We start from the raw sequence: 51339 nt of genomic DNA on the forward strand, positions 1-51339 counted from the left end.
CGTGCTGGAGGCCGGCGTCGACGGGGCCGGAGCCGTCGCCCAGTCGGCCCTCCTCCGCGCCGCCCACACCGCCCGGATCCGGCAGCTGCCGCGTGGCGCCGGCGCCGCGCTGTCCGTCGTCACTCTGCTGCGTGCGGCCCGCGCCGGGGACCCGTCCTACCGCACCGCCGACCTAGTCACGGCCCTGGGCGAACTCCTGGGCACCGCACACCGGGTGAGGAAAGCCTCCGGGGCGGAACTGGAGGCCGTCAGAGGCCGCGCGCGCCGCCCGTACAGCCCGGACGGCTCGCTGCGCCTGTACGGCCTGTTCACCGAACCCGTGGTCACCGACTCGGGGCACGGTGGCGTCCGCACCTGGGTCGCCGGATCCGACGGCCGCCTCTTCACCGTCGGCGACGTGGCGCCCGGCGGCGTCGGGCGCGCCCTGGGCGTGGCCGACCGGGCGGTGCGCCTGGGGGACAGCGCGCTCACCCACCGGGAGCTGGGCCGGGCCGGCCTGGCGGTCTCGGGGGCGACGGTCTCGCCGGACGGCAGACTGGGTGCGGGGAAGGGTGTGAAGGCCGTGACCGCCCGGGGTGCGGCGTGGACGGAGCCGCCGCTCGCCGCCCTGTGGGAGACGCCGCCGTCCGAACAGGCCACCCGCGCCCTGCGGTCCACCTCGCGCTACGCGGACCCGGCCGGCGGAGGCAGCGACCTGCTCTTCCTGGACGTCGAACTACTCGGCGCGGTACGGGAGCCGGGCGGCTCCTGCCTGCTTGCGCTGTGCGAGGGAGGCGTTCACGTCCGGCTCACCGTCGCCGACGACGACCCCGCGCTGGCCCACCGCGACAACGTGATGCTGCTGGCCACGGCACCGGGGACACGGTTGAGGATCATCGGCCGCCTGGTGCCCGCCCCGCACCCCCGGCTCACCCTCCTCGCCTGCTCGCACCCCAGCGGCGAGGGCACGATCGACCTCGGCCTCGACCGCCTGCGCCGCGCCGACCTCCCGGACCCGGCCGCCCCCGTGCACTCCGCCCCGTCCCAGCCCGGAGGGTCCGGCCCGCACTCGCCCCTGTACCTCCTGGAGCGCCGGGTCGAACAGACGGTCCCGGCCGGCCGCGCCGCCCTCGGCATGCTCGGCGACGTCACCGCCGAGACCCGCCGGATGCGCCGCGCCGGCCTCCCCACGGCCGCCGGACTCCTCACCGCACTGTGCACCTCGGCGGCCCAACGCGATCGCGATCCCTTCGGCCGCCTGCTCCCTGCCGATACCGACGGCTTCGCCACCTACTGGCTGGCTGCCGCCCGTTACACGGCCGCCGTGGCCGAGTCCCTGTGCTCGGCAGCCTGGGAACCGACGCCGGGAGTGCCCGGACGCGGTGCCGTCCGTTCCGGATCAGGGGTCGGGAGGGACTGAGGCGCAACCTGCCCAGGCGTTGCCGGTTCCGACCGGCTGTGTGTATGCCTCGTGGGGAACCGAGCCGGGGAAGCGCCGGCGCCCGGGGCCCATGCGCGCAGTACATGGGGGCGTATGAACGGCCTGCGGATGGAGTTCCGCTCATGAAATCGGGCTCGGCAGCCTCCGTCCACCGGCACCGGTGACGGGCGCCGGACGCTGAAGAGCGAGCTCGAACCCATCGTGACGCCGCGCGCCGTGTGACCCCTTGCCCTGCTAGCGAAGTCCGAGCCGTCGCACGGCATCATGCAGGCATGATCACCATCCATCTGAAGTACGAGATCGACGCGGACAAGCTTGAGGATTTCGAGGAGTACGGTCGCCGGTGGGTCCGGCTCGTCCATCGTTTCGGCGGGACGCACCACGGCTACTTCCTGCCGAGTGAGGGCGACAGCGACATCGCCTACGCCCTCTTCTCCTTTCCCGGCCTGGCCGCGTACGAGCAGTACCGCACGGACAGCATGTCCGACCCGGAGTGCCAGGAAGCGTTCCAGCTGGCTCGTGACACCCGTTGCATCAAGCGGTACGAACGCCGCTTCCTCCGGCCTCTCGACGGCCCGGCCTAGGCCGCCGCCGGGAGGTGCTCGGCGCGCGATCCCGCCCGCTGTGCGCAGCGCTGTGATGACGGCCGCGGTCGTCATCACAGCGGCGAGACCTCGATGCCCCGGGGTGCCGCGGCGGGCGGGGCGCGACAGCTCTGCCCCAGCACCACATCGACGGTGCCGATCGTGAGTTCTCGCAGGTGCGCCTGGCCGGTGACGAGGCAGGTCACGGCGAGCTGCGGGTGGTGTGAGCCCAGTGCGGTGAGTGCGGGAGCCACGATGATGGCGACGGTCGGCGGCAACGCGGCAACGCGGCAAGCGTGGCGGTGGCGCCGACCGTGCCCCTGGCCGCCGCGATGGTGCTCTCGGCTTCCTCTACGGCGGCGAGGGTCCGGTCGGCGTGTTCGAGGAGCACCCGTCCCGCCTCCGTCAGAGTCACGGCTCGCCCGTCGCGGCGGAGCAGATCGACTCCCACGTAGTGCCGCAGCGCGGACTTCGGCGCAGGGAAATCTTCGACCGCATCGCCGCAGTTGCTCGGCCCGTCCACGATTCGGTGACGAGTTCATGTCCGACGAGGAGACCGCCGCCGTCGGCCTGCGTGCCGGGTTTGGCCCGGGGCGCGGCTCCTACTGCCGCGGACGGTTCGGGGTGCGGACGTGGGGGCGTGCGAACATCCCCGCCGACGTCGACGTAGAGCGTTTCAACTGCTTGGCACGGCAGCTGATCGACACCGCCGACGCACTGCGTTCCGTTGCCCGATCCGGATCGCCCGGTGGCAGCGCGCCGAGCAACTCACCGACGAGCTGCGGACGCCGCTCTACGCCACATCGACGGACCGGCAACGTACGGAACTCGCCCGACCCGTCGCGGCGTTGACCTCCCCTGGCCCGAAGGCCGGGCCGTCCGGCGAAGCGGGTGCGCCGGCACACCGAGGGGAGGCATGATCACCCCCACGCTGATCTCTCATGAGGGATGTTCGCCAACGGTCCACCCCACGGCCTATGTCGCTCCGACCGCCACAGCCATGACCGACAGATCTGAGCCCCGCCGGAGAAGCGCGTCAGTCTCGGGGTCTCCGGAAGCGCGGCCGTCTCGGGGTCTCCGATGTTCCCCGTCGAGGTTCGAGCCCCACGCCGACCAGCATCCGTGAACAGCCGGGCCGCCGACCGTGCTCACTTCGGAAGTCGTCTCCGCGCCTGCGCGGGCCCATGGCCCACACCGGCCCTGAGGGGAACCAGGAGCAGGGGCCCGGCCACGCGCGGATCCGGAGCTATGGTTGCTTCCCTGAAACCTACCTGAGGAGGCGGGTGAACTGCCGGCCGCAGTGCTCGTTCACGGCCTGTACCACCGCCCCGAGCACTTCGCCGGGGTGGCGGAACCTTTGCGGGCCGAGGGAATCGACGTCCTCGTTCCCGAGCTTCACCGGGGCTCGCTGCCCGCTGACACCGCAGCGGTCCAGGCCGCTGTCGACTCGCTGGCGGAGCCTCCGCTCATGCTCGGACACTCCTACGGAGGGTCAGTGATCACCGGAGTGCGCGGAGCGCGGCACCTGGTCTATCTGACGGCCTTCGTGCCGGACACCGGCGAGAGCGCGGCCGCCCTGGGCGGGGCGTCCCCTCGGCTCCAGGACGCGATCGATCCCGAGCCCGACGGATCGACCAGCCTGCGTCCCGACCGGGCTGCCGACGTCCTCTACCACGACTGTTCCGGCCCTGTCGCCGCCTGGGCGGTCGGCCTGCTCCGCCCGCAGGCCCCCGGCTGCGGGCGAGGAGTTCCGACGCGTCACAGCTGGAAGGACACTCCCTCCACCTACGTCGTCTGTGGCCAGGACAGGGTCATCGCCCCGGCTCTGCAACGGAGGATGGCCTCGCGCTGCACCGAGGTGCGTGAGTGGCGGACAGGTCACTCCCCGTTCGTGGGGCAGCCCGGTCTCCTTGTGGAACTCCTGCGGGAACTGCTCGTACCCGGACACCGGCAAAAGCTTCCCAGCCGTGGTCCGTGATGATCCACTAGGGCAGAGTGGGACCCATGTCTACGTACGAGACGATGTCGTTCAACCTGGAGACCGAGCGCCTGATACTCCGGCCGTGGGCCGAGTCCGACGCCGCCGATTTCTCTGCCCTCCTCTCCGAACGGGGCAACGGGACGCCTCCGGTCGAGCGCATCCGGACGTCCATCGGGGAGCTGTTGGCCGCGACGGAGACCACGGGGATCGCCCTGCTGCCCGTCGAGCGCCGCGACGGGGGAGACTTCATCGGCTATTGCGGGTTGATCATCGGCCGCACCACCGTGGAGGAGCCCGAGATCGCGTATGAGCTTTTCCAGCACGCGCACGGGTGTGGTTACGCCACCGAGGCGGCGCGCGCGGTGCTCGAAGCCGCGGCGTCGACCGGTCGGAAGCGGCTCTGGTCGACCGTCAGGGCGTGGAACACGCCGTCGTTCCGTGTCCTGGAGAAGCTCGGTTTCGAGCGGGATCACATCACCACGGATGACAACGGCGAATTGGTGTGGCTCACGCGCTCGTTGCCGTGAGGCGGGCCAGCGCCCCCGGCGCCCCGGTCCACGACCACGATCCACCGACCCCCGAGCCGTCAGTCGCGGCCACCGCGCTGCCAGCGCTGGGATGTGAGCGACACCGGCCCGCCGGCGAGCCGGTCCGCCAACGGCTGGACCAGACTCCGGGCCTCGTCCGGGAGCGCCCGTACGGCCGCGACCAACCCCGTCGTGCGGTCCCGGCCGTCATCGACCAGGGCGGCCACGAAGCTCGGCCGGCCGTCCGGATCCGCGGCAGCCAGCCACTGCTCGGTGTCGCCCGGCGTGTGGGTACGCGGGGACCACCGGGCGGTGACGAGCGTGTACAGGACGCCCGCCACCGGTTCGCGGGGCAGTAGCACCACCACCGGGGCGGCCATGAACTCCCGGTAGAGACCGGCCTTCCAGAAGGGCTCCTCGGTCGCGAACCGTTCCGCGGCGGTACGATCGGTCAGGTCGACGACATGGACGCTGCCCGTGTGCTCCTCCCCGTCGTCGGACAGGGTGGGGCCGCGGATTATCAGCCTGTCGGCGAACCGGTCCATATAGGACCAGTGCTCCTCGGAGAGTTCGTCCAGTTGGTCCGCGACATCCGGCTTGTCCTGTGCGTGTACGTAGAACGGCATGCCGAGACCGTACCGGGATGCTGCCGGGAGCAGGTGGGGTAGTACGGCGGACAGGCGGAGCCCGGTGCACGCGTCCGGGCACGCGTCCGGCGTACGGCCGACGTTAACCGATCCGTCACGGCCTCTTCCGTTCTGTTCGGTTCTCTTGGAACATCCTGTTCGCTTCTGTTCCCCACATTCCAAGAGGCCCCTCACTCATGGCTGATATGAATCGACGTCGCTTCTTCCAGACGGCCGGTGCGACGGCGGGACTCGCCGCGTTGGCGGGCAGCATCGACCGCGCCGCCGCCATCCCCGCCCACCGTGCTTCCGGGACGATCCAGGATGTCGAGCACATCGTCGTCCTGATGCAGGAGAATCGTTCCTTCGACCACTACTTCGGGGCGTTGAAAGGGGTACGGGGGTTCGGGGACCCGCGGCCCGTGACGCTGCCGAGCGGGAAGCCCGTCTGGCACCAGGCCGACGCGGCGGGCAAGGAGACATTGCCGTTCCATCCGACCGCGGACGATCTGGGCATGCAGTTCCTCCAGGGCCTCAACCACGACTGGGAGGGCGGCCACCAGGCGTACAACGACGGGCGTTACGACCGTTGGATACCGGCCAAGACACCGACGACGATGGCCCATCTGACCCGGGACGACATTCCCTTCCACTACGCGCTCGCCGACCGCTTCACCGTGTGCGACGCCTACCACTGCTCGTTCATCGGGGCCACCGATCCCAACCGCTACTACCTCTGGTCGGGCCACACCGGCAACGACGGCACCGGTGGCGGGCCCGTCCCCGGCAACGAGGAGCGGGGCTACGGCTGGACGACGTATCCCGAGCGGCTGGAGGAGGCCGGGATCTCCTGGAAGATCTACCAGGACATCGGCGACGGTCTGGACGGCCCCGGCGGTTGGGGCTGGATCGACGACGCCTATCGGGGCAACTACGGTGACAATTCGCTGCTCTACTTCGACAAGTACCGCGACGCCCAGCCCGGGGACCCGTTGTACGAGAAGGCGCGCACCGGCACGAACGTGGCCGGCGGCGACGACTACTTCGACGGCATCGCCGCCGACGTCCGAGCCGGAACGCTGCCGCGGATCTCCTGGGTCGCCGCACCGGAGGCCTTCACCGAGCACTCCAACTTCCCCTCGAACTACGGCGCCTGGTACATCGCGCGACTGCTGGACGCGCTGACGTCCGACCCCGAGGTGTGGAGCCGGACCGCCCTGTTCATCACCTATGACGAGAACGACGGCTTCTTCGACCACGTCGTACCGCCCCACCCGCCGACCTCCGCCGACCGGGGCCTGTCCACGGCCGACACCTCGACCGAGGTGTACGCGGGCGGCCCCTCGTACGGCCCCGGTGTCTACGGACTGGGGCCGCGCGTCCCGATGCTGGTCGTCTCTCCCTGGAGCACCGGCGGCTACGTCTGCTCCGAGGTCTTCGACCACACCTCGGTGCTGCGGTTCATGGAGCGGCGCTTCGGCGTGCGCGAGCCGAACATCTCACCGTGGCGGCGTGCCGTCTGCGGCGATCTGACCTCCGCCTTCGACTTCTCCCGCACCGAGCCCGCCCCGGACGACCTGCCCGACACCGCCGCCTACGAGCCCCCGGACCGCGAGCGGCACTCCGACTACCGGCCCACCCCGCCCGCCGTCGGATCACTGCCGAAGCAGGAGCCGGGCAGCCGACCCGCCCGGCCGCTGCCGTACGCCCCGTACGTCGACGGCGCCGTCGACGTGGGCACCGGGAAGATCGTGCTCACCTTCAGCCCGGGGACGGCGGCCGGCGCGCAGTTCTACGTCACCTCCGGGAACCGGACCGACGTCCCGTGGACGTACACCGCCGAGGCGGGCAGGACGGTGTCGGACGCCTGGAACTCCGCCTACTCCGGCGGCACCCACGACCTCACCGTCCACGGCCCCAACGGCTTCCTGCGTACGTTCAGGAGCCCGGGTTCCACCGCCGGTCCCGAGGCCACAGCCCGCCACAACGACGGGAGCGGCAATCTCGATCTGACCCTCGCCAATCCCGGCGACACCGAGGTCCGCCTCACCCTCGCCAACGCCGACGCCTACGGGGGCGCGGAGCAGACGGTCACCGTCCGGCCCGGCGCCACGGTGTCGCGCACCGTGGACCTGCGGGCGGGCAAGCGCTGGTACGACGTGTCCGTCACGGCCGAGGGGGACCCGGTCTTCCTGCGCCGCTTCGCCGGTCATGTCGAGACGGGGGCCGCCGGGGTCAGCGACCCGGCAACGGCCACCGCCTGACGACGAAGAGGGCCTCAACAGCGAGGCGGCGGGGCCCGGACCTTCTCCGGTCCGGCCCCGCCGGTCGCGTGCTGCCGGGCGGCCCGTTCAGACGGCTCCGCCGGTGCTTCCTCCGGCGCCGGACGCGGCCTTGATCTTGCCAGTGATCTCGTCCATGACGGACAGCTCCGGTGCGTCCTTGTTGATGTCGAACCCGGACCGGACCACGACGAGCATGTCCTTGGAGGCGGGGGAGGGGAACACCAGCGATTCCACGTAGCCGTCGTCGCCCTTCTCCGTCACCACCTTCCAGCGCACGGCATAACCCTTGCCGCCCGCCACGGTGACGGCCTCGGACTTCAGCTCCTCGTGCGAGACGAGCTTCCCGTAGGTCTTTCCGCCGTAGGACTCCTTGGCGTTCACCGCGATGTCCTTCTTGGCCGCTTCCTCCGGTGTCTCAGCGGTGAGCTTCATGGCGGCCGCCGGGGCAGAGAACACGCCGCCGCGCACGCAGGTCTCGGTGGTGTCGCCGGGGCAGGTGTGCTCACCCGTCGTCAGGTTGGCACCGACCGCCCCGGACGTTCCCTTCCACCCCTTGGGCACCGGGAGGCTGATCCCGGCGGCCAGGTCCGTGGCGTAGCCCGGTTCGGTCGGCGGGAGCTGCTGGCCGGGCCCCTGGCCGTCGTCGTTCTCCCCGCCGTTCCCCTGGCCGCCCGTTCCGCCGTCCTTCTCGCCGCCGTCCGGTGCGTCCGTCGGGTCGGGGGCGGCGGACGGGGAGGAGGCCGCGGTGTCCGGCCGGCCGTTGCCGTCCTCGCCCAGCAGATACACGCCGCCCCCGATGGCGGCGAGCACCACGGCGCCGACCGTCACGGCGACGCCGACGCGGATCCAGCGGCGGCGTGCCGCGCCGGGCGACGCGCGTACGTGGCCGGTCCACTGCACTCCGTCCCACCAGCGTTCCTGAGCGGGGCCTTTGCCTGAGTGCCCGGGGTCTGGATGCCAGCCGGGCGGGGTCATCTGGGTCACGGGGGCAGCCTATGCGGACCGGGTGAGAATCACATGAACTGCCCGCAGGTACTCACCCGCGTACGCCCGCCCGCGTGCCCCCGACGGTCCGCCGAGGATTTCCCCGACGACCGCGATGTCCCGGGCCCGGGGGCCCGGACCGTGCCGCACGGCGGGGCGCCGCGACTTCAGGAGCCGGGAGGGTTTCTGTACCGGGAGGGAGACATCGTGCCCACGTACGACGAGCGGCCGCGTGATCTGGAGGAGCGACTGCGTCGCGACGATCCCGGGTTCGCCGAGGTGATGTCCGGCGGGACGCCGCGCACCCGGCGCGAGTACCACCGCCGCGATGTTTGGCTCGGGCTCGCCATCGGGCTCGCCGCACTGGGCACCGGCATTGCCGTGGGCCAGGGCCCCCTTCCGGCTGGTGGAAGGCCCCACCCGGACCTCTTGGGTCATGGGTTAGAGGGGCCTTCGTGCGTACGGGAGCGGAGCCGGCGTGCGTGAGGTCCGACCACATGCTCGGTGTGACATGGGCTGCATGTCCGGATCCGGCCGATGCAGGGAGTGACGGATGCCCGTCGAATGGCAGCCCGTGCGGCAGTCCCGAACCCATGAGCTCGTGCTCCGCGGCATCGAGGAACGGGTTTTCGCCGGAGAGCTCCGGGCCGGCGACCGACTGCCGCCCGAACGGGAACTGGCTCCGGTGCTCGGCGTCAGCCGCTCCGCCCTGCGCGAGGCGCTGCGCGTGCTGGAGACCATCGGCGTCCTGGTGGCCCAGCCCGGCCGGGGTCCCGACGCCGGGGCCCGGATCGTGCGTAACCCGGAGGACGCCCTGGGCTGGCTGCTCCGTCTGCACTTCGCCCTCGGCAGCTACAGCCTCCAGGACGTGTCGGAGGCCCGGGTGGTCCTGGCGCGTTCCAGCTTCGAGGCCGCCGCCGGCCGTGCACCGGCCGAGGACCTCGACGAGGCGGAGGAGCTGGTGGCGGGCATGGCGGAGCCGGGGATCGGGGTGAGCGGTTTCAACGATCTGGACACCCGCTTCCATGCGCTCGTCGCCCGCAGCTCCGGCAACGCCCTGACGTCCACGCTCACCTCCGCCGTACGCGAGTCCGTGCGGCCGCTCATCCTGCGCGCCCTGGAAACCGCCGAGGACTGGCCGGCCACGGCCCACGCCCTCAACGCCGAGCACAGGGCCCTTCTCGCGTTGGTGCGGGAAGGGAAGGGCGCGGACGCCGCGGACCTGGTGGAGCGGCACATCCGGGGGCTGCACGGGACGCTGGTGGAGGGCCCCATCGCTCCGTAGGCGCCACTGGGGCAGGGCTCCCGCACGACACGCGCGGGTGCCCTGCGGCCCGTACGCACCGGCGGCCCGTACGCACCGCGGGGCACCCGCCGTACGGCACATGCCGCCGGGCGTTCGTCGGCGCCACGCGTCCGCGGACGTTCCCTTCAGCGGCCCACGACTAGTACGGTCCGACCACAGAAGCCTCGTAGTGAAACGCGGCGGGTACCCGACCGCCGCCAGGAAACCCGACCGGGGAGGCTCCATGCGCATCGGACTCTTCGCCACCTGTCTGGGAGACACGCTCTTCCCCGACGCGGTGCAGGCGACCGCGATCCTGCTCACGCGCCTGGGCCACGACGTGGTGTTCCCGCCGGGCCAGACCTGCTGCGGGCAGATGCACATCAACACCGGCTACCAGCGCGAACCCGTGCCCCTGGTACGCAACTTCGCGTACGGGTTCGGCGACGCCTCGATCGAGGCGGTCGTGATGCCGTCGGGCTCGTGCGCCGGTTCCGTCCGGCACCAGCACCGGATCGTCGCCGACCGCTACGGGGACGCCGAGCTCCGCGCCGGAGTGGACGCCGTCGCCGCGAAGACGTACGAGCTCTCCGAGCTGCTCGTGGACGTCCTCCGTGTCACCCGGGTCGGCGCGTACTTCCCGCACCGGGTGACGTACCACCCCACCTGCCACTCGCTGCGGATGCTCCGCGTCGGCGACAAACCGCTCCAACTCCTGCGCGCGGTCGAGGGGATCGACCTCGTCGAGTTGCCCGGGGCCGACTCCTGCTGCGGATTCGGCGGCACCTTCGCGCTCAAGAACGCCGAGACGTCCACCGCGATGCTCAGCGACAAGACGGACAGCATCACGGCCACCGGGGCGGAGGTGTGCACCGCGGGGGACTCCTCCTGCCTGATGCACATCGGCGGCGGGCTCTCCCGGATCCGGTCCGGGACCCGCACCCTGCACCTCGCCCGGATCCTCGCCGCGACCCGCACCACGCCCGACGTCCTGACGGAGGCCTCCGTATGAGCACGTTCCTCGGCATGCCCGCCCCGCCGCCCCGCTCCCCGTACGGCACCGGAAACCTCCGCGGCGACCGGGCCTTCCCCCGCGCCGCCCACGACGAACTGGGCAACGACCAGCTCCGCCGCAACCTCGGCCGCGCCACCGGCACCATTCGCGCCAAACGTCTGAACGTCACCGGTGAACTCCCCGACTGGGAAGCCCTGCGGGACGCGGGCTCCGCCATCAAGACCGACGCCATGAACCGGCTGCCCGAACTGCTCGGACAACTGGAGCGCAAGGTCACCGAGCACGGCGGCACCGTCCACTGGGCCCGCGACGCCGCCGAGGCCAACGGGATCGTCGCCCGGCTCGTGAAGGCCACCGGCAGCGACGAGGTCATCAAGGTCAAGTCGATGGCCACCCAGGAGATCGGCCTCAACGAACACCTGGAGTCGGTCGGGATCACCCCGTACGAGACCGACCTCGCCGAACTCGTCGTGCAGCTCGCCCACGACAGGCCCTCGCACATCCTGGTACCCGCGATCCACCGCGACCGGGACGAGATCCGGCAGATCTTCCTCGACCGGATCCCCGGCGTCGACCCGGACCTGGACAACGCCCCCGCCCACCTCGCAGCCGCCGCCCGCCGCTACCTCCGGGAGAAGTTCCTCTCGGTGAAGGTCGCCGTCTCCGGCGCCAACTTCGGTGTCGCCGAGACCGGCACGCTGGCCGTCGTCGAGTCCGAGGGCAACGGCCGCATGTGCCTGACCCTGCCCGAGACGCTCATCACCGTGATGGGCATCGAGAAGGTGATTCCGCGCTACCAGGACCTGGAGGTCTTCCTCCAGCTCCTGCCCCGCTCCTCGACAGGGGAGCGGATGAACCCCTACACCTCGCTGTGGACCGGAGCGACGCCCGGCGACGGTCCGCGCGACTTCCACCTGGTGCTCCTCGACAACGGGCGCACCGCCGCCCTCGCCGACGCGATCGGACGCGCGGCCCTCAACTGCATCCGCTGCTCCGCCTGCCTCAACGTCTGCCCGGTGTACGAGCGGACCGGCGGCCACGCCTACGGTTCGACCTACCCCGGACCCATCGGCGCCGTCCTCACCCCGCAACTGGCCGGAATGCACGCGGTGAAGGACGACCCGAACAGCTCCCTGCCGTACGCCTCCAGCCTCTGCGGGGCCTGCTTCGACGCCTGCCCCGTGAAGATCGACATTCCGTCGCTGCTGGTGGAGCTGCGCCACCAGCACACCGAAATGACCGGCGTCACACCGGAGAAACTGGCGATGAGGGCGGCCGCCGCGGTGATGCGCCGCCCGGGTCTCTACACCGCCGCACAGAAGGCGTCCGGGCTCGGCCGGGCCATCGCGGGGCGCGACGGGACGATCGCGCGGCTGCCCCCACCGTTCAGCGGCTGGAGCGACAGCCGCGACACCGCGGCCCCGCCCCGGCAGACCTTCCGCGCCTGGTTCGCCTCCGACGAGGGCACGGCAGCCCTGCGCGCCGCGGCCGCGGAACACGGCACCGCAGCTCCCGGCGGACACGACACCGCAGCCCCCGGCGGCGATCACGACGAGGAGGGCGCGACATGAGCAGTGCCCGCGACACCGTGCTGGGCCGGATCCGCGACGCCCTCGCCCTGGCCCCGACGCCCGCCGTCGTCCTCCCGCGCGACTACCGCACCGGCCGCGTCCTGCCCGACGACGAACGCCTCGCCCAGTTCACCGACCGGCTCCTCGACTACCAGGCGCGGGTGCGCCCCTGTACGGCCGACCGCACCGCCGAGGCCGTCGGTGAGCTCCTGCGGGAGCACGGTGTCCGCCGCATCGGCGTGCCGGCCGGACTCGACGTGCGCTGGCTCGCCGGGTACGACGGCGAGGTGCTGGAGGACGACGCCGACGTCCCGGCCCCACAACTCGACACCCTGGACGCGGTGGTGACGGCCTCGGCCGCCGGCTGCGCCGAGACCGGCACGATCTTCCTGGACGGTTCGCCCGGCCAGGGGCGCCGGGCGCTGTCCCTCGTCCCCGATCTGCACCTGTGCGTGGTGGACCTGTCCGCCGTCGAGGTGGGCGTACCCGAGGCGGTGGCACGGCTGGTACCCGAACGGCCGACGACCCTGATCAGCGGCCCGTCCGCCACCTCCGACATCGAACTGGAGCGGGTGGAGGGCGTCCACGGGCCCAGGAGGCTGGTGGTGGTGATCCGTACGGACGCGTAGCCGTCAGGGAGTGCCCGGCGGCCCATGAACCACCGTCACCGCCGTCACTGCTTCCACCGCCGTCACAGCCGCACCGCCGAACGTGATCCGCGTCCGCGTCCCGTCCTGCGCCCAGCGCACGTCGACCGTGCCACCGGCCACCGCCACCCGGTCCACCGCCATCCGGTCCACCGCTCCGCCCAACGGGGCGGCTTCCGGATCGGCGGCGGTGAGGGAGGCCAGGGCCACCAGAACCACCGTGCCGCCGGTCGGCACCTCGGCGCCGAGCCGGGGCACGGTCGCCCAGCGCGCGAACACCGTTCCCTGCGGGGCTCGCACGTTCTCGGGAGCTTCCCAGCCGTGCAACCCCCGCAACCGCGAGCGCACCGTCCCGCCGGGATCGGTCGCCCAGCCCGTCAGCTCCGCCCGTGCCCCGTCCGGCGCGCCCAGCACCCGGTGCACCCGCAGCTCGTGGCGGCCCCGCGCCACGATCACGCTCTCCACCCGCAGCCCTGGGACGGTGGACGGGCCCGCCGGGAACACCGGCAGGTGCCAGGAGGCCGCCCAGCCCCAGCCGTCGCCGTGCCCGGAGCCGAGCGGATGGATGCGCCGCCGAGTGCTGCGGACCCCGCCGACCGTCACCGACAGATGGTTGTCCGCGGTGTTCGCCGCCGATGTCGGCCCGGTCACGGTGGAGTACGCGAGCCGTGCGTAGTGCGGATCCTCGTCGGCCGCCGATTCGCCCTCGTCCGGGCGGACATGGTCGCTGCCGTGGTTGTGCAGCCGCACCACACCGTCCGCCCGCGTCGACTGCACCAGGAAACCCGCCGCCGGCACGGACAGCACCCGGTCGGCGGCCTCGCTCGGGGCCGCCTCCTCCGGCGACGACCACAAAGGGTGCTCGGCGGGCGCCAGCAGGGACACGAACGCCTTCGACGCCCAATAAGGGGAGGCGGGACCGGAATAGGTCTGCAGCGTCGCCGCGTGCGGGCCGTGCCAGCCGAGACTCAGCAGTCCGTCGTCCCCGGCCGCCCCACGCTCCAGGAAGTACCGCAGCGACCCGCTGATGACCCGCCGGGAGGCTCCCGGGGCGAGCGGCGTGTGCCCGGTCACCGCGCCCAGCCCCACTCCCGCGCTCGCGGCGAAGCGGTAGGTCAGCGAGCGGCCGAAGTACAGCGGGGCCCCGTCGCCGCCGAACATCAGCGAGAAGCTGTCCAGATGCTCGCGCAACCGCGCCCCGAGCCGCGACGACTCCCGCTCGTCGCCCGCCAGATGGGCGTCGAGCAGCGGATACAGGTGCAACGCCCATCCGTTGTAGTGGTCAAAGGCTCGCCCGTCCCCGTCGGCGTACCAGCCGTCGCCCCGGTACCAGCCCTCCAGCAGCTCCAGCGCCCGCTCCCGGGCCCGAGCCGTCTCCGCGTCGCCCCGGCCCACCGACTCCAGGAACCCGGCGACGGTGTACGGGAAGAGGTACCAGTTGTTGCCCGCCGGAACGTGCCGCAGCGCACCCCGCAGCCAGTGTTCCGCCCGGTCCCGCACGTCCGGCGTCAGCCGGTCCCAGAGCCAGGGCCGGGTGAGCCGCAGGCCGAGGGCCACCGACGCGGACTCCACCATGGGCTGCCCCTGCACGTGGTGGTCCAGGATCAGCGGCCAGGACTCCGCGTCGTCCCGGCCCGGTGTCCGCGTACCGGCGTCGAGCCCGTCCGCGTACCGCTCCAGCAGGCCGTTCGGATCCCGGCCGCCCGCCCCCGCGACCCGGAAACCGGCCGCCAGGAACGTACGCGCGTACCCCTCCAGGCCGTCGGAGCGGACACCCGAGTGCGACGGGGGACCGGGCAGGTCGAGCCGGGCGCCGCCCGGCGTGGCCCACGTCCAGGCGGCGTCCAGCATCCCGTCGGCCGCCGCCTCCCAGTGGGCGCGGGTGTATCCGGTGTACGGGCTCGACGCGCGGTCTTCCGGGGGCAGTCCGAAGGGGGCGGCAGTGGAGGTGGCCATCCGGGAATCCTGAGCGACTGATCAAAGAGGGTCAATGGATCGATCAGAAACGGGGATCAATCGATCAAACGCTCGTCGAGGGAGTGATGGGAGGTGAGGGTCTCGGGCCACCGGCCGGAAACCGTTGCGCTTACCATCTTTCCCGACATGGACACCATCAGCCTCTGGCAACTGGCCGCACTCGCGGCGGCATCCACCCTCGTCGGCTTCTCCAAGACGGCCGTCAGTGGTGCCAATACGATCAGCCTCGCGGTCTTCGCGGCCGTTCTCCCGGCCCGTGAGTCGACCGGAGTGCTGCTCCCGATCCTCATCGTCGGCGATCTCCTCGCCGTGCTCGTCTACCGCCGTCACGCCCACTGGCCCACCCTTCTCCGGCTGTTCCCCGCCGTCGCCGTGGGCGTCGTGGCGGGCACCCTCTTCATGCTGTGGGCCGACGACGCGGCGGTCCGCACCTCCATCGGCGCGATCCTGCTGGTCATGACGGGCGTCACCCTCTGGCGTCGGCGGATCGTGGAGAAGACGACCGAGAGCGGGAGCGATACCGGGAGCGGGAGCGATGCCGGGAGCGATGCCGGGAGCGAGGCGGGAACAGGCACCGGCACCGGGAGAGAGACCGGCACCGGCACCGGCCGGACCGCCGCGCGCGGTTACGGCGTTCTCGGCGGGTTCACCACGATGGTCGCCAACGCCGGCGGCCCGGTGATGTCGCTCTATCTGCTCTCGGCGGGCTTCCGGAAGTTCGGCTTCCTCGGCACCTCGGCCTGGTTCTTCCTGATCGTGAACGTGTCCAAGGTGCCGTTCAGCGTGGGCCTCGGCCTGATTGACGCCCGCTCCCTGGTGCTCGACGCCTGTCTCCTGCTGTTCGTCCTGCCCGGCGCCTACCTGGGCCGCGCATGCGTCGACCGGATCAACCAGAAGGTCTTCGACCGGATCGTCATCGGTGCGACGGTGGTCGGCGGAGTCCAACTGTTGCTGATCTGAGATCCGCCGGGCCCGCCCGGCCCGCCCGGTCATCGCTTCAGGGAAGCAGCAGCCAATCCGCCCCGACGGCGGCCAGCAGCCCCGCTCCCAGTAGCCAGCTGGCCAGCCGGGTGCGGCCGTTCCTGCTCAGCTCGATCACCACGCCGCACAGGATGAGCGCGAGCCCGTAGACACCGACGACGAGCACCGACGAGCGGCTCGCGATGCGCAGCGCGAGCACGACGGCCATCGCCGCCATTCCCACCGAGGAGAGCACGATCCGCAGCCGCCGGGCCTGACGCGGGGTCAGTCTCCTGCCGTCCCGACCGCCGCCACCGTCCGGGGCGTCCGAGGCGTCGAGTCCATCCGCATCCGCATCTCCATCCCCACCAGCATCCTCCTCCGTCCCCGTCGCGGCGTCGGCTATCGGGGTGCCGGTGGCCCGGTCGTGGTCGGAGTGCTCGTCGTTCAGCCCGTCCTCGTGCTGGTCCCGGTGCTGGTCCTGGTCAGAAGTGCTCATGGAGCCGGATCGTAGTAGCTGCGCGGACCCCCTGGTCCCCGGACCGGGACCCCCGGACCCGGACCTTCCGCCCACGGACCCGGCCACGGGCCCGCCCCGACGCCGCCCTTCGGGCTACCCCCGCAGGCGGGGCGCCTCGGCCGCCGCGTCCACGGTGGGGCCCGACTCCACCCGGCCCGCCAACTCCCTCGCCCAGCCGCACAGTCCGGTGACCGCGATCCCGTGCGGCCCGGACCCGGCGAACGGGACGAGCGCCCCCGCGCCCCGGCGCAGCAGCCGAGCCCCGCCCCCGGTATTGCCCCGAGCGGAATGGGTCAGCCCCACCGCGAGCTGGGCCAGCCCCCGCCAGAGCTCGCGCTCCTCCTCCGGCCCCGATTTCCAGGCGTCCTCGAAGACCTCGTGCGCGTGGAACGGCATCCCCGCGTCCAGCAGCCGCTGCGCCTCCCGGAGCGTCTCCGGAGGCGTGCGGACGACCCCCTCCGGCTGTCGTTCGACCCCGGGTGACCCGTACGGCAGGGGGCGCCCCAGCCCGTCGCGGGGGCGCGCGTTGCGCGCCCGGCCCTCGGCATCACGGTCTCTGCGCGTCTCGTTCACCACTTGATTGTGCCCCGCACCTGCGGGGAATCGTGCGAACCCTGTCGGCGAGCACCCGCGCACGACTAGGCTCGACCGTCGATACGACTGCCTCTGTGGGAAGGGTGGGCATGAAGCCGTCCCGTCCGTTGTACGAGCGTGAACCGGAACTCGCTGCCGCTGCCGAGGCGGTGGACGCCCTGTGCGGTGCGCAGGCTGTCGGAGGGCTCCTGGTCTTCAGCGGAGAGGCGGGGATCGGCAAGACCGCGCTGCTCGCCGAGATCCGGGCGATGGCCGCCGACCGCTGCACCGTCTGGTCGGCCCGGGGAGGCGAGACCGTCACCTCCGTACCGTTCCATGTCGTACGGCAGTTGCTGCAACCCGCCCTCGACCAGTTCCCGCCCGACGAGACGCGGGCCCTGTTCGGCGACTGGTACGAGACCACCGCGCCAGCCCTGGGGCTCGCCGAGCCGAGCGGACCGCAGCCCGACCCGCAGGGTGTGCGCGACGGTCTGGACTTCGTCGTCGGCCGGCTCGCCTCCCGGCTCAGCCACCGGCCGTTGCTGCTGATCGTGGACGACGCCCACTGGGCCGACGGCGAATCCCTCGCCTGGCTGGCCTCGTTCACCGCCCGCCTCGGTGAACTCCCGGTCCTGGTCGTGCAGGCGCACCGACCGCAGGAGCTCGCCGAACGCAACGCCAACTACATCGCCGACCGCGAGGCCGAGCGCGGCTTCGGCAGCCAGGGCACGGTCAACCGGGTAGCCCTGCGGGCCCTGACCCCGGACGCCACCGCCGTGCTCGTCCGTGCGGGCCTCGGCGAGCATGCCGACGACCCGTTCTGCCGTGAAGTGTGGGCCGTCACCGGAGGCAACCCGTACGAGGCGGTCGAGCTGGTCGCCAAGGTCCAGGACCGCGAACTGCCGCCGGTGGAGGAATCGGCCGGCGAACTGCGCGAGCTGGGCGCGTCCGCCAGGGGCAGCGGGCTCGTCGCCCGGCTGGAGCGGCTCGGCACGAACGCCAACCGGTTCGCCTGGGCCGCCGCGGTCCTCGGCACCGACATCTCCCAGGAACTGGCCGCCACACTCGCCGGAATGAGCTCGGCGGAGGCCGCCGACTGCACCGCCCGGCTGCGCGACGCCCGTATCGTCAGCGGCTTCGACCCGCTGGAGTTCGTCCACCCGCTGATCGCGACCGCCGTCTACCGCTCGATCCCGCCGGCCACCCGCACCGCCATGCACGGGCGCGCCGCCTGGGCGATCACCCGGGCCGGACTCGGCGCCGCCGCGGCCTCCCGGCACCTGCTGGAGGTCCACCCGGACGACGACCAGGAGCTGGTCGCGCAGCTGCGGGAAGCAGCCGGCCAGCACCTTGCCGTCGGTGCGCCGGAAGCGGCCCGGCGCTGTCTGGAACGGGCACTGGAGGAGCCGCCGCGCCCCAAGGACCGGGCCGTCTTGCTGTACGAACTGGGCTGCGCGACGCTGCTGAGTTCCCCGCCCACCACGGTCCAGCACCTGCGCGCCGCCCTGGACATGCCGGGGCTCGACGACGGGCTGCGGATCGACGCCACCTTCCGTCTCGCGGCCGCGCTCGCCCACAACAACCAGCTCAAGGACGCGGCGCTCTCGCTGGCCGCCGAAGCCGCGCGCACCGCACCCGGCCCCGGGCTGATGCGCCTGCAGGCCGCGCACTTCATGTGGGAGGGAATGCAGGCCGCCGAGGACGACGGGCCGACCCGCTCCCGGCGCCTCGCCCGCAACGCCGACCACCTCAAGGGCCGCGACAACTCGGAGCGGGCGCTGCTCACGCTCCGGGCTTTCGACGCCATGCTGCGCGGTGAGAACGCCCAGCTCATCGTCGACCTCTGCGAACGCGCGCTGATCGACGGCAGCCCCGCCCGGGGGCTCGGCTGGACCGACTCCGAGTGGGGGTTCGAACTCCCCACCATGGTCGGCATCACCTACACCTTCGTCGACCAGCTGGACCGTGCCGAGAGCCTCTTCGGCGAAGCGGTCCGCGCCTTCGAGATCTCCGGCTGGAGCGGGGCCCACCTGGCGTTCGCCCACACCCTGCTCGGCATGGTCCACCGCCGGCGCGGCCGCCTCGCCGAGGCCGAGGGCTTCCTTCGTGAAGGGCTCCGCCTCGCCGACCGCGTCGGCTCCGGACTGCCCGTCCACTGGGACGCGGCCTGCCTGCTCATCGACACGCTGCTGGCCCGTGGACGTACCGACGAGGCCCGCCGTGTCGCCGACCGCTACGACTTCGGCCCGCCCTACCCCAGCGCCATGGTGCTGCCGGACGGACCGTGCGTGCGGGGCCGCCTGCTGCTGGCGGAGGGCCGCAAGGAGGACGCGGTCGTCGAGCTGGAAGCGGCGGGCGCCGCTCTGGAGCCGCGCGAACGCTTCAACGGCATCTGGGCTCCCTGGGCCGGTGACCTGGCGCGGGCCCTGGCAGAGGACGACCCGGCCCGCGCGGCGCATCTCGCCGCCCGGAACCGGGTGCACGCCGAACGGTTCGGCACGCCCACCGCGATGGGCGAGGCCCTGCGCTGCGTCGCCCTCTTCGCACCCCCGGAGCGGTCCGCGCAACTGCTCGCCGAGGCCGTGGGACACCTGGAGAAGTCCTCCTCCGCCTACGAGCACGCGCTCGCCCGGGTCGACTACGGCATCGCGATCGGTTCGCACCGGGAGCTTGCCCGTGCCCAGAAGCAGGCGATGGCCTGCGGAGCCGAGGGGCTGGCCGCCCGCGCCCAACAGGCGCGGGCGTCGATACGGTCCTCGGAGTGAGGTAATGTTTGTCCTGCGCGGTCACCGGGGCAACCGGGGGAACGCGGCGGGACGTGGCGCAGCTTGGTAGCGCACTTGACTGGGGGTCAAGGGGTCGCAGGTTCAAATCCTGTCGTCCCGACTGGAGACAGTCGCAGGGCAGGGCCGGTTTCGGAATCATCCGAGACTGGCCCTTGGCCATTTCTGAGGACCGTTGGGGACCGGCGTCCTGGGCCGGGGGCAGCGGGACCGCGGGCTGGTCGCCGACGGCTCGGCCGGCTGGGACACCTGGAGCAAGGCAGGCCAGAGGCCCAACATTCGGTCCGGTCACCGCGCCGTCGGCGACCGGTCACCCGGCGGCGGTCAGGCGGCGCCGAAGCTCCTCCTCCGATACGTCTTCCATATGGGTCAGAAATACCCACATGTGCCCCGAAGGGTCCTTGAGGATGACGGTGCGGTCACCGTGGAACATGTCCTTCGGCGGCTGGAGGATCTCGGCGCCGGCGGCCTGGGCGCGCTCCGCCAGGGTGTCGACGTCCGGCACGAAGACATGCAGCGTGACGGACGTGCCTCCGCCGAGGGAGGTCGGCGCGGCGAAGGACGCGGTCTCCGCCTCGTCCACGCTGGAGTCGCCCAACATCAGCGCCGAGCGTCCGATGGTGATCTCGGCGTGCAGAACCCCGCCGCCCGGAGCGTCGATCCTGAAGTCCTCTCGGGCGTCGAACGCCCGTTGGTAGAAATCGATCGCCGCAGCGGCATCATCGACCATGATGTGCGGGGTCACGGCATAGCGGTAGCGATCGGGGATCTCGATGTGGGCTGTGTGCTCGGTCATGGCGAACCTCCTTGGTAGGCGCCGCCGGTCGGTTCCTGCGGCTCTGAGAGAAACCTAGAAGGTCAAGTTCGCTTGAGGTCAAGCGTCGATGTGGCCCTGCGGCACACCTGCCCGCCGGTAGTACGCAGGGGTGTGGGCGGAGGCGTCGAAGTGTCTCCAGGGGGGGCGGACCTGGATCCGGGGCCACCCGAACGCGGTAGTGATCTGCCGCTCGATCGTGTCCGCCACGGTCACGGGGGCGAAAGTTTCCCCGCGACGGGCCGGCTCCGTGAGCGTCCGGGGCGTTGTCCCTCTGGTGGTAGCCCGTCAGCAGGGCCGCCGGTGGCGTTCTTCGAGGATGCCCGCCAGGGTGACGATCGCCGACCTCTTGCTCCCCATCGTCCTGTCCAGTCCCCGGAACAGGGCGACCGTGTGGCGGACTTCGCCGGAGATGAGCGGGGCGCCGTCGCGGCGGCAGCGGGCGTCGCGAATGCCCCGGAGGTGAGCATTACGGTCGCGGTCGTCGTCAATGCCTTGTTTCGCATGAGCATGGTGAGAATCTCCCTTTCTGGATGATGACCTGCCGAACCGGCCGGCGTCATGGTTCTCGGTGGCATGGACAAGCTCGCAGTTCTGCGCTGTCGAGCAACCATGACCGTTCTCGGCCACATCCGGCCATGATGTTCGGGCTCACCGAGAATGCTGAGCTCACAAGGGGGAACAAGATGCTCCGCATCCGCTCCTCATGACGTTGGTGCATGCGGCACCGGGCTCCGCAGTCGATGCGAGATGTTCATACGAAGTCGCGTAGGGCACCCAGCGAGGCGCGGCCCTCACCACGGTCGGTAATTCAAGTCCCCAGCGTTCTCATGCCGACAAGGCGTACGACGTTCCTCACCTGCGGAAACGGTTACGGGGACAGTGCATCGGCGTCCGCATCGCCAGAAAAGGCATCGTGTCCGGCGAAAGGCCGGGTGTCGGTCGGCGGGCATTGGGGTCGGTAGGAGACGCGAGAGATCGCGAGGACGGCCCCCGGACCCTGTCCGCGCGTTGAATGGTCGCTCGTGCCTGTCACACAGTGGCCACACCCCGTTGTCCACGGCGACACCCGTCGGCCCCCGCGGCGGTGCGGCGGTGGGACTGCCGGTCGGCAGAGGCTTCCGCTGTGCGGCCCCCTTCTCCTGCGGGCACCGGCTGCGTCCACGCGGCGGTACCCCCGGACGGCCCACATCCACTCGTGCCGGCGGGAACGCTGGGTGAGGGTGGCATTGGCCGTGTCTGCCGGACCGGGCCCTCCTGCCCGCTGCCCCGAAGGAGTTCGAGATGGCTCGGAACACCGATACCAAGCCCGCCGAGCAGGCCGTCGCACTGGCCAACAAAAGGGTCCGGCAGAACTATCCTTTCGGCGACCGCCAGGACCTCGAGGATGCGCGGCGCGGTTTCATGGGCACGGCGGAGGATCACGTGATCCGCGACGCCGAGGGGAGCGCGGTGTGGGACCTGGACGCCTACGGGTTCCTCGGCCAGGAGTGCCCGGACACGGCCAACCCGAGCCTGTGGCGGCAGAGCCGGCTCTGCTCCGACCACGGTCTGTTCGAGGTGACCGAGGGCATCTACCAGGTGCGCGGCTTCGACCTGTCGAACATGACGGTCGTCGAAGGGGAGCGCGGGATCCTGGTCATCGACCCGTTGCTGTGCGCGGAGACGGCCGCCGCGGGCCTCGCCCTGTACCGCGGCCACCGCGGAGACCGGCCCGTCACCGGCGTCCTCTACACCCACAGCCACGCCGACCACTTCGGCGGCGTGCGAGGTGTCATCGGCGACGAGGACGTCGCGGGCGGCGTACCGGTGTTCGCCCCGCACGGCTTCCTGGAGCACGCCGTCAGCGAGAATGTCTACGCGGGCACGGCCATGAACCGTCGTGCCGCCTACATGTACGGCGCCGCCCTGCCCAAGGGCGAGCGCGGGCAGATCGGGGCCGGTCTCGGCCAGACCCTCTCCACCGGCGCGGTCGGCCTGATCGCCCCGACGGTGGACATCACCCGCTCCGGGCAGACGGAGACGGTCGACGGCATCCGGATGGTCTTCCAGCTCACTCCCGGGACCGAGGCGCCGGCGGAGCTGAACATCCACTTCCCCGACCACGCGGCCCTGTGCATGGCGGAGAACGCCACCCACAACCTGCACAATCTGCTGACCCTGCGGGGCGCGGAGGTCCGCGACCCCAGGATCTGGGCCCGCTACCTGACCGAAGCGGTCGACCTCTTCGTCGGCTCCTCCGACGTCGCGTTCGCCTCCCACCACTGGCCGGTCTGGGGCCGCGACCGCGTCCTGGCGTTCCTGTCCGAACAGCGCGACCTGTACGCCTACCTGCACGACCAGACGCTGCGCATGCTCAACCAGGGTCTGACGGGACGGGAGATCGCGGAGGAGATCCGGATGCCCCCGGCCCTGGAACAGGCCTGGCACACCCACGGCTACTACGGCTCCGTCAGCCACAACACCAAGGCGATCTACCAGCGCTACCTGGGCTGGTTCGACGGCAATCCGGCCCATCTGTGGGAGCACCCGCCCGCCGAGTCCGCCCGGCGGTACGTGCTGTACATGGGTGGCGCCGACGAGGTGGTGAAGCGTGCCCGCCGCTCCTACGCCGAGGGCGACCTCCGCTGGGTGGTCCAGGTCCTCAACCACGTGCTCTTCGCCGACCCCGACCATACCGAGGCACGGGACCTGCAGGCCGACGCGCTGGAACAGCTCGGATACGGCAGCGAGAACGGGACCTGGCGCAACTTCTACCTGATGGGAGCGCTGGAGCTGCGCCACGGATCCGTCGGCACCCCCACCTCCACCGTGGCCCCCGACCTGCTGGCGGTCCTGACGCTGGAGCAGCTGTGCGACGCCCTCGCCATCCGGGTGGACGGGCCGGGGAGCTGGGACGCGGACATCACCGTGCGCTGGAAGCTCTCCGAGGGCGAGCCCCTCACTCTTCGGCTGCGCAACGGTGTCCTCACCCATGTCAGGGGAACCGGGCCGGCGGCGGCCGCCCCGGACGTCGAGATCCTCGTGACGGAGCTTGAGATGCGGGCCGTGCTGCTCGGCTCCCTGTCACCGGCCGACCTCATGGCCCGCCATGGAGTCGAGATCACCGGTGACGTCGGCAAACTGACCGAACTCCTCGGCCATCTCGGCGACCCGGACCCGGACTTCGCGGTCGTCACACCCTGACGCTCGCCCCGCCCGCCGTCTTCGCGGCGGGCGGGGCTGGGGGCGCCCGTTCAGGACCTTCAGGACCCCGGAATGCGGGCCTTCTCGGTGGCGAACTCCTCGTCGGTGAGCAGCCCTTGGGCCTTGAGCTCGGCGAGCTGGGTCAGTTGGGACACCCGGTCCGAGCCCGCCGGTGCCGGGGCAGGCGCCGGGGGAGGAGACGCGGCTGCCTGGCGCCGCATGTCCCGCCGTTCCACGCGGTTGGAGACCGCGGTGGCCGTGCCCGAGATGACAGCGGTGCGGGCGATGGTGCCCAGCAGGCCGGGCCGTCCGAATCGTTGAGGCATGACTGCCGTCTCCTTCGTCTCTGTCAGTTGCCGTCGAGTGCCGCGATCGCTTCGACGACGGCGTCCCGCGGAACGCGTTCCAGCTCGCCAGCTCGCCCGCGGATCCCCGTACCGCTGCCGCCAGCCGCGCGGCCCACGTGTTCTCCCAGGCCACGACGAGTGCGGAGGACCCATCACCGAGGGAGTCGGACACCGTCCGCAGGTCTTCGTCGCTGAGCGGGTCGAACTGGACGTCCGAGACCTGCCGCAGCGTTTCGGCCACACCGGGATCGGTGAGTTCCACCACGGTGACCGAGTTGTCCTCCGCCTTCGAGACGAGGGTCAGATCGAGGATCCGTACGACGCGTCCGCCCGGCCGACAGCGAGCGGGTCGGACGCGTCCCGTCGGGCGAGCGCGAGCAGACTCACGTCGGCCGGTGCCGGTGCCGGCACCGGTGCCGTCGAGCGTGAGTGCGAAGGCCGCGGCGGCCGCGGCGACCAGGAGGAGCGCTCCGGCCGCGGACGTCAGTCCGAAGCCGTGACCGGACACCGGCCCTGGGTGGAGAGGCGCCGCAGTGCTGCTTCCGTGAGCAGTGCGATGGACGCGACGGCGAACAGCGGCTGCAGGGGAGCCCAGTAGCTCAGCGCTCCGGACGAGCCGAGGAGGACGAGCACGAGCTTGTTGCATACGGGACAGCCCACGGCGAAGAACGACAGCACCCCGCCGAGAGCCCCCATGCGGCCGTCCAGGACTGTCCCGGGAGGCTGCGTGGACGGGGGTGTGACCGGGGGTGCGACCGGCGGGCGGACGTACGTGCTCAGCACGAGGCCGGCGAGGACGGCGGTGAGGGCCAGGGCGGGATAGTTCCACCACTGCACGGGGACCGAGCGGCCGAACAGGGGGGTGGGCACCACATCGGTGGGCACGCCGACGGCGAGGGCCGTGGCCAGGGCGCCGAGCCCTGCCACCAGCCACTGGCTGGGCCGCCACGCGCGCAGCGCCTTGCCCGCCCGGCTCCATGAGCGTCGGGAAGAGGACATGCGGAAATCTCCGTTTCCGGATGGAAGGGATCAAGGACACGACCGTGAGGGTCGGCCTACGTCCGCAAAACGGAGAAAGCGGTGACGGGGTGAGGTGGCGCGGGACCACCGCGGCAGAACGAGGCGCCCGAATCGGCCGTCGGCACGGGGACATCCGCCCACTGCTGCCAACCGGATGCCGGAACGGTGCCCGTTGTGCGGTCGGAGCGCGGCGCCGCGTTCTCGGCGGCCACCAGCTTCTTGCCGCACGGAACGGAGCCCTCATCCACCGAGGGCTGGACGGCGGCTGCCTGGGGCACGGACGCCGGGCCGGGAAGGGCCGCGTCCTGCGGCGAGGTCCGGCCGAGCAGACACAGCAGGCCGACAGCTGCCACCAGAAGCACGAGCAGACCACGCAGCGTGACGGTGGCCGCCGCGGGGGTCGTCGCTCGCCTCATGTACGCCTGCTCTTCCTGGGAGGTCACCCCACAATAGAACACGCGATCCGGGCTCCGGACCCCGGCGTCGGGCGAGGGCCGGAGTCCGGAGTCAGGAGTCCGGGCTCCGGACTCAGGCGAGCAGCTTCGCCTTGGCCCGCTCGTACTCCTCGGCGTTGAGCGCGCCCTTGTCCTTGAGCTCGGCGAGTTTCGCCAGATCGTTCACGTGGTCGCTGCCCCCGCCGGATCCGCCCTGGCTCGCCGCGGCGTCGCGCACGTAGCTGCGGAACGCGGCCTCCGAGTCCTTGGCCAGCTTCTCGTCGCGTTCGTGCATGCTGCGCCCGCGGACGACGAGATAGACCAGTACACCCAGGTACGGCAGCAGGATGACGAGGACCAGCCAGCCCGCCTTGGCCCAGCCGTTCAGCGAGTGGTCCCGGAAGAGGTCGGTGATCACCTTGAAAAGCAGGAAGAACCACATGACCCACAGGAACAGGTACAGCATGGTCAGGAAGACGTTCAGGAGAGGGTAATCGTCCATGGACCTACTCCGATCGCACGAATGGTCCCTCATTCATACAGCGGGTCCGATTGGTCCGCATCTGTAGGGACAGGGGTGTGCGTGCGTGGGGAGCGGTGCGTCAGGCGTGGTTCTCGGCCGGGGCGATCCGCAGCGCGTGCGCGGGCGGGTGGGTGATGCCCAGCTCCGGCCGCCAGGCCGCCAGGATCTGTGCCGACGGATCGAACAGAGGCGCCGGCAGCTCGTCGGGCGCGATCCACCGCCAGGCGGTGATCAGGTGCGGTTCGGTCACTTCCGGGACCCCGGACGCGAGCCGTACGACGGCCGCCATGCTGATGCGGTTGATCCCGCCGATCACGTCGTGGACCATAGCGATGACGTTCACGGACGCCTCGTCGACCACCAGACCCGTCTCCTCGCGCAGTTCCCGCGCGGCCGCCGCGGCGATCGACTCGTGCGTCGCGTCGACCTTTCCGCCCGGCAGTTCCCACGTACCGCTGTGGTGCCGGCCCAGCAGGACGCGCCCCCGGCCGTCCTCGACGATCACCCCGACCCCGAGGGCCGCCTGTGCCGTGGGCGGACGGGTGTTGCGGGCGGGCTCGATGACAGGGTCGGCCGACATGGTGCTGGTTCTCCGCTCTCCGGTGCGAGTACGAGTACGAGTGCGAGTACGGACCACCGTAGCGAAACGGCCGGGCCGGGCGCGCTCAGGTCACCAGGCGCAGCGACCTCTCCGCGATACCGAGCCGCACGCTCTGACCCCAGGTCAGCTCCAGGGCGTCGGACTCCATCCCGTCCCCGAAGACCACGATCCGGTCCGACTCCACGGTCAGCCGCAGCCCGTGCCCCCGCCCCAGGTGCGCCGCGCCAGCTGCCGGTGTCCGGGTCCACGGAGAAGTCGAGCCGGTTCGCGGCCTCGGCCGGATCGCTGATCCGGTAGGTGACGGTGGCCTGCACGGTGACGTCCTGGAAGTCGGCCGTACGGGCGTGGAACGCCATGGCCAGCTCCCGGTCGTCGACCGGCACTTCGGAGAGCGCCGCCGACAGTGACCGGTACCAGAAGCTGAGCCCCTGACCGTCGTGGGCGAGCAGGCCGCGCTTGTGGTGGCGGATGTGGGCGGTGGGCGCGGAGCGCAGGTGGCGCCAGCCGAAGCGCCGGGTGATGTCGGCCATGATGAGGACCCCTTCGATTTCGTCATGGCGACGATAAGAGGTGGAGACGGATAGTGTCAAGCTGACGAAAAGGGGGGTCCGGCCGTCCGGCGGCTCGTGTGTCTGGCCGGGATCTCGCCGCCCCCGTGCACGGCGAGATCGGCGCCGTTGACGTACGAGGAGAGATCGCCGGCCAGCCAGAGGCAGGCCCGCGCCACGTCGTCCGGCTCCGCGAGTCGCCCCATCGGGACGATGTCCGCCACCGCCGCCCCGTCGTCGTCCCCGTACAGTGCGGTGGCGTTCTCGGTGCGGACGAGGCCGACGGTGATGTGGTTGACCCGGACCCGGGGCGCCCATTCGAGGGCCAGTGCCCGGGTCAGCCCGAGCAGACCCGCCTTGGCGGCGGAGTAGGCGGCGGTGCCCGGCTGGGGGTCGTGGGCGGAGACGCTGCCGATGTTGATCACGGACCCGCCGTCCGGCTGCTCCCGCATCACCAGATTCGCCGCCTGGGCCGTGTAGAAGGGGGCGAGGAGGTTGAGTGCGACCACCTTCTCGACGAAGCGCGGTGAGACGGTCGCCGCATCGGCGTCCGGGGAGCCGCCGGCATTGTTCACGAGCACGTCGAGCCGCCCGAACCGCTCGGCGGTGGCGGCGACGAGATCGGCCGCCGCCGCCGGATCCCGTAGGTCGGCGGTCCGGAAGGTGGCCTCGCGCCCGTCCGCCGACGGTGGTGCGGCCGGTGCCCCGCGCCCGCAGACCATGACGTCCGCACCGCTCGCGAGGAAGGCTCGCGCCATCGCGGCCCCCAGGCCCCTGGTGCCGCCGGTGACCAGTACCGCCCGGCCGGTGAGGTCCATCGCGTGGGACAGGTCCATGGTCCGCCCTTCGCCCGTGGTTCCGGAGTGTCGCCGGGTCCTGTCCCCCCGCCCGCCCTCGTCCGAAATCTACCAAGCGCTTGTTAGGTATGGGTAGGGGTGGGCCTTCAGGGAAAGGGTGCGGACACACGGGCGGCCGGTGACCCCCGTGGAGGTCACCGGCCGGCCGGGCGGTGCGCCGCCCCCGTCCCCACGGTGCGGCGCGGGTGGACCGTCCCCATCCGCCGGGACGGGAGGTCCACGTCTGTCAGGACTCCGGCGCTCCCGCCGCGAGTCCGAGGCTCGGGAGGATCGCCATCTCCATGAACCGGGTCAGATACGCCGCGTCGGCGTACCGCCCTTCCAGTAGCGGCCGGGCGCGCATCACGCCGAGCAGCTGGGCCGCCACGAACTCGGCCCCCGGGAGGTCCGCCGCGATCTCGCCGCGCGCCTGGCCCCGTCGGACCATCGCGTCGATCGCCGCGATCTCCGGCAGGATCAACGCCTCGCGCAGCGCGCACAGCAGCTCCGGGCTCTGGAGGGCGGCGTGGCTGAGGGCGTGCATCAGCGGGGTGTCGCTCTCCGAGGCCCGGCCGATCGCGCGCGCGGCCGCCAGCAGGTCCCCGGCCAGCGTCCCGGTGTCGATGTTCGGGAGCCGCATCCGCCGGGTGCCGTGCAGTGCGGCCACGACCAGCTCCGGCTTGGAGCCCCACTGCCGGTAGAGCGTCGACTTCCCGCACCGCGTGCGCGAGGCGACGCCCTCCATCGTCAGCGACTCGTAACCGCTCTCCCGCAACAGCTCCAGCACCGCCGCGTAGAGCTCCTGCGCCCGCTCCGGTGTGATCTTCGACCGGCGGGACGTGAGGGCTGACTCCTGTGCGGAATCGGGCGACGGCATGGGCTGTACCTCCTGCGGCGGTGCGGCGAGGTTCTCGATACGTCAGTGTACCGATACGCGCGTGTACCGATACGCCGACGTATCGGTACACTGGCGTATCGATACGGCGTGGATCTGACCGGGCCGTCCTGACACCGCTTCGCATCCAAGGGGGCACCGGGTGACGTACGCCCGCACCGAGCCCACGGACCAGGAGCCGGACACACGTGCCCGACCGCCCCTCGTCCGCGAGTTCCTTCTCGTGGCCGGACTCTTCCTGGCCTACAAGTTCGGCCGCCGGGCCGCCAACGGCCATGTCGAGGAGGCGTTCCGCAACGCGGGGAACGTGTGGGACCTCGAGCGGGCCCTGCACCTCCCCGGCGAGGGCGCGGTCCAGGGGCTGCTGCTGCACAGCCAGCCCCTGATCCATGCGGCGAACACCTACTACGCCGCCGTGCACTTCCCGGCCACGGCCCTCTTCCTGGTCTGGCTCTACTGGCGCCGGCCCCGCCACTACGTGTGGTCGCGCCGCGTTCTCGCCGCTCTCACCGCCGCCTCCCTGGTGCTGCACCTGCTGTTCCCGCTGGCCCCGCCCCGGATGCTCCCGGTCGCCGGAATGGTCGACACCGGTCAGGTGTACGGGCCGACGGTGTACGGGCAGACGCCCGCGACCGACACGATGGCGAACCAGTTCGCCGCGATGCCTTCGCTGCACGTCGGCTGGGCCGTGATGGTCGCCGTCGGGCTGATCGTCGCCACCCGCTCCCGGTGGCGCTGGCTGTGGGTGCTGCACCCGGCGCTCACGCTGCTCGTCGTGGTCGGCACGGCGAACCACTACTGGCTCGACGCGATCGTCGTCGCGGCACTGCTCGCCGTCGCCCTCGCCGCGTTCCGGCTGCCGCTGTCCGCCCGGACCGTACCCGTGCGGCTGCCCCGGCCGGGCACGTGGGGGAGCGGTGAGGGGATTTCCGTCCCGGCGTCCGCGGGCGGCGCGGCAGGGCGCAGGGCCTTCGCGTCGGCCCGCCGGTCGTCGCCCTTCGGACCCGCAGGCGGGTCCGCCGCCTCGCCGGGGGGCGCCGTCCCGCCCCGGCCCGCCGAGCCCGTCCCCGGCACGGATGCCGGGTCACAGGCGCGTACCCGGGCCGGAGCCGTGCGATGAACGCCACCCTGCTCGCCGTCGCGCTCTCCCTCGTCTCCGCCGGCGCCTACGCGTCCGCCGCCGTGGCCCAGTCCCGGCTCGCCGGCCGCACCGACCCGTCCACCGGAGTCCTGCGGCTGCTGGGCCGGGGCGCCTGGTGGTCGGCGGTCGGCCTCAATGCCACGGGCGCGCTGCTGCACGTCGCCGCGCTCAACTACGGCCCGCTCACCCTGGTACAGCCGCTCGGCGCGCTCACTCTCGTCGTCGCCGTCCCGCTCGGGGCACGCGCCGCCGGACGCCGGGTCGGCCGTGTCGAGTGGCGGGGCACCGCCCTGACCCTGCTCGGCCTCGGCGCGCTGCTTCTGACCGCGGGCGGCTCCGCCCCGCACGAGACCCTCAGCCTCCCCGAGGCGCTCGGTGTCGGCGCGGCGACCATGGCGGTCGTCGCCGGGCTCAGCCGGCCCGGGGCCCGGCCGGGGCTGCGGCACGCGGCGGCCTCCGGGATCACCTCCGGCGTCGCCTCCGCGCTCACCCAGACCCTCACCGTCGCCGTCACCGACCACTCCGGCGGCCCGCTGTTCAGCTGGCGGCTGCTGACGGTGGCGCTGCTCGTCGCGGCCTTCGCGATGGGCGGACTGCTGCTGTCCCAGACCGCGTACCGCGGCGGGCTCGGCGCACCGCTCGCCGTGGTCACCCTCGCCAACCCGGTCGCCGCCGCCGCGATCGGTCTGGCCCTGCTCGGCGAGCGCCTCCAGGGCGAGCCGGTCAGCCTGGTGCTCGCGCTCCTCGGTACGGCGGCGGCCGTGCGCGGGGTGATCCTGCTCAGCCGGTCCCAGGCGCGGCACACGGAACGGGGCGACGCACCCGAGGAACCGGTTGCCGTCCCGGCGGACCCGGTCCCCTCCCGGGTCGTCATCGGCAGTCCCCGGCGCGCGGACACCACGCCTCTCGCCCCGGAACCCCTCCCCGCGCACGCGAGCGGCTGACCGGTCACGGGTGCGGGGAGGGACGCCCGGCGGGGCAGCCGGGCCCGCCGGACCGACTGCTCAGCCGTCCAGGTCGGCGATGGCCCGGGTCAGCCAGCCGATCCAGAACGTCTCCAGGTCGATGCCGCCCCGCAGCACCAGATACCGCAGCCGGTCCTCGTCGGCCGTCGGCGCGGGGGTGAAGTTCCGCTTCTCGATCTCCCGGTACTCCGCCAACTGGCGTTCGTGCAACGTGAGGTGGCGGCGCAGCTCCGCGCCCATGCCGTCCGCCCCGACGACCGCCGCCGCCCGCATCCGAAGCAGCAGCGGATCGCGGACCGGCCGAGGATCCTCGGGGAGCGCCACCCAGGCCGCCAGCTCCTCGCGGCCCGCGGGCAGGACCTCGTACTCCTTCTTCTGCCCCCGGGCCGGCACCGCGGCGGGCAGCGCCCTGATCCGGCCTGCCTGCTCCAGTTTCCCCAGCTCGCGATAGATCTGCTGGTGCGTCGATGACCAGAAGTAGCCGATCGACCGGTCGAACCTTCGGGTCAGTTCCAGACCCGAGGACGGCTTCTCCAGCAGAGCGGTGAGAATCGCGTGCGGCAGTGACATGGGGTGCATCCTAAGGACGTACGGAGACCGGGGAGCGCCTTGCCCTTCGCCGCTGTACGGGACCGGCGCCCCCGACGCTTGTACGGGACCGGCGCCCCCACGCTCACAGGGCGGCGGCGAGCTCCGTGCCCTGGCGGATGGCCCGCTTGGCGTCCAGCTCGGCCGCCACGTCCGCGCCGCCGATCAGATGGACCGGGACGGCCCCCGCGCGCAGCTCCTCGTACAGCTCGCGGCGCGGTTCCTGACCCGCGCACAGCACCACCGTGTCGACCGGCAGCACCCGCCGCTCACCGTCGACGGTGAGGTGGAGGCCCTCGTCGTCGATGAGGTCGTAGGAGGCGCCGGCGATCATCTCGACGCCCCGGTGGCGCAGTTCGGTGCGGTGGATCCACCCCGTCGTCTTGCCGAGCCCCGCGCCAACCTTGGTGGTCCTGCGCTGGACCAGGTGGACCGTGCGCGGCGACTCGGGACGCTCGGGGGCGCGCAGCCCGCCGCGCTCCGCGTAGGCGGTGTCGACGCCCCACTGCCGGAAGAACGTGTCCGCGTCCAGGCTCGCCGCGTCGCCGCCGTCGGTCAGGAACTCCGCGACGTCGAAGCCGATGCCGCCCGCGCCGACGATCGCGACCCGGCCGCCGACCGGTGCCCCGTCGCGCAGCACGTCCAGGTAGCTGACGACGTTCGGGTGGTCCGTGCCGGGGATCGCCGGGGTACGCGGCTCGACTCCGGTGGCGAGCACGATCTCGTCGAAGCCGTCCAGCGTTCCGGCGTCCGCCCGGGTGGACAGCCGGACGTCGACGTCCAGCTCGGCCAGTCGCGTACGGAAGTAGCGCAGCGTCTCGTCGAACTCCTCCTTGCCCGGCACCCGGCGCGCCACGTTCAGCTGCCCGCCGATCTCGCCCGCCGTGTCGAACAGGGTCACCGCGTGCCCCCGCTCGGCCGCCGTGACGGAGCACGCGAGACCTGCCGGACCGGCGCCGACCACGGCGACGCGTTTACGGGTCCGGGTCGGGCTCAGGACCAGCTCGGTCTCGTGACAGGCGCGCGGATTGACCAGACAGGAGGTGATCTTGAGGCTGAAGATGTGGTCCAGGCAGGCCTGGTTGCAGCCGATACAGGTGTTGATCGCGTCCGCCCGGCCCGCCGCCGCCTTCGCGACGAACTCCGGGTCGGCCAGGAAGGGGCGGGCCATGGAGACCATGTCGGCCCGGCCGGAGGCGAGGACCTCCTCGGCGACCTCGGGGGTGTTGATCCGGTTGCTCGTCACCAGCGGTACGGAGACCGCGCCGCGCACCTTCTCGGTCACCCAGCTGAACGCGCCGCGCGGCACGGAGGTGGCGATGGTCGGGATCCGCGCCTCGTGCCAGCCGATGCCGGTGTTGATGATCGTCGCGCCCGCCGCCTCGATCTCCTTCGCCAGCGTCACGACCTCCTCCAGCGTCGAGCCGCCCGGCACCAGGTCCAGCATGGAGAGCCGGTAGATCAGGATGAAGTCGTCGCCGACCCGCTCGCGGACCCGGCGCACGATCTCGACGGGCAGGCGCATGCGGTTCTCGTAGCTGCCGCCCCAGCGGTCGGTGCGACGGTTGGTCGCGGAGACGATGAACTCGTTGATCAGATAGCCCTCGGAGCCCATGATCTCGACGCCGTCGTAGCCCGCGAGGCGCGCGAGACCGGCGGCCCGGACGAACTCCTCGATGGTCTCCTCGACCTGGTCGTCGGTCAGCGCGTTCGGGGTGAACCCGCTGATCGGGGCCTTGAGCGCGCTAGGCGCCACCAGGTCGGGGTGGTGGGCGTACCGCCCGAAGTGCAGGATCTGCATCGCGATCCGGCCGCCCGCCGCGTGCACCGCCGAGGTGATCTCCCGGTGCTGCTCCGCCTCCGCCTCGGTCGTCATCTTGGCCCCGCCGGGGAAGGAACAGGCCCGCTCGCTGGGGGCGATGCCGCCGGTGACCATCAGGCCGACGCCGCCCCGGGCGCGCTCGGCGTAGAACGCGGCCATCCGTTCGAAGCCGCGCTCGGCCTCCTCCAGACCGATGTGCATCGATCCCATGAGCACCCGGTTGGGAAGGGTGGTGAACCCGAGGTCCAGCGGGCTCAGCAGGTTCGGATACAGGCTCATGGGGTCTCCTCCACACAGGGTCGTCGGGTCAGTTGTAGACCACGGCCAAGCCCTTATGCAACAAGTTGCACAATGATCTGCGTCGCACCCCGGCCCTTGGGGCGCCCGGCCCGCGCCCCGTACGGCGTACTCGGCCGCGCCCGTCCGACGCCCGCCGACGAGAGTGGGATCCGTACCGAAACCCACCTCACCCCGGGAGCCCTCATGGTCTGCGTCAACCGGCGTGATCTCGGTCTGCTCGCCCTGCGCGTCGGCACCGGCGCGGTGCTCGCCGCCCACGGCAGCCAGAAGCTGGCCGGCTGGTTCGGCGGCGGAGGCATCCAGGGAACCACGGCCGCCATGGAGGCGATGGGATTCCACCCGCCCAAGCACAGCGCGGTGGCCGCCGGGCTCGGCGAGGCGGGCGGCGGCGTACTGCTGGCGCTGGGCCTCGCCACACCGGCGGCGGGCGCGGCGGCCGCCGGTGCGATGGCCGGTGCGGTGTCCGTACACGCCCCGGCGGGCTTCTTCGCCCAGGGCGGCGGCTACGAGTACCCGGCGTTCCTCGGCTTCACCGCCGCGGCCATCGGTCTGACCGGCCCCGGGCGCTACTCCGTGGACCATGTCACCTGCCACGTCTTCGACCGCCCCTGGGTGGTCGCACTGTCCTTCGCGGGCGCCGCGGTCGCGGCCGCCACGGTGGTCGGCAGGCGGGCGAAGGGGCAGGCCGAGAAGGCCGAGGAGGGGTCCTCATGAGCGAGGACCCCTCCCGGCCCGGCTCTCTGCCGCCGCCCGGCCCCGTAGGCTCCTCCGGTCCCGACGTCCCGCCGCCGACCGGCGTCGCGCAGGGGCCCCGCCCTGGGCCCGGTCAGGGGGACGCGCCGTGGCAGCGCGGCGACGGCCCGGCCGGGCCCGCACCGGCACCCGATCCGGACAGCCTCTGGGTGACCGGCGGTGTGCTCCTCGCCGGGGTGCTGATGCTCTGCCAGGGCGCCGTGGCGGCCCTGGAGGGCATCGCGGCCCTGGCCGACGGAGACGTGTACGGAGACGTCGGCGAGTACCTCTACCGGATCAGCCTCACCGGCTGGGGCTGGATCCACCTGGTGCTCGGCGTCTGCGTGGCCGTCACCGGGGCCGCGCTGCTCAAGGGGGCGCGCTGGGCGCGGATGACCGGCATCCTCTTCGCCTCCCTGAGCCTCTTCGCGCACTTCCTCTTCCTGCCGTACGCGCCCCTCTGGTCCGTGATCGTCATCGCCCTGGACATCTTCGTCATCTGGGCCCTGGCGGCCTACCGGGACCCGGGCTGGGCCCCGGGGGACGCCCTGCGCCGACCGTAGGGCGTGTCCGGGGACGTCTCGCGGCTCAGAGCCCCCGGCCACCAGGCCTTCGGTCCGATGTCCCGCACCAGTGCCGGGACGAGGAGCGACCGGACGACCAGCGTGTCCAGCAGGACACCGAAGGCCACGATGAACGCGATCTGGACCAGGAACGCCAGCGGGATCACACCCAGCGCGGCGAAGGTGGCCGCCAGGACGACACCCGCCGACGTGATGACCCCGCCGGTCGAGGTCAGCCCGCGCAGGATGCCCTCCCTGGTGCCGTGCCGCAGCGACTCCTCCCGGACCCGCGACATCAGGAAGATGTTGTAGTCGACGCCCAGGGCGACCAGGAAGACGAATCCGTACAGGGGCACCGACGAATCCGTGCCGCTGAAGCCGAACACATGGGTGAAGACCAGCGAGGAGATACCGAGTGTGGCCAGGAAGTTCAGTGCCACCGTCACCACGAGCAGTACCGGCATGAGCAGCGATCGCAGCAGGAGGACCAGGATCACCAGGATGATCGCCAGCACCACCGGCACGATCAGTGTGCGGTCGTCCTCCGCCGTCCGCTGGGTGTCGTACTGCTGGGCGGTATAGCCGCCGACCAGGGCGTCCGATCCGGGTACCGCGTGCACCGCGGTGCGCAGCGCGGCCACCGTCTCCTTGGCGCCGTCGCTGTCGGCCGCGTCCTTGAGGGTCGCGTCGATGCGGACCCTGCCGTCGACGACGAGCGGTTCGCCGCCCGGCCGCCCGCTCGCGCTCACCGGCGCGACGGATGCCACCCCGTCGGTACGGCCGGCGGCCTCGCTGACCTCGGTCAGCCGGTCGGCCGCCGAGATGATCACCACCGGACTGCCCGAACCGCCGGGGAAGTGCTCGCTCAGCGTCTTCTGGGCGGTCACGGACGGAGCGTCGTTGACGAAGATCTCGTCGAGCGGCACCCCCTTGGACGTGAGGGTGGGCGCGAACGCGGCGCAGGCGATCAGGGCCGCCAGGGTGATCGTCCAGACCTTGCGGGGCGCCCGGTCGACGAGGGCGGCGACCCGGTGCCAGATGCCGTGGCCGCCGGACGTCCCGTCGCCCGCGGGCCGGGGCTTCGCGGGCCAGTAAGCGGTCCGGCCCAGCAGCACCAGGACGGCTGGCAGGAAGGTCAGAGCGCTGAGCGCCGAGCAGGCGATGCCGATCGCGCCGACCGGCCCGAGGGCGCGGTTGTTGGTGAGGTCGCTGAGTAGCAGCGCCAGCAGCCCCGCCGCCACCGTCGCGGCGCTCGCGGCGATCGGTCCGAAGGACTCGCGCAGCGCGATACGCATCGCGGTGAACCGGTCGCCGTGGACGGCGAGTTCCTCCCGGAACCGGGCGGTGAGCAACAGTGCGTAGTCCGTCGCCGCGCCGATCACCAGGATCGACAGGATGCCCTGCACCTGACCGTCCACGCGCACGATGTCGTGGTCTGCGAGGACGTAGACGATCGCACAGGACAGGGCGAGGGCGAACACGGCGCCGATGATGATGACGAAGGGCAGCAGCACACTGCGGTAGACCAGCAGCAGGATGACGAGCACCGTGGTCAGCGCGACCCCGAGCAGCAGCCCGTCGATGCCCGCGAAGGCGTCGGACAGGTCGGCCTGACTCGCGGCCGGCCCCGCCAGCTGGACCGTCGTGCCGGGCACGGACGCGCCTGCCTCCTCGATCCTCTCCAGCACGGCCGGCAGTTCGTCCCCGAGACCGGGGCTCAGCTGCACGATGCCCTGGAGCGCGAGGCCGTCCTCGGAGGGCAGCGCGGGAGAGGGCGCTCCGGCCACGCCGTCGCTCCCGGCGAGCGGGGCGAGGGCGCCGGTGGCGGCCTCCCGCTGCCCGCTGTCCAGTGGCGCGTCCTGCTCCGCCGATGTCCAGACGAGGATGACCGGCAGGGTCTCGTCCTGCTGGAACGCCTTCTGGGCGTCGATGACTTGGGTGGACTCGGCGTTCTGCGGCAGGAAGGCCGCCTGGTCGTTGGTGGCGACCTCGCCGAGCTTCCCGGCGTACGGGCCGAGCCCGCCGCCGATGCCGAGCCAGGCGATCAGCAGGACGAAGGGGATCAGCCGGCGAACCGACCGTGCAGGGGTGGACATGCCTCTCCCGGGGGGTGGGGATATCTCGGCAGGTATCTCATCGATGAACAATCTCAATCATTGAGATACATTACGGGACTGTCCCGGGGGAACCGTACGGGGGGTCGCTTCGCCGCACCCTGTGAACGCGCCGGGCCGGGGAAGAACTCAGCGACGCGCCGGGGGGACCTCGGCCAGCTCCTCGTTCATGGCGGCGAGGAAACGCAGGACGGTCGTCAGCTCCGTCTCACTGAAGCGTGCCCTGGCCCGTGCCGTGGCCTCGGCGAGCGGCATGAAATAGTCGCGGGCGGCCGTGCGGGCACTCGCCTCGTAGTACACGTGCACCACCCGGCGGTCGGTGCTCTCCCGGGCCCGGCGGATGTGCCCGGCCCGCTCCAGCCGGTCCAGGCAGGCCGTCACCGCGCCGGAGGTGAGGCCCAGATGCTCGCGGAGCGTCCCCGGAGTCAGGGGCGACGGGGCGTCGAGGACAGCGGCGAGCGCGCTCACGTCCGTGGGGTGCAGCTGCTGGTTCGTCGCGAAACCGTGGGTCATCCGGTTGATCTCGCCGTTCATCCGGCGCAGCTCGACCGCGAAGGCCTGAAGGTCTGCGAGCGGCGCCTCGGAATCCGAGGTACCGCTCCGGGTCGGTCGGTCGTCGGCGCTGGTCACGCCCTCAGCGTATAGAACGGGCGCCCGGATACCGTGCCCGGACCGTCACGCGGTCCGGGCACGGTATCCGCTGTGCGCGGGCAGTGGCACCAGGCCCGTCACTTCGACGGCGGCATCAGCACCGTGTCGACCAGGTTCACCGTGGCGTTGGCCGTCGGCACATTGCCACAGACGATCTTCGAGGAGTCGTTCACCGTGAACGCGGAGCCCGAACCCTTCGTCGTGAGGTCGCTGCCCTCCAGCGTCTTGAAGGTGCCGTTCTCCATCTGCTGGGTCGTGACCTTCTCGCCCACCACGTGGTACGTCAGCACCTTGGTGAGCTCGGCCTTGTCGTTCAGGAGTGCCTCCAGATCCGCCTGCGGGATCTTCTCGAAGGCGGCGTTGGTCGGCGCGAACACCGTGATGTTCTCCGCGTTGTTCAGGGTGTCGACCAGGCCTGCCTTCTCCACCGCGCCGGCGAGGGTGGAGAGTTCGGGGTTGTTGGACGCGGCGGTGGCGACCGGGTCCTTCGCCATGCCCTCCAGGCTGCCCGCGCCCTCCGCGGGTACGGAGGAACAGGCGGGGCCGTACGGCTCGGTGGGAGCCTCGGCCTGAGCCTGCGGAGCGAAGAACGCCAGAGAGGCGGGGAAAGCGAGTGCCGCGGCGGCCGCCGCTGTGCGCTGAAGACGGGTGATCGTCATGATGTCTCCTCCGGCGAGCGGGGGTGGGTCTCCTCTGTCTCTCCCAGTCTGTCGCGCGTCCGCCCGGACCGCTCGCCGCGTCGTTTCTGCGTCGAATCCACCTCCCGCCGGGCCTGCGGCATCGATCCGCGACACCGGGGCAACCGGGATGACATGAATACCCGTTCAGTAGCAGCGCAGGGACGCGGCCAGACCCGACGGGCCGCCAACAGCACCGCGATGGAGGCAGGGGCCCGGGCCGGGTTCGGAGCCCGTGGGGTGATCTACGTCCTGGTGGGCGCCCTCGCCCTGTAGATCGCGCTCTCCGGCGGCGGAGAACAGGCCGACCGGGGCGGCGCGATCGCCGAGATAGCCGAGAAGCCCTTCGGGAAGATCCTGTTGTGGGCGCTCGGCATCGCCCTGGCCGGAATGGCGCTCTGGCGGCTCTCCGAGGCGCTGGTCGGCCAGGCCGGGCCCGACAGCTGTAGGCCCACCGAGCGGGCCATGGCGGCGGGCCGCTGCGTCTTCTACGGATTCGTGGCCTACTCCGTCCTGTCCTTCGCCGCGGGTGACACGGCAGCGGGGGCGGTTCGTCCGACCGGCAGTCGCAGGACGTCACTGCCAAGGTGCTCGGCTGGCCGGGCGGCCAGTGGATCGTCGGCATCACGGGAGTCGCGGTGGCCTGCGCCGGACTGTGGATCGCGGTCCGGGCTCTGCTTCGGAAGTTCCACAAGCATCTGAAGATGTCGCAGAGGGCGCGGCGGACCCGCCGTGCCGTCGACTTCACCGGCGTGTTCGGTGGTACGGCGCGGGGCATCGTCTTCGCCACGGCGGGTGGATTCGCCGTGGCCGCCGCGATCGAGCACCAGCCGGACAGGTCGAAGGGCATGGACGACACCCTGCGCTCCTTCGCCGACACCCCGGCGGGCCCGTGGCTCCTGGTGGTCATCGCCCTCGGGCTGGTCGCCTTCGGCGTGTTCTCCTGGGGCAACGCCCGCTATCGCGAGGTCTGAGCGCCTCCCCGTCCGAGCTGTCCGCCCGCCGCAGCGGCCCTGCGGGCGGCGTCGGCCTCACGGTCGGCCTGCTCCGGGTGCCGGCGACGCCAGTACGGATTGTCGTGGGGCAGTCCACCGGTCACCCGCCCGTACATCCCGAAGGTCAGGATCAGCAGCCCCATCACGAAGCTGAAGACGACGTTCGACATCCCGAAGTCCAGGATGTTCGCGGACCGGTCCAGGATGAAGAGGTGGCCGAAGCCGCTCAGCAGGAAGAGCGTGCCGATCGTCATGTTCAGGGTGGAGGCCACGTTGCCGCCCACCACGGTCCCGGCGATCAGCAGCCCGCCGACGGCCACGGAGATCAGGCTCAGCAGCCCGTTGGTCGACAGCCCGGCGATGCTGTCGCCGGTGGTGTCGAAGAAACTCAGCTGGTTCGTGAAGCCGAGGATGCCAAAGGCGAGCAGGATGGCGCCGCAGAGACCCGCGCCGATCCGGTACACCATCGCCAGCCGGTGATCGACGGGGAGTTCGTCGCTCAGTTTCATGGCCGTCTCCTGTCACTCCTGCTACGGGCCGGGGCGAGGTCGTCGTCGTGCACGAGGGCGCACATCGCACGGCACCCGCGCTGTCTCCAGCGAACCGCGCAGTGACGGGTCGGGCAACATGCACCGCTTTTGCATCGTATCGTGTGATTTATGAACCCGGATATGGGCCTCGTGATCGAACCGGCGGGCGAGCTGCCGGCGGAAGCCCCGGCCGACGGGGGGCTCACCACCGGTACGGTGGCCCGTCTCCTGGGCGTCGCGCCGACCACGCTGCGCTCGTGGGACCGTCGTTACGGCATCGGCCCGGCCGCACGGGAGGGCGGCCGGCACCGCCGCTGGACCGCGGCGGACATCGCCGCTCTGCGCAACATGTGTCGCCTGACGAGTGCGGGTCTCCCGGCGGCGGAGGCCGCTCGCGCCGTCCTGGCCGGAACGTCCCGCGACACGGCCGTGCCACGGTCCGGGCGCGCCTCCCGGCCTCCTGGGCCGCTTCCGGTCGGCAGGGCCCGCCGGGAGTGCCGTGGACTGGCCCGGGCGGCTGTCCGGCTGGACGCGCCGGCCATGGACGAGCTGCTCACGGCGGTACTCGACCGCTACGGACTGCCGGCCGCGTGGGACGAGGTGATGATGCCGGCGCTGCACGCGGTGGGCCGCAGGTGGGAGACCTCGGGGGAGCGGTACATCGAAGTCGAGCACCTGCTGTCGTGGCACGTCTCCGGCGCGCTGCGCGGGGTATCGGCCGGGCGAGCCCCCGCTCCCGGTGCGGGCCTTTCCCTGCTGGCCTGTGTGCCCGGCGAGACCCATACGCTGGCGCTGGAGGCGCTCGCCGCGACCCTCGCCCAACGGGCTCTGCCGGTCCGCATGTTCGGCGCCGACCTGCCCGTCGGGGCGCTGGAGGAGGCGGTACGGCGCACCGGCCCCGCCTCGGTGGTTCTCTGGGCGCAGTCCCGCAGCACGGCGAGTCGCTCGCTCGTGGCCCGGGTGGAGGCGGTCGAGTGGGGCGTACGGGGTGCGCGCACGCGTCCCGTCGTGCTGGTGGCCGGGCCCGGCTGGGCCGGGGAGCAGCCGCCGGGGGCACGGCATCCTTCTGGGCTGGCCGAAGCGGTGGACGCCATGGCCACGCTCGGTGCGCGGTGACCGCGTCCGCGGCGGCGAGCACGCGTGCGCCCGGAGCCGTGAGCTGTCGGCTGCCGAGGGCTCACGGCCACCGCCCGCCGTCCGTCGTCACCGCAGGAAGTCCGCCAGCCCCGCCAGGAGTCGCTCCACATCGTCCGTGTCGTTGTACGCGGAGAGCCCCACGCGCAGGCCACCACTGTCACCGAGGCCCAGGTGGCGGGAGGCCTCCAGGGCGTAGAAGGATCCGGCGGGCGCGTGTACGCCGGAGCGGGCGAGGGCGCGGTAGGCGTCCGTCGCGTCCCGGCCCTCGAAGGTGAGCAGCAAGGTGGGGGTACGTTCGGCGGCCCGGGAGTGCACGGTCACCCCGCCCAGTTCGCGTACCGCCCTCTCGACGCTCTTCCGCAACGCCGTCTCATGGACGTCGATCGCCGCGTACGCCGACCGCAGCCGTTCGCGACGCCCGGCATCGGTGACCGCATCGGCACCCGCACCGGCTTCGGGGCCGGTGCCCAGGCTCGCGAGGAAGTCCACCGCCGCGCGTGTCCCCGCCATCGACTCGTAGGGGAGCGTGCCGAGTTCGAAGCGCTCCGGTACGGCGTCGGTGGACGGCGCCAGCTTGTCCGGACGGAGGGTGCCGAGCAGTTCGGGCCGGGCGGCGAGCACTCCGTGATGGGGGCCGAAGAACTTGTACGGGGAGCAGACGAAGAAGTCCGCTCCGAGCCGCTCCACGTCCACCTGGTGGTGCGCGGTGAGATGGACCCCGTCCACGTACAGCAGCGCGCCGGCCCGGTGGACCAGGCCGGCGATGGCCGGGATGTCGGGCCGGGTGCCGATGAGGTTGGAGGCACCGGTCACGGCGACCAGCCGGGTCCGTCCGGTGAGCTGCGCGCCGACGGCCTCCGGGGACAGCTCTCCGGTCGCCGGGTCGAAATCGGCCCACCGCACGACTGCCCCCGTCTGCTCGGCCGCCCGCGTCCACGGGCGGATGTTGGAGTCGTGGTCCAGCCGGCTGACGACCACCTCGTCCCCCGGGCTCCAGGTCCCGGCCAGGGTGCGCGAGAAGTCGTACGTGAGCTGGGTGGCGCTGCGGCCGAACACGATCCCGCCCGGGTCCGTGCCCAGCAGATCCGCCATCGCCTGCCGGAACCCGCGGACGATCTCCTCCGCGTTCACCTCCCCGGGCAGGGCGGCGCCCCGGATGGACAGGGGGCGGCTCATCGCCTCGCCGATCGCGGCGATAACGGAGGCCGGGGTCTGGGTGCCGCCCGGCCCGTCGAAGTGCGCCGTGCCGGACCGCAGGGCGGGGAACTGTGCGCGAACCGCGTCGACGTCGTACGACAAGGAGGCTCCTCGATTCGTTGATCTGCTGTCGGTTCCGGTGCCGGACTCCGTTGCGGGACTTTGCTGTGATCATCTCAGGGCGGTGTCCTCCGGCGGAAGGCGTGGGGCCGGTCGGGGGCGCTTTCCGGGGTGCTGGTTCTGCGCGGGCGCACCGCTCCTCGCTCGAACGTGCGCCTGAGCGTGGGACTTTGTGTCCCGGCGCACCGGAATGCGCCGTCCTTCGGTGTCGCGATGATCCTATGAAGGAATTGCTCGCACAAATGAACTCGCCTCGGTTGTGCGACCTTCCCGCTTCCCGCGTTCCTGTCATCGGATGAATGCGTTCGTCAATCTCTTTGAGTCGGTCGTGGTTAAAGTCGTGGGAACGGGAAATAGATGATCTGGGCTAATGGGGTCGGGGGCATCAGTTCACGCCACGGCCGAATTTCATCGGGATCGGGTGTCTGAGAAGTCGCCGGTGCGGGGGCCGTGATCGCCACCCGGGGCTGCCCTGGGCTGCGTTGATGCGACGCGATGAGTTCTCTCCCAGCACTGTCACTTGTGGAGGGTCACGGATGGACGAGCGCGAGCGCCCCGCCGATGGCGAAATCTATTCGGCCAACTATTCGGTCGGGCGGAAGGGGTGGGCCGGTAATTGTCCTGCCCGGTTTCTTCGTGCCGTCGCCTACCCCGTTCTCCTCCTCGCGGTCGTATCCGTGAGCGCGGCCGCATTGTGGCTGAAGTGGGATCCGGCGCGGGTCAGTTCGCTTTTCCTGGTCGGGGTCATCTCCTACCTGGTCCTCCTGGAGCGGCTGATTCCATATGACCGGAACTGGCACCCCGGAAAACGCGAATGGCGCTGGTACGGCATCTACTTCCTGCTCACCATGGCCGGAAGCGGTCTGGCACAACTGCTGGTAGCGCTGGCCGTCGGCCTGATCTCGCCGGAGGAGCCGGCCCGCTACCTCTGGGTCGAGATACCGGGCGCGCTTCTCGCCGGATCGCTCGTCAGCTACCTGGTGCACCGGCTGGGCCACCGGAACGCCCTGCTCTGGCGACTGCACGGGGTGCATCACGTGCCCGAGAAGGTCAATGTCGCCAACAACGGCGTCAACCACGTGCTGGACATCGTCCTGGCCCAGAGCCTCGTCCAGCTGACCCTGGCCCTCGTCGGATTCTCCCGCCCCGCGGTGCTGGTGGCCGGACTCTTCGTCGCCGCCCAGGGCTACTTCGTCCACGCCAACATCGATGTCCGTATCGGACCGTTCAACCATCTGCTGGCCAGTCCCGAGCAGCACCGTCTGCATCACAGCACGGATCTGTCCGAAGCCGGCCACTACGGCTCCGACCTGTCGTGCTGGGACCACCTCTTCGGCACCTTCACCTGGCACCCCGGTCGCGAACCCGCCGCCGTCGGACTCCACGACCCCACGACCTTCCCCGGCACCGGCGAGATCCTCGCCGCCCTCCTGTACCCCTGGCGACGCCGACCGGCACCGGGCCCCGGTCCGGAGTGACCGTCGCCCCCTGACGCTCCACCACGTGTTGAGGAGTTCGAATGGCCGACGCGAACAACCGGGCGTTACGGAACAAGGTGGCGATCATCGGGATGGGCTGCCGCCTGCCCGGCGGCGCCTCGGACCACCGCGCGTACTGGCGCAATCTGGTGGAGGGCAAGGACTGCATCACGCCCACACCGCCCGACCGGTACGACGTCCGTACCCTCGGCAGCCGGTTTCGCGACAAACCCGGCCGCCTCGTCGGCGGCCGCGGCGGCTACATCGACGGTTTCGACGAGTTCGACCCCGCGTTCTTCGGCATCAGCCCCCGCGAGGCCGACCACATGGACCCGCAGCAGCGAAAGCTTCTCGAAGTGGCCTGGGAGGCCCTGGAGGACGGTGGCCAGCGGCCCGCCGACCTCGCCGGCGGCAACGTCGCCGTCTACGTGGGCGCGTTCACGCTGGACTACAAGATCCTCCAGTTCGCCGACCTGGGCTTCACCTCACTGGCCGCCCACACCGCGACCGGCACCATGATGACGATGGTGTCGAACCGCATCTCGTACTGCTTCGACTTCCGCGGCCCCAACCTCTCCATCGACACCGCGTGCAGTTCCTCCCTGGTCGCCGTCCACCTGGCGTGCCAGGCGCTCAACACCGGCGAGAGCGACCTCGCGCTGGCCGGCGGCACTTTGCTGCACATGGCCCCGCAGTACACCGTCGCCGAGACGAAGGGTGGCTTCCTGTCGCCCGAGGGCCGCTCCCGTACGTTCGACGCCGCCGCCGACGGTTACGTACGGGCCGAAGGCGTCGGCCTGGTCGCGCTGAAGCGGCTGGACGACGCCGTACGGGACGGGGACCGGATCCACGCGGTGATCGCCGGCAGCGGAGTCAACCAGGACGGCCACACCAACGGCATCACCGTGCCCAACCCCGACGCACAGGTCGACCTCATCCGCCGGGTCTGCGCCGAGGCGGGCATCACCCCCGGCGAGCTCCAGTACATGGAGGCGCACGGCACGTCGACCCCGGTCGGCGACCCGATCGAGGCCAACGCCCTGGCCCGCGCGCTGGCCATCGGACGGGCCCCGGGCGCCCGCGCCTACGTCGGCTCGGTCAAGACGAACATCGGGCACACGGAATCCGCCGCCGGGATCGCCGGGCTGATCAAGACCGTCCTCAGCATCGAGCACCGGACGATCCCGCCCCACATCAACCTGGAGAACCTCAACCCCGCCATCGACCCGGCGACCCTGCCCTACGAGATCCCCACCCGGCCCACCGACTGGCCCGCACACGAAGGTCCCGCCCGCGCCGGGGTCAACTCCTTCGGATTCGGCGGCACCAACGCGCAGGTCGTCCTGGAGGAGGCCCCGCGGCCGACGCCGGACATCCGCACCACCGCGCCCGCCGGGCGCCCCTGGAGCATCCTGCCGCTCAGCGCCCGCAACCCGGACGCCCTGGTGGAGATGGCAACCGGGATCCGGGGCGAACTGGCAGGCGGCGACGGCCCCGCCGTGGCCCTCGACGACCTCGGCCACACCCTGGCTCACCGCCGCCAGCACCTCACCGAGCGGCTGTCCGTCGTCTACTCCTCCCGTGCCACCCTCGACGAGGCCCTGGCCGCTCATGAACGCGGCGAGCCCCACCCCCGTGTCGTCCACGGCCGCGCCCGGGAGGCCGCCGGCCGGCGGCTGGTGTGGGTCTTCACCGGCATGGGTCCCCAGTGGTGGGGCATGGGCCGCCAGCTGCTGGCGGAGGAACCGGTCATCCGCGACGCCGTCGCCGCGTGCGACCGGGCGCTGCGGGAGTTCGCCGACTGGTCCCTGATCGAGGAGATGACCGCAGACGAGTCCGTCTCCCGGCTGGGCGAGACCTGGCTCGCCCAGCCCGCGAACTTCGCCGTGCAGGTAGCCCTGGCGGCCCTGTGGCGATCCCACGGGGTGCGCCCCGACGCCGTGGTCGGCCACAGTACCGGTGAGATCGCCGCCTTCCACGCGGCGGGCGTCTACTCCCTGCGGGACGCGGCGAGGATCGTCGTGCACCGCAGCCGCCTCCAGCAGACCCTGGCCGGCACGGGCGCCATGCTCGCCGTCAGCCTGTCGGAGGACGAGGCGGAGCGCCGGGTGCGCCCCTACAGCGACCGGGTCTCCATCGCAGCCGTCAACAGCCCCACCGCGATCACCCTGGCCGGGGACGAGGCGGCGCTGACCCTGCTGGCCGAGGAGTTGCGGGCCGAGCAGCAGTTCGCGAAGTTCCTCACCGTGGAAGTGCCCTACCACAGCGTCGGAATGGAACGGATCAAGGACGAACTCCTGGCGGCGCTGGCTCCGTTGGAGCCGCGCCCGGCTAAGTTTCCGCTGTACCCCACAGGCGTCGAGGGAACCGCCCGGGGCGAGGAACTGGACGCCTCCTACTGGTGGAAGAACGTCCGCGACCGGGTGCGCTTCCGCTCCGCGGTCGACCGCATCGCCGACGACGGCCACCAGGTGTTCCTGGAGATCGGCCCGCACCCGGTCCTCGGCCACGCGATCCGCGAATGCCTCGACGCGGGCGGCACGAGCGGACTCACCCTGCCCTCGATCCGCTGCCGGGAGAACGAGAGCGAGCGCTTCGCCGCCTCCCTCGGCTCGCTCCACAACCTGGGCGTTCCCATCGACTGGGACCTGCTCCAGCCGGGAGTGGAGCCGCCCGGCCCTGCCGCCCGCCGGACACCGGAACGACGCGGAGGAAGAGCCGTTCGCCCCGGTCCAGACGCTGATCGGCCGCATCGCCGCCGAGCACCCCTCGGCCGTCGCCGTGACCATGCCCTCCGTGAGCGGCGGGGCGCACCGGCTGACCTACGCCGAGCTGGAGCGGCGGGCCGCCGACACCGCCGCCCGGCTGCGGACCCTCGGCATCGGTGACGGCTCGGTGGCCGTCCTGTGCCTGGACAAGTCGCCCGAGCTGATCGTCGCCCTGCTCGCCGTGCTCAAATCCGGCGCCGCCTACCTCCCGCTCCGGCCTGACCAGCCCGCCGACCGGCTCGTCCACCTCGTGTCGATCACCGGTGCGGGACTCGTCCTCGTCGCGGACGACGCCGGGCCGGAGCAGACCGGGGCCCTCGCCGTCCCGACGCTCACCCTGACCGAGCTCGACCGTCGCGTACCGCACCCGGACGGGCCGGCGTCCGAGGCGGGCCCGGAATCACCTGCGTACGTCATCACCACCTCCGGATCCACCGGCCGCCCCAAGGCCGTCCGCGTCAGCCACCGCAACCTCGCCTCCGCCCACACCGCGTGGCGCCAGGAGTACCGGCTGGAGACGGACGTCCGGGTGCACCTCCAGATGGCCGAACCGTCCTTCGACGTGTTCACCGGCGACCTGGTGCGCGCCCTGTGCTCGGGCGGCACCCTCGTCCTGGCCGACCGCGACCTCCTCTTCGACACGACCCGGCTCTACCGCACGATGCGTCAGGAGAGGGTCGACTGCGCCGAGTTCGTGCCGGCCGTCGTCCGCGGCCTGATGGGCCACTGCGTCCGGGAAGGGCTGCGGCTGGACTTCCTGCGGCTGGTGGTCGGCTCGGACGCCTGGAGCGTGGGGGAGTACCGCAGGCTGGCCGAGCTGTGCGGACCCGGCACCCGACTCGTCAACTCCTACGGCCTCACCGAGGCCACCATCGACAGCGCGTACTTCGAAGGGCCCGTCGACGACCTGGAACCCGGCGCGATGGTTCCGATCGGCCTGCCCCTGCCGGGCAGCACCCTCCATGTTCTCGACGCCCACGGCGAACCCGTCCCGCCCGGCGTGCCCGGTGAACTCTGGATCGGCGGCGACGGCGTCGCCCTCGGCTACGCCGGAGACCCCGAGCAGACCGAGGAGCGGTTCGTCACCCGTACGCTCGGCCGATCCGCCGAAACCGAAGCCCGGCCCGAACGGCTCTACCGCACCGGCGACATCGCCCGCTGGGACGTGCACGGCCGGGTCCACCTGCTCGGCCGGACCGACGGACAGGTCAAACTGCGCGGCCACCGCATCGAGATCGGCGAGATCGAGGCGCACCTCGCCCCGTGGCCCGCCATCGCCCGGGCCGTCGTCACCGTACGCACCGACACCGGGGGAGACGCGGCGCTCTGCGCCTACTGCGTACCGCAGCCCGGCGCGACCGTGGACGGCCGGGCGCTGCGCCGCCACCTGGCGCGCTCGCTGCCCTCCTACATGATCCCGTCCCACTTCGTCGAGCTGCCCGCCCTGCCGCTGACCGCCAACGGCAAGGTCGACACAGCCGCCCTGCCCGCACCCCTGGCCCAGGCGGGGGGCCGGCCGCACGAGGAGCCCGTGACGCTGTACGAGGTCAGCGTCGCCCGGCACTGGCAGACCCTGCTCGGACGCGAACAGATCGGCCTGGAGGACGACTTCTTCGAACTCGGCGGCAGCTCGATCAAGCTCATCGAACTCCTCCACCACCTGCGCACCGAGTTCGGCGTCGGCGTCCCCGTCAGCAGGCTCTACCGGGTCACCACCCTGCACGGCATGGCCGCCACCGTTCAGGACGTCCTGCTCGGCACCACCGCCGACGAACTGCCGAGCCTCACCTTCAACGCCGGACAGACCCCCGCGCTCTTCTGCTTCCCGCCCGCCGGCGGTCACGGGCTCGTCTACCGGGGCCTGGCCGCCCAGCTCCCCGACCACTCCGTCACCGGCTTCAACTACCTCCCCGGCGACAACAAGATCTCCCGGTACGCCGACCTGATCGAGGCCGCCCGCCCCGACGGCCCCTACCTCCTCCTGGGCTACTCCCTCGGCGGCAATCTCGCCTTCGAGACCGCCAAGGGGCTGGAGCGGCGCGGTCGCCGCGTCGCCCATGTCGTCATCCTCGGCTCCCGCCGGATCCTCACCGCCTACGAACCGGACGCCTCGGGCATCGCCGCCTTCGAGACCGATCTCACCGACCACGTACGCAAGCACACCGGATCCCAGGCCGTCGCCCGCGAGACCCTCGCCCACGCCGCCGAATACCTAGCCTTCTGCGGTAGCACCCCCAACACCGGCACGGTCGCCGCGACGGTCAGCGTGATCACCGACGAGGAGAAAGCCGCCCTCTACGCCGCCGGCGAGCACGGCACCTGGCACGGCAGTTCCACCGGCGCCACCGCCGTACTGCGCGGCTCCGGCGTCCACGCCGACATGCTCGACGCCAAGCACCTGCCCCGCAACGCCGAGCTGGTGCGCTCCGTCCTGACGGGAGGCACGGCCCATGGCTGATGACGCGGGAACCGACTGGACCAGCAGGGAACGCACCCCGGGCACCCCGCCCCGCGTCATCGTCGTCGGCGCGGGCGTGGCAGGCCTCTCCACCGGCGTCTACGCGCAGATGAGCGGCGCCGGGACCCGCGTCTTCGAGAAGCACGTGCTGCCCGGCGGCTGCTGCACCGCATGGTCGCGCGACGGGTACCTCTTCGACTACTGCATCGAATGGCTCATCGGCACCGCCCCGGGCAACGACGCCCGCCGGGTGTGGAGCGAACTCGGCGCGCTCGACGGCAAGACCATCACCAACTTCGAGCTGTTCAACAAGGTCGAGGACGAGAGCGGCCGGTCGGTGACGTTCTACAACGACCCCGACCGGCTGGAAGCCCACCTCCTGGAGCTCTCTCCCGCCGACACCCCGCTCATCCGGGCCTTCGCCCGGGACCTGCGGCGCTTCATCGACATCGAGCTCTACCCGTTCCTGACCGCGCCCGCGCTGCGGACCGTACGGGACCGGGTACAGACCCTGCGCACGGTGCTCCCCGCCTTCCGGCTGTTCTGGCGGACCGCGGCCACCCCGACGCACGTGTTCGCCGACAGGTTCCAGGACCCGCTGCTGCGCAAGGCCTTCCGCAACATCTTCTTCCAGGACCCGGAGGGCTTCCCGCTGCTGCCGTACCTCTTCAACATGGCAGCCGCCCACCACGGCAACGCCGGCTTCCCGCACGGAGGTTCGCTCGGCCTCGCCCGCTCGATCGAGGAGCGCTACCGGAGTCTCGGCGGCACGGTCACCTACCGGGCCCGCACCGAACGGATCCTGGTCGAGAACGACCGGGCGATCGGCATCGAACTCCGCGGCGGGAAAAGGTACTTCGCCGAACACGTGGTATCCGCCTGCGACGGCCACACCACCGTCTACGGCCTCCTGGGCGGCCGCTACACCGGCCCCCGGATCGACAGGCTCTACACCGACCTCCTCCACCGCCCCGGCACCCTCTTCCCCGCCGTCGTCTCCGCCTTCGTCGGCCTGCGCGGCGACCTGGAGCCCGACGAGGCGCACAGCACCACGCATCTCCTCGGCCCGCACGACGCGGCCCACCTCCCCGGCGCCCGGCAGGACAGCCTCGTCGTGCAGGCGCGCTCCCGCTACTCCGGCGGCTTCGCACCACCGGGCCACTCCGTCCTGCACTGCACCTACTTCAGCGACTACGGCCACTGGAAGGACCTGCGCACCAGGTACCGAAAGGAGTGCCCGGGCCCTCTCCTTGTCGCCGGCCTCGCGGCGGGCCCGGTTCCAGGCGGCGCGGCGCTCGGTGTCCAACGCTTCGGTGGCCCAGGCCACCACGTGGAAGGGGTCCATCACCCGGATCGCGTTCGGGGCGCGTCGAGTCAGGGCCTCGGCGATCCAGCCCGCCCCGTCGGCGCTGACGTGGGTCAGTCTCGCGGCCCGGTCGTCGCCGAGGTGGTCGAAGAAGGCGTCCATGACGTCCTTGCCGTGGCCGTCGGCCATCCACACCACTCGTCCGGTGTCATGGTCGACCACGCAGGTCATGTAGCGGTGGCCGCGCTTGTAGGAGATCTCGTCGATCCCGACCCGCCGCAGCCCGGCCAGTCGGTCGACGGCCCCGTCGCGGTCGGCGACGTAGCGCTCGACGATCCGGCCCACCGTCCGCCAGGACGTCCGTATCAACACCGCCGTCGCGGACTTCGAGCACTCCGCGGCCAGCCACGCGGTCCGCTGGTCGAAAGCGCGGGTGTGCCCGGCACCATGACGGGCCCAGGGCACCGCGACGACCGTCGGCCCATGCTCCCGGCAGGCCACCCGAGGCGCATCAGCCTCCAGGAACACCCGCACCGCACCGTGGTCCAGGGCCCGCCACCGGCGCCGTCCCCGGCCACCGTCGTACCAGGACGCGGGCCGGACACAGATCCCACACCGCTGCCGCCGCCGCGCTTCGGGCCGTACCGACACGATCACGCACTGTTCGTTCCCGTCGAAGCGGACCCCTTCGACCACGGCCTTTCGACCATCAGGGTCCGCTTCCATATGCTGAAGATAGACACGCCGCTTCTCTGCTTGATCAACCTTGTTGCTAGACACCTCAAGGTTCACAGAGAGCGGCGTGTTTCACGTATCAGCCCAGCTCAGAGCCCCCACACATATGACAGGAGAGCC

The 51339-nt window shown here is 71.8% G+C and carries 43 protein-coding genes, 1 tRNA gene and 7 pseudogenes; 26 read left to right on the plus strand and 25 right to left on the minus strand.

Going from position 1 to position 51339, the window contains the following annotated elements; translation table 11 throughout:
• Positions 1-1399 (plus strand): hypothetical protein (locus B9S58_RS17470; RefSeq protein WP_103533032.1); only part of this gene is annotated, 1399 nt, incomplete at its 5' end.
• Between the two features lie 293 nt (positions 1400-1692).
• Positions 1693-2004 carry an NIPSNAP family protein gene (locus tag B9S58_RS17475; protein ID WP_103533034.1) on the plus strand — a complete coding sequence of 104 codons (312 nt, stop codon included), beginning with the start codon at positions 1693-1695 and terminating at the stop codon, positions 2002-2004.
• 74 nt (positions 2005-2078) lie between these two features.
• Here B9S58_RS17475 and B9S58_RS37525 read toward each other — a convergent pair whose 3' ends face one another.
• Positions 2079-2258: a hypothetical protein gene (locus B9S58_RS37525; protein WP_146063524.1), complete on the minus strand. Its 180-nt coding sequence runs from the start codon at positions 2256-2258 to the stop codon at positions 2079-2081.
• A 1046-nt stretch (positions 2259-3304) separates the two neighbouring features.
• On the opposite strand from B9S58_RS37525, the gene B9S58_RS17485 reads away from it, so the two are divergent.
• Together B9S58_RS17485 and B9S58_RS17490 are read left to right on the plus strand one after the other, a co-directional pair.
• Positions 3305-3982 carry an alpha/beta hydrolase gene (locus B9S58_RS17485; protein WP_258044668.1) on the plus strand — a complete coding sequence of 226 codons (678 nt, stop codon included), beginning with the start codon at positions 3305-3307 and terminating at the stop codon, positions 3980-3982.
• A gap of 26 nt (positions 3983-4008) precedes the next feature.
• On the plus strand, positions 4009-4512 hold the full coding sequence (locus B9S58_RS17490; RefSeq protein WP_103533039.1) for a GNAT family N-acetyltransferase: 504 nt from the start codon (positions 4009-4011) through the stop codon (positions 4510-4512).
• Positions 4513-4571: 59 nt separating this feature from the next.
• Here B9S58_RS17490 and B9S58_RS17495 read toward each other — a convergent pair whose 3' ends face one another.
• Entirely contained in the window at positions 4572-5138 is a 567-nt protein-coding gene (locus tag B9S58_RS17495; RefSeq protein ID WP_103533040.1) for a YciI family protein, read from the minus strand.
• A 197-nt stretch (positions 5139-5335) separates the two neighbouring features.
• Here B9S58_RS17495 and B9S58_RS17500 point away from each other — a divergent pair, with 197 nt between their 5' ends.
• Positions 5336-7402 (plus strand): phosphocholine-specific phospholipase C, encoded by a 2067-nt coding sequence (locus B9S58_RS17500; RefSeq protein WP_103533042.1) that lies wholly within the window; start codon positions 5336-5338, stop codon positions 7400-7402.
• An 87-nt stretch (positions 7403-7489) separates the two neighbouring features.
• On the opposite strand, the gene B9S58_RS17505 is transcribed toward B9S58_RS17500, so the two are convergent.
• The gene (locus tag B9S58_RS17505) at positions 7490-8398 is read right to left on the minus strand and encodes a DUF2510 domain-containing protein (RefSeq protein ID WP_103533096.1); all 909 of its coding nucleotides are present in this window, start codon (positions 8396-8398) and stop codon (positions 7490-7492) included.
• A gap of 291 nt (positions 8399-8689) precedes the next feature.
• Here B9S58_RS17505 and B9S58_RS17510 point away from each other — a divergent pair, with 291 nt between their 5' ends.
• The 5 genes from B9S58_RS17510 (at position 8690) to B9S58_RS17530 (ending at position 12907) form a co-directional block, all read left to right on the plus strand.
• Positions 8690-8893 (plus strand): hypothetical protein, encoded by a 204-nt coding sequence (locus B9S58_RS17510; protein ID WP_258044673.1) that lies wholly within the window; start codon positions 8690-8692, stop codon positions 8891-8893.
• 67 nt (positions 8894-8960) lie between these two features.
• Positions 8961-9692 (plus strand): FadR/GntR family transcriptional regulator, encoded by a 732-nt coding sequence (locus B9S58_RS17515; RefSeq protein ID WP_103533043.1) that lies wholly within the window; start codon positions 8961-8963, stop codon positions 9690-9692.
• A 244-nt stretch (positions 9693-9936) separates the two neighbouring features.
• Positions 9937-10704 carry a (Fe-S)-binding protein gene (locus B9S58_RS17520; protein ID WP_103533045.1) on the plus strand — a complete coding sequence of 256 codons (768 nt, stop codon included), beginning with the start codon at positions 9937-9939 and terminating at the stop codon, positions 10702-10704.
• Positions 10701-12278 carry a lactate utilization protein B gene (locus B9S58_RS17525; protein ID WP_103533047.1) on the plus strand — a complete coding sequence of 526 codons (1578 nt, stop codon included), beginning with the start codon at positions 10701-10703 and terminating at the stop codon, positions 12276-12278. The genes B9S58_RS17520 and B9S58_RS17525 overlap by 4 nt, the downstream gene beginning before the upstream one ends.
• Positions 12275-12907, plus strand: a complete 633-nt coding sequence (locus B9S58_RS17530; RefSeq protein ID WP_103533049.1) for an LUD domain-containing protein — start codon at positions 12275-12277, stop codon at positions 12905-12907. Before B9S58_RS17525 ends, B9S58_RS17530 begins: the two co-directional genes overlap by 4 nt.
• A 3-nt stretch (positions 12908-12910) precedes the next feature.
• Here the strand turns inward: B9S58_RS17530 and B9S58_RS17535 are convergent, their stop codons facing one another.
• Positions 12911-14881, minus strand: a complete 1971-nt coding sequence (locus tag B9S58_RS17535; RefSeq protein WP_103533050.1) for a DUF2264 domain-containing protein — start codon at positions 14879-14881, stop codon at positions 12911-12913.
• Between the two features lie 147 nt (positions 14882-15028).
• On the opposite strand from B9S58_RS17535, the gene B9S58_RS17540 reads away from it, so the two are divergent.
• Positions 15029-15862, plus strand: a complete 834-nt coding sequence (locus tag B9S58_RS17540; protein WP_103533052.1) for a sulfite exporter TauE/SafE family protein — start codon at positions 15029-15031, stop codon at positions 15860-15862.
• 37 nt (positions 15863-15899) lie between these two features.
• Here the strand turns inward: B9S58_RS17540 and B9S58_RS17545 are convergent, their stop codons facing one another.
• Positions 15900-16361: a hypothetical protein gene (locus B9S58_RS17545; protein WP_103533054.1), complete on the minus strand. Its 462-nt coding sequence runs from the start codon at positions 16359-16361 to the stop codon at positions 15900-15902.
• 114 nt (positions 16362-16475) lie between these two features.
• Entirely contained in the window at positions 16476-16955 is a 480-nt protein-coding gene (locus tag B9S58_RS17550; RefSeq protein ID WP_103533101.1) for a DUF309 domain-containing protein, read from the minus strand.
• A gap of 110 nt (positions 16956-17065) precedes the next feature.
• Between B9S58_RS17550 and B9S58_RS17555 the strand changes: the two genes are divergently transcribed.
• Together B9S58_RS17555 and B9S58_RS17560 are read left to right on the plus strand one after the other, a co-directional pair.
• Entirely contained in the window at positions 17066-19720 is a 2655-nt protein-coding gene (locus B9S58_RS17555; protein WP_103533056.1) for an AAA family ATPase, read from the plus strand.
• Positions 19721-19767: 47 nt separating this feature from the next.
• Positions 19768-19841, plus strand: a tRNA-Pro gene (locus tag B9S58_RS17560).
• Between the two features lie 207 nt (positions 19842-20048).
• Here B9S58_RS17560 and B9S58_RS17565 read toward each other — a convergent pair.
• From B9S58_RS17565 to B9S58_RS17570, 3 genes are all read right to left on the minus strand, one after another.
• Positions 20049-20534, minus strand: a complete 486-nt coding sequence (locus B9S58_RS17565) for a glyoxalase/bleomycin resistance/extradiol dioxygenase family protein (RefSeq protein WP_103533057.1) — start codon at positions 20532-20534, stop codon at positions 20049-20051.
• Between the two features lie 78 nt (positions 20535-20612).
• Positions 20613-20768 (minus strand): hypothetical protein, encoded by a 156-nt coding sequence (locus tag B9S58_RS38025; protein WP_181009350.1) that lies wholly within the window; start codon positions 20766-20768, stop codon positions 20613-20615.
• Between the two features lie 72 nt (positions 20769-20840).
• Entirely contained in the window at positions 20841-21182 is a 342-nt protein-coding gene (locus B9S58_RS17570) for a hypothetical protein (protein WP_103533059.1), read from the minus strand.
• 141 nt (positions 21183-21323) lie between these two features.
• On the opposite strand from B9S58_RS17570, the pseudogene B9S58_RS17575 reads away from it, so the two are divergent.
• Together B9S58_RS17575 and B9S58_RS17580 are read left to right on the plus strand one after the other, a co-directional pair.
• Positions 21324-21501, plus strand: a pseudogene (locus tag B9S58_RS17575) (IS5/IS1182 family transposase); the annotation flags it as partial.
• Between the two features lie 335 nt (positions 21502-21836).
• On the plus strand, positions 21837-23738 hold the full coding sequence (locus B9S58_RS17580) for an alkyl/aryl-sulfatase (protein ID WP_103533061.1): 1902 nt from the start codon (positions 21837-21839) through the stop codon (positions 23736-23738).
• 59 nt (positions 23739-23797) lie between these two features.
• On the opposite strand, the gene B9S58_RS17585 is transcribed toward B9S58_RS17580, so the two are convergent.
• The 8 genes and pseudogenes from B9S58_RS17585 to B9S58_RS17630 form a co-directional block, all read right to left on the minus strand.
• On the minus strand, positions 23798-24064 hold the full coding sequence (locus B9S58_RS17585) for an SHOCT domain-containing protein (RefSeq protein WP_103533064.1): 267 nt from the start codon (positions 24062-24064) through the stop codon (positions 23798-23800).
• A gap of 504 nt (positions 24065-24568) precedes the next feature.
• Entirely contained in the window at positions 24569-25084 is a 516-nt protein-coding gene (locus B9S58_RS17600) for a hypothetical protein (RefSeq protein ID WP_103533066.1), read from the minus strand.
• Positions 25085-25140: 56 nt separating this feature from the next.
• A complete protein-coding gene (locus B9S58_RS17605) occupies positions 25141-25521 on the minus strand; it encodes a hypothetical protein (protein WP_258044669.1) in 381 nt (126 codons plus the stop codon).
• Between the two features lie 112 nt (positions 25522-25633).
• Positions 25634-26041 (minus strand): SHOCT domain-containing protein, encoded by a 408-nt coding sequence (locus B9S58_RS17610; protein ID WP_103533070.1) that lies wholly within the window; start codon positions 26039-26041, stop codon positions 25634-25636.
• A gap of 100 nt (positions 26042-26141) precedes the next feature.
• Positions 26142-26642, minus strand: a complete 501-nt coding sequence (locus B9S58_RS17615; protein ID WP_103533072.1) for an NUDIX hydrolase — start codon at positions 26640-26642, stop codon at positions 26142-26144.
• Between the two features lie 233 nt (positions 26643-26875).
• A pseudogene (locus B9S58_RS17620) lies at positions 26876-27193 on the minus strand (SPFH domain-containing protein); the annotation flags it as partial.
• 56 nt (positions 27194-27249) lie between these two features.
• Complete coding sequence (locus B9S58_RS17625; protein WP_103533074.1) at positions 27250-28047, minus strand: SDR family oxidoreductase; 798 nt, start codon at positions 28045-28047, stop codon at positions 27250-27252.
• Between the two features lie 247 nt (positions 28048-28294).
• Positions 28295-28924 carry a TetR/AcrR family transcriptional regulator gene (locus tag B9S58_RS17630; RefSeq protein ID WP_103533076.1) on the minus strand — a complete coding sequence of 210 codons (630 nt, stop codon included), beginning with the start codon at positions 28922-28924 and terminating at the stop codon, positions 28295-28297.
• A gap of 160 nt (positions 28925-29084) precedes the next feature.
• Here B9S58_RS17630 and B9S58_RS17635 point away from each other — a divergent pair, with 160 nt between their 5' ends.
• Together B9S58_RS17635 and B9S58_RS17640 are read left to right on the plus strand one after the other, a co-directional pair.
• On the plus strand, positions 29085-30062 hold the full coding sequence (locus B9S58_RS17635) for a phosphatase PAP2 family protein (RefSeq protein ID WP_103533078.1): 978 nt from the start codon (positions 29085-29087) through the stop codon (positions 30060-30062).
• Positions 30059-31027, plus strand: a complete 969-nt coding sequence (locus B9S58_RS17640) for a DMT family transporter (RefSeq protein ID WP_103533080.1) — start codon at positions 30059-30061, stop codon at positions 31025-31027. The genes B9S58_RS17635 and B9S58_RS17640 overlap by 4 nt, the downstream gene beginning before the upstream one ends.
• Before the next feature lie 60 nt (positions 31028-31087).
• On the opposite strand, the gene B9S58_RS17645 is transcribed toward B9S58_RS17640, so the two are convergent.
• Positions 31088-31618, minus strand: a complete 531-nt coding sequence (locus tag B9S58_RS17645; RefSeq protein WP_103533082.1) for a PadR family transcriptional regulator — start codon at positions 31616-31618, stop codon at positions 31088-31090.
• A 103-nt stretch (positions 31619-31721) separates the two neighbouring features.
• Positions 31722-33737 (minus strand): NADPH-dependent 2,4-dienoyl-CoA reductase, encoded by a 2016-nt coding sequence (locus tag B9S58_RS17650; protein ID WP_103533083.1) that lies wholly within the window; start codon positions 33735-33737, stop codon positions 31722-31724.
• Between the two features lie 204 nt (positions 33738-33941).
• Between B9S58_RS17650 and B9S58_RS17655 the strand changes: the two genes are divergently transcribed.
• Both B9S58_RS17655 and B9S58_RS17660 read left to right on the plus strand, forming a co-directional pair.
• Positions 33942-34472 (plus strand): DoxX family protein, encoded by a 531-nt coding sequence (locus tag B9S58_RS17655; protein WP_103533103.1) that lies wholly within the window; start codon positions 33942-33944, stop codon positions 34470-34472.
• On the plus strand, positions 34469-35053 hold the full coding sequence (locus B9S58_RS17660; RefSeq protein WP_181009351.1) for a hypothetical protein: 585 nt from the start codon (positions 34469-34471) through the stop codon (positions 35051-35053). Before B9S58_RS17655 ends, B9S58_RS17660 begins: the two co-directional genes overlap by 4 nt.
• Here B9S58_RS17660 and B9S58_RS17665 read toward each other — a convergent pair.
• From B9S58_RS17665 to B9S58_RS17675, 3 genes are all read right to left on the minus strand, one after another.
• A complete protein-coding gene (locus B9S58_RS17665) occupies positions 35005-37149 on the minus strand; it encodes an MMPL family transporter (protein ID WP_103533085.1) in 2145 nt (714 codons plus the stop codon). The two genes, B9S58_RS17660 and B9S58_RS17665, sit on opposite strands and share 49 nt — an antisense overlap.
• A 147-nt stretch (positions 37150-37296) precedes the next feature.
• Positions 37297-37797, minus strand: a complete 501-nt coding sequence (locus B9S58_RS17670) for a MarR family winged helix-turn-helix transcriptional regulator (protein WP_103533087.1) — start codon at positions 37795-37797, stop codon at positions 37297-37299.
• A 98-nt stretch (positions 37798-37895) separates the two neighbouring features.
• On the minus strand, positions 37896-38477 hold the full coding sequence (locus B9S58_RS17675; RefSeq protein ID WP_103533089.1) for a fasciclin domain-containing protein: 582 nt from the start codon (positions 38475-38477) through the stop codon (positions 37896-37898).
• Between the two features lie 153 nt (positions 38478-38630).
• Between B9S58_RS17675 and B9S58_RS39160 the strand changes: the two genes are divergently transcribed.
• Together B9S58_RS39160 and B9S58_RS17680 are read left to right on the plus strand one after the other, a co-directional pair.
• Entirely contained in the window at positions 38631-38771 is a 141-nt protein-coding gene (locus B9S58_RS39160) for a hypothetical protein (protein WP_258044670.1), read from the plus strand.
• A pseudogene (locus B9S58_RS17680) lies at positions 38772-39469 on the plus strand (DUF1206 domain-containing protein).
• Here B9S58_RS17680 and B9S58_RS17685 read toward each other — a convergent pair.
• Positions 39454-39999, minus strand: coding sequence for a DUF4383 domain-containing protein (locus B9S58_RS17685; RefSeq protein WP_103533091.1), 546 nt, complete (start codon positions 39997-39999; stop codon positions 39454-39456). The pseudogene B9S58_RS17680 and the gene B9S58_RS17685 sit on opposite strands and share 16 nt — an antisense overlap.
• Before the next feature lie 150 nt (positions 40000-40149).
• Here B9S58_RS17685 and B9S58_RS17690 point away from each other — a divergent pair, with 150 nt between their 5' ends.
• Positions 40150-41136: a MerR family transcriptional regulator gene (locus tag B9S58_RS17690; protein WP_258044671.1), complete on the plus strand. Its 987-nt coding sequence runs from the start codon at positions 40150-40152 to the stop codon at positions 41134-41136.
• A gap of 87 nt (positions 41137-41223) precedes the next feature.
• On the opposite strand, the gene B9S58_RS17695 is transcribed toward B9S58_RS17690, so the two are convergent.
• Positions 41224-42456, minus strand: coding sequence for a cysteine desulfurase-like protein (locus B9S58_RS17695; protein WP_103533093.1), 1233 nt, complete (start codon positions 42454-42456; stop codon positions 41224-41226).
• A gap of 554 nt (positions 42457-43010) precedes the next feature.
• On the opposite strand from B9S58_RS17695, the gene B9S58_RS17700 reads away from it, so the two are divergent.
• The 4 genes and pseudogenes from B9S58_RS17700 to B9S58_RS17710 all read left to right on the plus strand — a co-directional run.
• On the plus strand, positions 43011-43952 hold the full coding sequence (locus tag B9S58_RS17700; protein WP_103533094.1) for a sterol desaturase family protein: 942 nt from the start codon (positions 43011-43013) through the stop codon (positions 43950-43952).
• Between the two features lie 92 nt (positions 43953-44044).
• Positions 44045-46522, plus strand: a pseudogene (locus B9S58_RS40230) (type I polyketide synthase); the annotation flags it as partial.
• Between the two features lie 94 nt (positions 46523-46616).
• Positions 46617-49178, plus strand: a pseudogene (locus B9S58_RS40235) (amino acid adenylation domain-containing protein); the annotation flags it as partial.
• A pseudogene (locus tag B9S58_RS17710) lies at positions 49171-50412 on the plus strand (phytoene desaturase family protein); the annotation flags it as partial. The pseudogenes B9S58_RS40235 and B9S58_RS17710, both read left to right, overlap by 8 nt.
• Here the strand turns inward: B9S58_RS17710 and B9S58_RS17715 are convergent.
• Positions 50413-51194, minus strand: a pseudogene (locus B9S58_RS17715) (transposase); the annotation flags it as partial.
• Positions 51195-51339: the final 145 nt, after the last annotated feature.

This window comes from Streptomyces sp. SM11 (genome assembly GCF_002910905.1).
Lineage (GTDB): Bacteria > Actinomycetota > Actinomycetes > Streptomycetales > Streptomycetaceae > Streptomyces.

Bases quoted from the DNA above. Each gene is read 5' to 3' on its own strand.
- B9S58_RS39160 (WP_258044670.1), top strand. From the start codon at position 38,631: ATGAATACCCGTTCAGTAGCAGCGCAGGGACGCGGCCAGACCCGACGG.
- B9S58_RS17545 (WP_103533054.1), bottom strand. From the start codon at position 16,361: ATGAGCACTTCTGACCAGGACCAGCACCGGGACCAGCACGAGGACGGG.
- B9S58_RS17675 (WP_103533089.1), bottom strand. From the start codon at position 38,477: ATGACGATCACCCGTCTTCAGCGCACAGCGGCGGCCGCCGCGGCACTC.
- B9S58_RS17475 (WP_103533034.1), top strand. From the start codon at position 1,693: ATGATCACCATCCATCTGAAGTACGAGATCGACGCGGACAAGCTTGAG.
- B9S58_RS17600 (WP_103533066.1), bottom strand. From the start codon at position 25,084: ATGTCCTCTTCCCGACGCTCATGGAGCCGGGCGGGCAAGGCGCTGCGC.
- B9S58_RS17625 (WP_103533074.1), bottom strand. From the start codon at position 28,047: ATGGACCTGTCCCACGCGATGGACCTCACCGGCCGGGCGGTACTGGTC.
- B9S58_RS17510 (WP_258044673.1), top strand. From the start codon at position 8,690: ATGTCCGGCGGGACGCCGCGCACCCGGCGCGAGTACCACCGCCGCGAT.
- B9S58_RS17535 (WP_103533050.1), bottom strand. From the start codon at position 14,881: ATGGCCACCTCCACTGCCGCCCCCTTCGGACTGCCCCCGGAAGACCGC.
- B9S58_RS17650 (WP_103533083.1), bottom strand. From the start codon at position 33,737: ATGAGCCTGTATCCGAACCTGCTGAGCCCGCTGGACCTCGGGTTCACC.
- B9S58_RS17655 (WP_103533103.1), top strand. From the start codon at position 33,942: ATGGTCTGCGTCAACCGGCGTGATCTCGGTCTGCTCGCCCTGCGCGTC.
- B9S58_RS17495 (WP_103533040.1), bottom strand. From the start codon at position 5,138: ATGCCGTTCTACGTACACGCACAGGACAAGCCGGATGTCGCGGACCAA.
- B9S58_RS17515 (WP_103533043.1), top strand. From the start codon at position 8,961: ATGCCCGTCGAATGGCAGCCCGTGCGGCAGTCCCGAACCCATGAGCTC.
- B9S58_RS17645 (WP_103533082.1), bottom strand. From the start codon at position 31,618: ATGTCACTGCCGCACGCGATTCTCACCGCTCTGCTGGAGAAGCCGTCC.
- B9S58_RS17690 (WP_258044671.1), top strand. From the start codon at position 40,150: ATGAACCCGGATATGGGCCTCGTGATCGAACCGGCGGGCGAGCTGCCG.
- B9S58_RS17630 (WP_103533076.1), bottom strand. From the start codon at position 28,924: ATGCCGTCGCCCGATTCCGCACAGGAGTCAGCCCTCACGTCCCGCCGG.
- B9S58_RS17505 (WP_103533096.1), bottom strand. From the start codon at position 8,398: ATGACCCCGCCCGGCTGGCATCCAGACCCCGGGCACTCAGGCAAAGGC.
- B9S58_RS17665 (WP_103533085.1), bottom strand. From the start codon at position 37,149: ATGTCCACCCCTGCACGGTCGGTTCGCCGGCTGATCCCCTTCGTCCTG.
- B9S58_RS17540 (WP_103533052.1), top strand. From the start codon at position 15,029: ATGGACACCATCAGCCTCTGGCAACTGGCCGCACTCGCGGCGGCATCC.
- B9S58_RS17585 (WP_103533064.1), bottom strand. From the start codon at position 24,064: ATGCCTCAACGATTCGGACGGCCCGGCCTGCTGGGCACCATCGCCCGC.
- B9S58_RS17615 (WP_103533072.1), bottom strand. From the start codon at position 26,642: ATGTCGGCCGACCCTGTCATCGAGCCCGCCCGCAACACCCGTCCGCCC.
- B9S58_RS17685 (WP_103533091.1), bottom strand. From the start codon at position 39,999: ATGAAACTGAGCGACGAACTCCCCGTCGATCACCGGCTGGCGATGGTG.
- B9S58_RS17700 (WP_103533094.1), top strand. From the start codon at position 43,011: ATGGACGAGCGCGAGCGCCCCGCCGATGGCGAAATCTATTCGGCCAAC.
- B9S58_RS17520 (WP_103533045.1), top strand. From the start codon at position 9,937: ATGCGCATCGGACTCTTCGCCACCTGTCTGGGAGACACGCTCTTCCCC.
- B9S58_RS17490 (WP_103533039.1), top strand. From the start codon at position 4,009: ATGTCTACGTACGAGACGATGTCGTTCAACCTGGAGACCGAGCGCCTG.
- B9S58_RS17640 (WP_103533080.1), top strand. From the start codon at position 30,059: ATGAACGCCACCCTGCTCGCCGTCGCGCTCTCCCTCGTCTCCGCCGGC.
- B9S58_RS17565 (WP_103533057.1), bottom strand. From the start codon at position 20,534: ATGACCGAGCACACAGCCCACATCGAGATCCCCGATCGCTACCGCTAT.
- B9S58_RS17610 (WP_103533070.1), bottom strand. From the start codon at position 26,041: ATGGACGATTACCCTCTCCTGAACGTCTTCCTGACCATGCTGTACCTG.
- B9S58_RS17530 (WP_103533049.1), top strand. From the start codon at position 12,275: ATGAGCAGTGCCCGCGACACCGTGCTGGGCCGGATCCGCGACGCCCTC.
- B9S58_RS17500 (WP_103533042.1), top strand. From the start codon at position 5,336: ATGGCTGATATGAATCGACGTCGCTTCTTCCAGACGGCCGGTGCGACG.
- B9S58_RS17660 (WP_181009351.1), top strand. From the start codon at position 34,469: ATGAGCGAGGACCCCTCCCGGCCCGGCTCTCTGCCGCCGCCCGGCCCC.
- B9S58_RS17580 (WP_103533061.1), top strand. From the start codon at position 21,837: ATGGCTCGGAACACCGATACCAAGCCCGCCGAGCAGGCCGTCGCACTG.
- B9S58_RS17555 (WP_103533056.1), top strand. From the start codon at position 17,066: ATGAAGCCGTCCCGTCCGTTGTACGAGCGTGAACCGGAACTCGCTGCC.
- B9S58_RS17605 (WP_258044669.1), bottom strand. From the start codon at position 25,521: ATGAGGCGAGCGACGACCCCCGCGGCGGCCACCGTCACGCTGCGTGGT.
- B9S58_RS17525 (WP_103533047.1), top strand. From the start codon at position 10,701: ATGAGCACGTTCCTCGGCATGCCCGCCCCGCCGCCCCGCTCCCCGTAC.